This window comes from Roseovarius atlanticus (assembly GCF_001441615.1).
Lineage (GTDB): Bacteria > Pseudomonadota > Alphaproteobacteria > Rhodobacterales > Rhodobacteraceae > Roseovarius > Roseovarius atlanticus.
Map to the genome: position 1 here is coordinate 110,156 of NZ_LAXJ01000002.1, position 56,753 is coordinate 166,908.

Consider the following 56,753-nt stretch of genomic DNA (forward strand, 5'->3'; position numbering starts at 1 on the left):
CGATGGCCCGCCTGTCGGCCTCGATCTGGGTCTCGCCGGGCCCGCCGACAAAGCCGAGGCCGCCACGCTGACGTTCCAGGTGGGTCCAGGCGCGGACAAGCCGGGTGCGCTGGTAGGAAAGCGCGGCCATTTCCACCTGCAACACGCCTTCGCGGGTCGCAGCGCGGTCGGAAAAGATCTCGAGGATCAGCCCGGTGCGGTCCAGCAATTTGACGCCCAGCTGCTTTTCCAGGTTGCGCTGCTGCACGGGCGACACAGGGCCGTCGATCAACACCAGCTCGACCTCGTTGTCCTCGACCAGCGATTTCAGATCGGCCAGCTTGCCCTTCGAGAACAGCATCCCGGGATGCGGGTCGCGCAGCCGCACGACCGAGCCGCCCAGCACATCAAGCCCCGGCAGGGCATGGGCCAGCGACACGGCCTCTTCGAGCGCGCGCGCGGGGTCACGCTCGCGGTCTGAACTGGGAATATCCGGGTGCAGGACCCAGGCGCGGGTGTCCGAAACGTCGGTCTGGGTCAAGACCCGTCATCGCCCTCGTAAAGGCTGACCGGCTGAGAGGGCATGATGGTGGACACGGCATGTTTGTAGACAAGCTGTGATTGCCCGTCGCGGCGCAGCAGGATGCAGAAATTGTCGAACCAGGTGATGACACCTTGCAGCTTGACGCCGTTGATCAGGAACACGGTAACCGGGATCTTGGTCTTGCGAACCTGATTCAGAAATGCGTCTTGCAGGTTTTGTCGGTCTGTCGCCATTGTTTTTATAGCCTTTGTTCTTGCGAGGGGCCGTCGGTCGCCCCTTTCTCCCTCGGTCGGGAGTATGGAGTGCGCGTTTCCGAGTTTCCAGCCCAAAAATCAAATCGTTGCGGCGTCTTGCCCGGGCGATGTTTCAAGGGTGTGACACCGCGGCCACGCAGCGCAAAGATTGCGGGGGGTCAGCGGCGCCACAGGCTGGGGTTGAAGAGCGCGATCAGGGCCAGGGTTTCCATCCGACCCAGCACCATGGCGGCCGAGAAGACCAGCTTGGCCACCGGGTGCATCTCCAGCAGGGCGATGGGCGCGTCGGCGCCGACCTGTGTGAGCGGACCGGCGGTGGCCAGCGCCGCGGTCGACAGCACGATGGCGTTTTGCAGGTCTTCGCCGAAGGCCGCCATCAGGACGGTCACCAGCGCCAGCGACAATGCGAAGAGCATGAAGAAGATCCAGGCCACGAACGCGCCCTCGCGGCGCATCCGGCGGGTGTGGACCCCGGCGCGGCCCACCGACGAGGGGTGGATCAGCCGCTCCATCTCGCGTTGGCCATGCAGGTAGAGCGCGTAGATCCGCAACAGCTTCACGCCCCCCGCCGTGGTGGCCACGCCGCCGCCGAACATCGCCAGACCCATCAGCAGGAGCCCCGGCGTGCCCAGACCCGACCACGATTGCGCCGCCTCCCATGCCGCACTCTGAAAGCCAGTGGTGGACAGGAACGACATGACGGTGAACATCCCGCCCCAAAGCGCCTGAAGCGCCTGGCCCAGATCCTCGACCTGGTCGACATCGAAGGCGCCCAGCCAGTGACGCGAGAACAGGATCAGCGGCACGCCCAACACCAGTGCCACACCGATGCGGAACTCGGGGTCGTCGAGCACGCTGGTCGAGCGGCTGGTCAGCGTGTCGGATGAAAACGTCAGGCGCGACAGGGCGAAGAACATGAAGAGAAAGATCAATATCTCGCCGCCAAAGCCGCTGCCCGCATTCTCGACCCCGCCGACGGCGGAAATGCCGCTGGTGGCCAGGGTGGACATGGCATGAACCGCGGCCACCAGCGGGCGGTCGCCGCCCACCATCAGCATCAGCCACAGCACGCCGGTCAGACCCACATAGACCGGGGCCAGCACCTGTGTGCTTTGCGCGATGCGGCGGGCCGAGCTGGCGCGCCGAAAGCGGCTGAGCGCGTCCTCGCCCTGCCCCGGTTCGGCCGAGACGGTGATCTCGAACCCGCCCAGGTTCATCGGCGCCAGCACGGCAGAGGCCGCGATCCAGATCAGCAGACCGCCGAACCAGCCGACGATGCCGCGCCACAGGTGCAGGCTGTCGCCCAGGCGGGCGGGATTGTCGAACAGCGTCGCGCCGGTGGTCGTAAGGCACGAGACCATTTCGACATAGGCGTTCAGAAAGCGCGTCGTCTCCAGCCCCTCGTAGAAGGGGAGCGCCAGGAACACCGGCAGCGCGGTATAGGCCAGCGCCAGCGACGCCAGGTTCTGGATATCGGTGTTGTCCTGTTGCCGCCGGCCGGCGATGGTCAGACCCACCAGCAACAGAAAGCTGAGGCCCATCACGCTGGAATAGAGAAACGCGCGGGCGACGGAATGATCATCCTGCCAGAAGGCATGAAGCGCGGGGCCCAGCATGGCGACGCTGGCGATCCCGGTGAGCACGAGAATGAGCGGGAACCGCAACAGACGGGCGGTCAGGCCCGGCGACGATGTCTCAGAAGAAATCAATCGAGACCTGCAAGAGCTGTTCCACCCGGTTCACGTCCGAGGCGAGCGCGAAGATCACCACCACGTCACCCGCCTCGATGCGCATGGCACCCGACGGTTTCAGCACCTTGCCCTCGCGCAGGATGGCCCCGACCAGCACGCCCTCGGGAAAGTCGATCTCGCGGATCGCGGCGCCGGCGATGTTGGAGGTGGACATGACCTCGGCCTCGATCACCTCGGCCTCGGCATCGCCGATGGAATAGACCGAGCGCACGCGCCCGTGGCGGACGTGGCGCAGGATCGAGGACACCGTGGTGGAGCGCGGGTTGATGTAGGCGTCGATGCCCAAGGGCTCCATCATCGGCAGCAGCGTGGGGTCGTTGATCAGCGCGATGGCAAAGGGACAGCCCTCGGCCTTGGCGCGCACGGCGGCCAGCATGTTGGTCTTGTCGTCGTCGGTCACCGCCAGCACCGCGTCGGCGCGCGAGATGTTGGCCTCGGCCAAAAGTTGTGCATCCAGCCCGTCGCCATTCAGCACGATGGTGCGTTCCAGCGCGTCGGCGGCCCGTTCGGCCACCTTGCGGTCGCGCTCGATCACCTTGACGCGGGTGCGCTTGCCGCGCGTCTCGATCCGCTTGGCGACGCTGAGGCCGATATTGCCGCCGCCGATGATGACCAGCCGTTCCTGCGTCTGCGAGGTCTTGCCGAACACCTCCATGGTGCGCGGCACGTCCTCGGTGGGGGCGAAGACATAGGCGTCGTCGCCCACAAACAACTGGTCCTCGGCCTCGGGGGCGAAGAGCTTGCCATCGCGGCGGATGGCCAGCACGACCACTTCGAGCGTTGAGAAAAGGTCGGTCAATTGGCGCAAGGGCGTGTTGACGATGGGGCAGTCATCCTCGATCCGAAGGCCCAGAAGCTGTGCGCGGCCTTCCATAAAAGTCTCGGTGTCGAAGGCCGCCGGCGCGGCAAGCCGTTGCAGCGCGGCCTCGGCCACCTCGCGCTCTGGCGAGATCACAACGTCGATGGGCATGTGATCGCGGCGGTAGAGGTCGGAATAGATCGCGTCGAGGTAGGACTGGCTGCGCAGGCGGGCGATCTTGCGGTTGATGGAAAAGACCGAATGCGCCACCTGGCAGGTCACCATGTTGACCTCGTCGGAATGGGTGGCGGCGATGATCATGTCGGCGTCGCGCGCGCCGGCCTGGTCCAGCACGTTGGGATAGCTGGCAAAACCGTTGATGCCCTGCACGTCCAGCGTTTCCGTGGCGCGGCGCACCAGGTCGGGGTTGCTGTCGACCACGGTGACGTCGTTGCGTTCGCCCGAGAGGTGGCGTGCGATCTGCCAGCCGACCTGCCCTGCCCCGCAGATGATGACCTTCATGGGCTGTGCCCTTATTGACCCAATCGAAGGCTTTGCATGACAGATGGGGCTGTCACGGTCAATTGCTTTGTCCTGCACGAATTTGGCGGATAAGCTGGCGCGTATGAGATGGTTCCGAGTCCCGCTTTTCACCGTGATCGCGCTGCTGTTGGCAGGGTGCCTGCCGACCAATGTCTATTACAAGGAAGGCGCGCCGGTGAGCGGAGTCGAACGCGACCGGACGCAATGCGACGTGGCCGCCCTGCGCGAGGTGCCGGTGCGCACGCTGACGCGCTACATCCCGCCGACCTACAGCTATCGGCAGGTCTGCAACGGCGCGGGCGCGTGCAGGACGGTCCGGGTTCTGTTGTCGCCCGGCCGGTGGGAGCGTTACGACGCCAACGAGGGCCTGCGCGCGCGGGTGGCCAAGCAGTGCATGGCCGACCAGGGCTATCAGAAGGTCAGCCTGAAACCCTGCCCGCCCGACGTGGTGGAGGCGACGGTGATCACCGCGACGCGCGTGCAGCCGCCGCTGACGGAAAATTCCTGTGCGATCCGGATCAAGGGCGGGAAGTACCAGATCGTGAATCCCGAATAGGGCGGCGTGACCAAAAGGAGCGCCTGCGGCGCGCTCGATATCTCGGCGGCGGGGCCGCCTCGGGGATGCCTCCGGCGGGGATATTTATGGCCAGAGGAAGCAAGGGCTGCGGGGCCGAAACCGAAGGCTGAAGATAAGATCCGCCACCTCCGCCGAACTTGCGGGCGATCAGGGTGCAAATCTGCTGGGATATCGGTGACCTGCGACGGCGGGAAGATATCGAAACCACCGTAGACGTCTCTCTTGTCGATCCTTACGGAACGGGAACGCCAACGATAAGACACAATCGTGTTTCGGAAACTCCATTCACAAAGCCCGCAAAGGCGCCAGACCGATAAGACGCAGGCGCACGGCCTCTGCCATTCTCGCGCGGAGTCAACGCGCAGCTAGCTGCGCCGCCGCGCGATCGTCCGTTGACCGAAAGGCGATTGCGTGCAATCGCCGAAAGGGAGACCGACCGTCACGCCGAAGGCGTGTCGACTATAGGCGGCGCATTTCTGGCGCGGCGGGCTGGCCATCACGCGGCCCTCTCGCCCCCGCTTATCCCGTTGCGGCCTGTGGTCCCTCGTCCTCATCCTCCGACAGGCGTGCGCCCTTGGTGCCGGTGACCACGCCCAGGGATTTCAGCTTGCGGTGCAGCGCACTGCGTTCCATGCCGACGAATTCCGCCGTGCGGCTGATATTGCCGCCGAAGCGGTTGATCTGGGTCATGAGGTATTCGCGCTCGAACGCCTCGCGGGCCTCGCGCAGGGGCATGGTGGCGACCGTGCCCGACAGGACCACGCGGCCTTCGTCGCTGGGCGTCGCGCTGTCGCCGGGGATTTCGCGCGCGGTGATGTCGCCCGCGCTGTCGCCCAGGATCAGGATGCGTTCGATCACGTTGCGCAGCTGGCGCACGTTGCCGGGCCAGCGCATGGTCTGCAGAAGGGCCGCCGCCTCGTCGCCCAGGGCGCGGACGGGCAAGCCCTGCTCGCCATGGAGCTTCTCGATGAAATAGCCGGCCAGCACGGGGATATCCTCGCGCCGGTCCTCCAGGCTGGGCACGGCGATCGGCACCACGTTGAGGCGGTGATAAAGCTCGCGCCGGAAGCGTTCGCCCCGGATCTCGGATTCCAGGTCGCGCGAGGTCGAGGAGATGACGCGCAGATCGACCTGCACCTTGTCGCTGCCACCCACCCGCAGGAAGGTCTGATCGACCAGCACGCGCAGGATCTTGCCTTGTGTGCCCAGGGGCATGTCGGCGACCTCGTCGAAATAGATCACGCCGGTATTGGCCTCTTCCAGAAGGCCGGGGGTGACGGTGCCGTCCTCGGCCTCGCGCCCGAACAGCACCTCTTCCATGCGGTCGGGCTCGATCGAGGCGCAGCCGGCGCAGACGAAGGGACCGTTCGCGCGGTCGGAATTGGCGTGGATATAGCGCGCGGCCAGTTCCTTGCCCGAGCCGGCGGGGCCCGACAGCATGACGCGTCCGTTCGAGCGCGTGACCTTGTCGAGCTGGCCCACCAGCGTGCGGAAGGCCGGGCTTTCGCCCAGCATGTCCGCCGGGCCGCTGCCCTGGCGCTTGAGCGCGAGGTTCTCGCGGCGCAGGCGGCTGGTTTCCATGCCGCGGCGGATCACCACCATCAGCTGGTCGATGTTGAACGGTTTCTCGATGAAGTCGTAGGCGCCCTGCTTGATGGCCGCGACCGCGATTTCGATATTACCGTGGCCCGAGATGATGACCACGGGCACCTCGGGATAGTCGCGCTTGACCGCCTTGAGGATGTCGATCCCGTCCATGTTGCTGTCTTTCAGCCAGATATCGAGGATCAGAAGGCCCGGCGGCTGGTTGCGTATCTCGGTCATGGCGTCGTCGGAATTGCCGGCGAGCCGGGTCGTGAAGCCTTCGTCCTGCAAGATATCTGAAATCAGTTCGCGGATATCGCGCTCGTCGTCGACAATAAGAATGTCACTCATGGGGCACCTCATACGGCCTGTCGTTGGTCATATTCTTTCAAATCGGGGTCCGGGTCGGGTTCGGGCGCGGCCTCGGCCCGGGTCAGGGGAAGGCGGATCACGGCCATGGCGCCGGGGCGGGCACCGTCCGCGAACGGCTCGGCGTCTTCCAGGCCAAGGCTGCCGCCATGTTCCTCGATGATCTTCTTGACGATGGGCAGGCCCAGGCCGGTGCCCTTCTCGCGGGTGGTCACGTAAGGCTCGAACAGGCGCGAGCGGTCCTCGGGCAAGCCGATGCCGTTGTCGGAAATGCGGATCACCGCGCTGTCGTCCTCGCGCGTGCTGGTGACGCGGATCTGCGGCTGGTGCCCGTCAGAGCCTTCCTTTTCGTAAAGGCTTTCAATGGCTTCCCCGGCGTTCTTGATCAGGTTGGTCAGCGCCTGGTGCAGCATGGTGCCATCGACCTCGGCCATCAGGGCGTCGTCGGTCAGCGTCGCCTCGAAGGTGACATCGGGCTGGCCCGCCTCTTGCAGCAGCACCGCCTCGCGCAGGAGCTTGGTCAGGCTTTCGACCTTGGTCTGGGGCTCGGGCATCCGGGCGAACTTGGAAAACTCGTCGACGATGCGGCGCAGGTCGTTGGTCTGCCGCACGACCACGTCGGTCAGCTGTTCCAGGCTGGCGGCCTGGTCGTCGTCGAGCAGCCTGGTGAACTTGCGCTTGATGCGTTCGGCCGACAGCTGGATCGGGGTCAGAGGGTTCTTGATCTCGTGCGCGATGCGGCGGGCGACGTCGCCCCAGGCGGCCATGCGCTGGGCGGTCACCAGGTCGGTCACGTCGTCAAAGGCCACCACGTAGCCTTCGCGCCGGCCGCCATCGTTGGTGCGGGTCGACATGCGCACCAGAAGGTTTTCCATCCGGCCCGTGCGGCTGACCTTGATTTCCTCCTGCACGAAGCCGGTGTTGGACTCTTTCAGCCGGTCGAAAAGCGCGCCGAATTCCGGGATCGCCACCGACAGCGCCAGCGATTGCTGGTCCTCGTGCCAGTCGAGCAAGCGTTCGGCGGACCGGTTGACGAAGGTGACGCGGCCCTTCACATCAAGCCCCACCACCCCCGAGGACACAGACCCCAGCACGGAGTCGAACAGCCTGCGACGACGTTCGATCTGTTCGGTGTTGCTTAGAAGCCTGTCGCGCTGTTGCTTCAGCTGGCGCGTCATCTGGTTGAAGTAGGTCGACAGCATCCCGATCTCGTCGTCGGCATCTTCCTCGCGCACCTGGGTGTCCAGATCGCCCTCGCCCACGCGCTGTGCCGCGCTGGTCAGGCGGCCCACGGGACGGCTGAGGCGTTCGGCGAACCACATGCCCAGCCAGACGGCGGCCAGGATCAGGATCAGCGCAAAGCCCAGGTAGAGCACGCCGAACTCGAACAGGACGCGGTCGCGCTCGTCCTCGCGCTGCTGGTAGAAGCGCGCGGTTTCCTGAGTGTCGTCCAGCAGGCTGAGGATGTCGCCGTCGACATTGCGGCTGACGTAAAGATAGCGGTCGGGGATCTCTTCCAGCGGCATAAGCGCGCGGAACTCGTTGTTGTCCCAGTCGCGGATGATGACGACGCCCTCTTCGTTGGCCTCGTCGAACATCTCGCGCGAGGGTTCCTCGTAGTCGAAAAGATACGACCGTTCCCCGCGCGAGCGGATGTCGCCGGTGCCGTCGATCACGAAGGCCTCGCGCAGGCCGCGCTGGATCTCGCGCTGGCCGCGCGACAGGATCTGGCGAATGTCGCCATCGTCCAGGAAGACGGCAGCGCGCTTGGTGGCGTTGATGAGCGAGGCCAGGGCGCGCGCGTCCACAAGTAGATCGCGGCGGTGCTCGTCCTCATAGGCCTGTGCGGCGGCGACGGAATTATCGACCACGCGCCCCACCCTGTCGGAAAACCACGCCTCGAGCCCCATGTTCACCGACAGCGTGGCAAAGACGGCGACGGTGATCGTGGGCAAGAGCGCCATGAGGGCGAAGACCCCCGTCAGGCGCAGGTGCAGGCGCGAGCCCGCGGATTTGCGGCGCCGCGCGGCAACCATCTGGACCACGCGTTGCAGCACAAGTGCTGCGACCATGATGATGTAAACCATGTCCGCCAACAGGATGATGCGCAGGATGTTGGACGAACTGCCCTGGTCGAGCGGGCCCATGACGAGATAGGTCAAAAGCGCCAGAACGGGCCCCAGCACAACAAGGCTGAAGGCGGCGGCATTGCGCACGCGCTTCATCCGGCGCAGACGCCCTAGCTTTTCCCACGTCAGTCTGCGTGCTTTTGCAGCCACGCAATCCCCCCATCAGGTTGTGGCGCGGGATGCGCCGCACCTCCAGATGTGGCTTGGAACCTGGCAGAGCTTCCGAAGCGCCACAGTGATGTTGCAGTTTTACATCAACTTGCGGCGCCGTGTCACGCGAATATCAAGGTCGGTGATTTTCTTGCGCAATGTATTGCGGTTAATGCCAAGAAGATCGGCACATTTGGCCTGATTCCCGCCCGTCGCATCCAGCGCGATCTCGATCAGGGGCATCTCCATCTCCTTGAGGATTCGCGCATAAAGGCCCGGCGGCGGCAGCGTGTTGCCGTGCAGGTCGAAGTACCGGCGCAGGTGGCGCGAGATCGAGGTCGACAGGGTTTCGCCCCCGCCGCCGCCCACCACCGGCGCGGCCTCGGGCTGGTTGCCCAGCACGGCCTCGACCTCGGAGCGGGTGATCTCGGATGACCGCGCGGTCAGGCCAAGGCGCTGGACCGCGTTTTCAAGCTGGCGCACGTTGCCGGGCCAGCTGTAGGCGCGCATCAGTTCGATCGCGTCCTCGGAGAGCGTGCGGGTCGGCTGGCCCTCGCGCTCGGCCTTCAGAAGGAAGTGCTGCACCAAGAGCGGAATGTCGTCGACGCGCGCGCGCAGGGACGGCACCTCGACCACCGCGCCCGACAGGCGGTAATACAGATCCTCGCGCAGCTTGCCCTCTTCCAGGCGGTCGGCCAGGCGGCCCAGCGATGTGGCCATGAATCGCGGCACGTGATCGCCCGGCGCGTCCATCATTCGCACCACGCGGGCCTGCGCATCGGTGCTGAGGTCCCCCACCCCGTCCAGCACGATGGTGCCGCCCTTGGCCCGCGCCATGACCCGCGCCGGGCCTTCCAGATCGGCCAGGTCGGTGGGCGTGACGGTCACGAAGGGCAGCGTGCGCCGGTCGGAAAAATCGTGGATGGCGCGCGCGATGAGGGTCTTGCCGGTGCCGGATTCGCCGGTGATCAGCACCGGCAGGTCGGTGTTCATCAGCCGGGCCACAACACGGTAAAGCCCCTGCATCGCCGCAGTGCGCCCCACCAGCGGCAGCTCATCTGGGCGATCCTCGGATCTGGGCTCGGCCGGGGCGCGCTTGGTGCGGGCATCCAGCGCCCGCGCGGTGCGCTTCATCAGGTCGGGCAGGTCGAAGGGCTTGGGCAGGTAATCGAACGCCGCGGCCTCTTCGGCCTGGATGGCGGTCATGATCGTGTTCTGGGCCGAGATCACGATCACGGGCATACCGGGGCGGTCCTGGTTGATCTTGGGCAGCATTTCCAGGCCATTGCCGTCGGGCATCATGACGTCGGTGATCACCGCGTCGCCCTTGCCCTCGCCCACCCACCGCATCAGCGTGGTCAGTGACGATGTGGCGTGCACCCGGCATCCCGCCCGCGTCAGGGCCTGCGTCAGAACCGTGCGGATCGTGCGGTCGTCATCGGCGACCAGTACCGTGCCATCCATTAGCTTTCCTCCATGTCCTTGCCGGCGCGCGGCAGCGAAATACGAAATACGGTGCGTCCGGGCACCGAGTTGACCGAAAGCCAGCCATCGAGGTCCGAGACGATCTTAGCCGCCAGCGCGAGGCCGAGGCCGGTGCCGTTCTCGCGGCCCGACACGAACGGCTCGAACACGTTGCCGGCGATTTCCGGCGGCAGGCCGGGACCGTCGTCGATGACCTCGATTTGAAGCGGCAGCGATTTGCCCGGCCCCCCACCGTCGCGGCGCACGCGCAGCGATTGTTCGTAATAGCTGTGCAGGGTGATGGTGCCGCCCTTGTCGCCCGCGGCCTGAGCCGCGTTCTTGAGAAGGTTCTGGATCACCTGCAACAGCTGGTCAGGATCGGCCAACGCCAGCGGCAGCGAGGGATCGTAATCCTCGACAATCGTCATGTGGGCGGCAAAGCCCACCAGCGCCGACCGGCGGGCGCGGTCCAGCACGTCGTGCAGGTTGACCGCGCGCAGCTTGGGCAGGCTCACGTTACCGAATTGCTCAACCTGTTCCAGCAGCCCGACGATGCGGCGGCTTTCTGACACGATCAGATCGGTCAGTTCCAGGTCGTCCTGATCTAGGTTCATTGACAGAAGCTGCGCCGCGCCGGTGATGCCAGCCAGCGGGTTCTTGATCTCGTGCGCCAGCATCTCGGCCATGCCGATGGCGGACTTGGCGGCGGACTTGACCGACTGGCTTTGGGTCACGCGGCCCGCCAGTTCGCGGGGCGAGATCAGCAGGATCATGTGATCGTCCCAGCCCGACACCGGCGCGATCTGCAGGTTGCATTGCATCGGGGCGCGGTCCCCTGTGCCAACGTCCACGTCATTAACGAACAGTGGCGCGGATTTCTCGCGGGCGCGTTCCAGCGCCTCTTCGATGGGCGCGTCGACGGCAAGCTTGTCCCACACGGGCTGCCCGATGATCGAGCGGGCCGAGGTCATCAGAAAGCCCTCGGCGGCCGGGTTGATCTGGACGATGCGGTCCTGCCCGTCCAGGATCAGCCCCGGCACCGGCAGCGACGTCCAGACCATTTCGTCGAGGCCCGTCATGCGGCGGTCCTTTCCGGGGTGGTCATCGCGTCTTCGAGCAGGCGGTTGACGTTGGCGGGGTCGCGCTCGGTCAGGATGCGCTTGCGCAAGGCCTGGGGTGTGTCCCGCCCGTCCATGTACCAGCCCAGATGCTTGCGCGCGACGCGGGTGCCCAGATCGGTGCCATAGAAGGACAGCATGGCGTCATAGTGGTCCTGCACCAGCCGCGTAAGGTCTCCGCCCTCTGGAATCTCCGGCGCGGGCGTGCCGTGCAACTCGTGCGCCACCTGCGCCAACAGCCACGGACGCCCCTGCGCGCCGCGCCCGATCATCACACCGTCCGCGCCGGATTTCATCAGCGCGTCGCGGGCGGCGGCGGTGCCGGTGATGTCGCCATTGGCGATGACGGGGATGCCGACCGCGTCCTTGACGCGGCGGATCGCGGCCCAGTCGGCATAGCCCTTGTAGAACTGACAGCGGGTGCGGCCGTGGATGGTGATCATGCGCACCCCTGCCCCTTCGGCGCGCCGGGCGAGGTCCGGCGCGTTGAGGTTGGTGTCGTCCCAGCCAAGGCGGGTTTTCAATGTCACGGGGATGGACACCGCGCCCACCACCGCCTCGATCAGGGTGAGCGCGTGGTCGAGATCCTTCATCAGGGCCGATCCACTGGCGCCCGAGCCGCTGGCGCTGGTGACCTTCTTGGCCGGACACCCCATGTTGATGTCGATCACCTTGGCGCCATTGCCCTCGACCTGGCGCGCGGCCTCGGCCATCCAGTGCGCCTCGCGCCCCGCCAGCTGCACCGACGTGTCGGCGGCCTCGAACCCCAGCTCGGCCTTTTCGCGCACGCCGGGCTTGGACTGCACCATTTCCTGGCTGGCGACCATCTCGCTGACCACCAGGCCCGCGCCGAAACGGCTGACCAGGCTGCGGAACGGCAGGTCGGTGATCCCCGCAAGCGGGGCAAGAAGGACCGGAGGATGTAGGTTTCGGGGGCCGATGGTCAGCATGGGTGCCTAACGAATGAGCATGTGGAGGTTTTATGGCCGTGACCCTCCAAGTACAATTTATGAACGCCCAAATTAAGATCAAAAAGGCGTCAGTGATTAAAAATTGGGCAAAAAGGTCGGATGACGCGCCCATTGCAAGCCCCTGCCCGCTTGCGTAAGCAAAGCGTATGAGCATCGCAGCCATCATCGTCGCCGCAGGGCGTGGCATCCGCGCCGGGGGCGAACGGCCCAAGCAATGGCAGCGCGTCGCCGGCAAACGGGTGATCGACTGGACGCTGGCGGCGTTCCGCGGGGTGCCGGCGGTCGAGCGGATCGTGGTCGTGGTGCATCCCGACGACATGGGCGAGTTGAGCGGCGAGCCCGGGATCACGGTGACCGAGGGCGCGGACACACGCGCGGGCTCGGTCTGCAACGGTCTGGCGGCGCTGGAGGGCGTGGGCGCGACCCATGTACTGATCCACGACGCGGCCCGCTGCTGCGTGTCCCCGGACCAGATCGCCGAGGTCATCGCGGCGCTGGGGCCGGACTGCCCGGCAGCGGCCCCGGCCCTGCCGGTCAGCGATGCGCTGTGGCAGGGCGAGGACGGGCTGGTCACCGGTACGCAGGAGCGCACCGGGCTTTTCCGAGCGCAGACGCCGCAGGGCTTTGACCGCGACATGATCGCCGCCGCCCATGCCACCGCGCCCGAAGGTGCCGCCGACGATGTCGAGGTGGCGCGGGCCGCCGGCATCCCCGTGCGCATCCTACCGGGGCGCGAAAGCAACCTGAAGATCACCACGCCCGAGGATTTCGCCCGGGCCGAGACCATTCTGAGAGGCCCCATGGACATACGCACCGGCACCGGCTTTGACGTGCACCGTTTCGGCCCCGGCGACCACGTGATGCTGTGCGGTGTCGCGGTGCCGCATGACCGTGGCCTGCAAGGACATTCGGACGCCGATGTGGGGCTGCACACGCTGGCCGACGCGATCTATGGCGCGATGGCCGAGGGGGACATAGGCCGGCATTTTCCGCCCAGCGATCCCCAGTGGAAAGGCGCCGAAAGCCATGTATTCCTGTCCCACGCGGCGGGCCTCGCCGCTGAAAGGGGATTCCGTATCACCAACGTGGACCTGACCCTGATCTGCGAGACGCCCAAGATCGGGCCGCACGCGGCGGCGATGCAGGCGCGGGTGTCCGAGATCATCGGCCTTGAGGTGGACCGCGTGTCGGTCAAGGCCACCACCACCGAAAAATTGGGCTTTACCGGCCGCGGCGAGGGCATCGCGGCGCAGGCCGTGGCCACGCTGGTGCGGCCATGAGGGCGGCGCAGCTGATCGCGACCTTCGGCGGCGTGGGCTATCTGCGCCCGGCGCCGGGCACCTGGGGCTCGCTAGCGGCACTGCCCGTGGCGGCGCTGTTGCATGTGATCGGCGGGCCGGTGCTGCTGGGCCTCGGGATAGTGGCCTCTTTCGCCTTGGGATGGTGGGCCACGGCACTGGAAACAAAGGGGAAAGAGGATCACGACCCAAGCGAGATCGTGATCGACGAAGTGGCCGGGCAATGGCTGGCCTTCCTGCCCGTGTCGATCGGCGCGGCCCATGCGGGCGCCGCGCTTTGGGCGCTCTGGCCGGGCTTCGTGACGGCCTTCCTGCTGTTCCGCCTGTTCGACATCTGGAAACCCGGGCCCGTGGGCTGGGCCGACCGGCAGGGCGGCGCTTTCGGCGTGATGCTGGACGACCTGATCGCCGGGCTTTTCGCCGCGCTGGGCGTCATGCTCTTCGCCTGGCTGTCGCACGGGGTGCTGGGGCTATGAGCGCCGAGGACGTGCTGAAGGCGGCCAAGGCGGCGGGGCTGATGGTATCAGTGGCCGAATCCTGCACCGGGGGCATGGTGGCCGCCGCGCTCACGGATATCGCCGGCTCCTCGGCGGTCGTGGAACGCGGCTTCGTCACCTACTCCAACAGCGCCAAGCAGCAGATGCTGGGCGTGCGGGCCGAGACGCTGGAGGCGCATGGCGCGGTGTCGGAAGAGGTCGCGCGGGAGATGGCGGAAGGCGCGCTGGACCATTCCGAGGCCGACGTGGCGGTATCGATCACCGGCATCGCCGGCCCCGGCGGGTCCGAGCACAAACCCGAGGGGCGCGTCTGTTTCGGGCTGGCGCGCGTGGGCCGCGTGACGCAAGTGGAAACGGTGGAATTCGGTGCCTTGGGCCGGGCCGAGGTGCGCATCGCCGCGCGGGATCATGCGCTGGCGCTTTTGCTCAAGGGGCTCGGCTGAGCCGTCTTGCCCCGGTCCCTGCCCTGCGGCTAGGACTGCAGGTAGCGTTCAGCACAGGATGTTTCCGACATGACGACACGGGGCCAATGCCATTGCGGCGCCACGCGTTGGCAGTTCGAGGGTGCGCCCACCTGGGCCTGCTATTGCCACTGCGACGACTGCCGCCGCAATTGCGGCGCGCCGGTGGTGGCGTGGCTGGGCGTGCCGGTGACGGCGTTCCACTGGACCGGTGCAGCGCCCGCGACCCGCGAAAGCTCGCCCGGCGCCTACCGCCATTTCTGCGCCAGTTGCGGCACGCCCATGGCGTTCGAGGCGGATCACTATCCGGGGGACATGCACGTCTACGCCGCCGCGCTAAAAGACCCGGGCGCAGTGCAGCCGGCCTTTCACGTGCATTACGACAAGCGGCTGCCATGGCTGAAGATCGACGACGACCTGCCGAAATACGACGGCAGCGTTGTGGACCTGCCAGAGGACGCCGTCATCTTCCCAAAGGACTGACCGGCCTAGCGCACCAGCAGCGCCGAGAACTCTTCCGGCGGGGCATCGGCCTCGATCGCCTGCCAGATCGCCTCGGCGCGCCCGTCGCCCAGCAAGGCGGCGGCCTTGGTGCGCACGCGTTTCTGGCGCGCGGCAAGGCCGGGATCGGCGTCGAGGTCGTGAAAGAGATCCCGCACGGTGCCGTCCGTCAGCGTCACCCGCAGGCGGGCCTGCATTTCAGTCAGGCTGTCGTCGCTGTCCACGCGGACCCGGTCGCGCAGCGCGGCGAGGTCGGAGTCACGGCTGAGCGCGTCGTCGAAGCTTTCCAGCCGCGCGGTGTCGTGCCCGGTCAGCGCCATTGCGGCGACCATGCGGTAGCTGAACTTGGACTGAAGCCCGCTTTCGGGCGTCGCGATGTTGCACACACTCAGCCAGCGGGGATGGGTGGCGATCTCGACCGTCTCGACCCGGTCCGCCGGTGCATCGAGGTCGCGCATCGCCTCGAGCGTGGCGTGCAGGCCGTGGCAGCAGGCGTGGAATTTGTGCTGCACGCTTTCGAACAGCCACTCTTGGCCCAGCGTATCGAACGCCGTGCCCCGCCCTTCGCCATGATGCGTCGGCCCGAACCCGTTCTGCCCGTCCATCGCGCCGGGCGCGCTGAGAAAACCGCGCGCGGCCAGCTGCGCCGCCTCGACGCCGTTCGACGCGGCAAGGCCGGCGTTCATCGGTTTGCCCATGCTGCCGAACTGCGCCTTGATCCCCGAGGCACGGGTGGTCACGAGGCCGATGGCGTGCTGCATCTGCTCCGGCGTCAGCCCCATCAGGCGCCCGGCGGCCAGCGTCGCGCCAAAGGCCCCGGCGGTGGCGGTCTGGTGAAAGCCCACTTGGTAATGCGCCCGGCCCAGCCAGACGCCCACGCGGATCGACGCCTCGACGCCGATCAGCGCGGCCTCCTGCAGCGCGGGGCCGGTCGCGCCTACCGACTCGCCCACGGCGAGGGCGGCGGGGATCACGGCTACGGACGGGTGGCCGATATGGGCGAAATGCGTGTCGTCGTAATCGAGCGCGTGGGACACCGTGCCATTGACCAGCGCGGCCATGCGGGCGGGTACGCGCAGATCGCTGCCGATCAGGCCCGCCTGCGGACTGCCGCCTTCGTCCTCGGCCTGCGCACGCAGGACGCGGCCCACGGGTTCGTCCCGCCCGGCAATGCCGACCGCGGCCCAGTCGAGCAGCGACACGCGCAGGATTTCCATCGCATCCGGCGCTTTCACGGGGCCAAGGGCGAACCCGGCCAGGCGTCTGGAAATCTCAACCCCGTCCATAAAGCGCCTCCGCCCGTGTCTCGAAGGCGCGCACGATACGTTTCATCGCCTCGTAGAAGAAGAGCTCCGCCGCGCCCTGCAACAGCCTGTTCTTGAACTTGAAATCGACATCGAAGCCGACCTCGCACTGGCCGTCGCCAACGTCGCGAAATTCCCAGTTGGAGCGCATGTGGTGAAACGGACCATCAAGGTATTCCGTCTCGATCCGTTTTTTCTCGGGCCACAGCACGACCCGGCTACTGAACCGCTCGCGGAAGACGCGGAAACTGATCACCAGGTCGGCCTCCATCACCTTGCTGCCGTCGTCCTGCGGGGTGACGCTGTTCACCCGCGCGGCGGCGGTCCAGGGCAGGAATTCGGGGTAGGAGCCCACATCGGCGACAAGGTCGTACATTTGTTGCGCGGTATAGGGTAGCGTCCGGGTTTCGGCATGGGATGGCATGAAGACAGGTCGGTCCGTTGGCTTGTGGCGGTGCAGGTCTGTGTCGTAAACTGACCCGCGAAATGCAAGAGGAACCGGAAATGCCGCGCCAAAAAGTCATCGTCTGCCCGGCCAGGACCCCGGCCCGATGAATCCGCGCTGGCTGTTTCGCATGGCGCGCTGGGCGCAGAACCCGCCAAGCGCGGGACGCGTCAAGTTCGTCTTTGCCATCATCGGGATCTGCCTGCTGATCGCGGGAGCGGAGAAGTTCATCGGCCTGCCCGACTGGATGTCGGTCGACACCAAGACCTGGAAGTACCGCCCCTGAGTCACGGTCGGACCCGCAAGAGTCTTCGTAGGGAGACTCTTGGGTAGAGGAAATTCGTACGAATTTTCTGGGGCTTGCGCCAAGAAACGGGGGAATGGCGCACCTGAAAGGATTCGAACCTTTGGCCTCTGCCTTCGGAGGGCAGCGCCAACTTTCTAAGTTATTGTTTTTATTTCATTATGTGATCGCCCACGTCCGGTAATTCTCCTTTATTTCCCGACAATGCCAGGAGTTTCCGGACGAAACCGGACGAGATCACGCCCTGCGCTTCTTGAGGTTGTCCATGATGTCAACCTGTTGATCGTGATAACTCGGAGAGTGGTGCCAGTAGACGTCCGAAATCGTCTGAGGACTCGTCGAGAAGTAGTCCGCAGCTTGCTCGATGCTCATGCCATTCTGGATTGCCAATGTGATAGCAGTATGCTTGAGCGTATGTTGATTAATTTTCCGACCGTTTTCTTCGGTCATGATTTCAAGCTTCTCTGCTGCCCTCTGTAACGACTTCCTGATTGTCAGAATGGGCATACCTGGATGTCTGGCAGTTTCGGCAATGTAGATCTGCCCGGACGCTTCTGCATTCTTCTGCCAGCGCCGGAGGTGAGAGAGTAATCGTCGAGGAATGCGATGCGGTTTCCGTTGCTTTGCGGTTTCACGTTCATCGATGCCTGAACGATACCAGACACCTTCCACCAGGTCTAAATACGGTCCATCCCGGCGCGGCTTAAACGTTGTCTTACCGATGGTCTTTGACCTGGACCCCGTGTAGAACTGACAAAGAGCGATCCGCGCCGCATGCCTTGTCTTCCTCGTCCGGCCCTTGAAGGTCAGCTTTCCATCAGGACCCCGTTTGCGGTGTCCGAAGTATAATAACCAGAGGATCCTTCCGAATTCCTCGCGCGTCAGAAAATCCGGGCGCGGCTTGGCAGACTTCGGAGTGAACACGCGCGGAGCAGATGCGATTACCTGCTCTTCGTGTGCGAAGTTTAACGCTCGGCGGAGAACACCAAGAGATCTCTTATCCGTACTGTCAGCATTCGCGCTCTGCCGAACGAATTCGGTGCATGTATGACGATTAATGTCAGCAACAGTCTTATCGTTCCAGAACGGCAAAAGCGACTTAATCGCGTAGACTGCACGTTCTTCCGACGCGAGATCAGCTGAGGCATGATCGAGGTAATATTCCAGAACAGATACGACCGATACCGACTGAACGGCGCGGTCGCGATCTCTTGGTTCGAGCTTACCTCTCTTGCTGGCAATATACTCAGCTAGTTTTTGCTCAGCTTCGCCGCGATTTTCGAGTCCAGAGATGCCTGTCGGGATGTCGGAAACACCTGTGTCGCGGATGTAGAAATCGATCTTTCCGTTCGGTCGTTTCTTTTCGTAGAGCCGTGGTCCTTTTCCCGGTCTTGGCATGTCGCAAATTTCTCCAGGTTGTCTTCGTGAATTCGGTAACTTCTGCCGATCTTTCGGGCAATAAGGTTGCGTTTGTTAATCTCGTTGAGAACTGTCTTGTAAGGTACTTGCAAGGCATCGGCAGCTTGTTGAGCGGTGAGAATATTCATTTCCGGTTATTCCTCATTTTTTCCAATGAGTTCCCTTTCGCACAACAAGGTTAAAGACAGGTTTAAGACAGTTAACCATCATTAATAACACCCTAAATTCCTTGCGTTTGCTGTACGCCAACATGGTTGACGCCAGGTAACCCTCCACAAGATCAGGCATCGAACGAATTCTGTTCATGCTCATCCAGGATAACGCGCACCAGCTGCTTCAGAACACGGACAGATTTATGCTTCGGCATGGTTTGCTCAAGATACTGAATGTCACCGCTGCTCAGTTGAAAAAAACGGGGGTCAACGCCCACCTCCGAGGCGTACTCGGCAACGATAGACTTCACGAGATTACCGACGTGCTTCGCATCTGGCTGCTCGACGCGGTAGACATCGCATCTGGAGATAAGTGGGGTATCAACCATATCGATTTGGTTAGCTGTCATGAACCAATTCACATGGCTGGCATCGACGTTGCTCGCGAGGAACGGTTCGTACCATGTCTTCGCTTCGTTCGGTTCGAGAAGCGCCAGCAACGTGTCGATGACATCTCCATTCACTGAACGCTTCGGTGTCTTATCGACTTCATCGATGATGAGACCAGGATTGATAACTCTCGCATTCGCGACAGAAGTCGTGACAATTGATGGTAGTGATGTCGAGTATCCGGCATGGACGCCGAACAAGTTGGTGCCAGTCATACCGCCAACAGAGACACGCGTCGTCGCAATGTCCAGCGCTCTCATGAGATCTTCTGCAAGCGCAGACTTACCCGTGCCAGGAGCGCCGACCAAAAGCGTCGGCCTGATCGCAACCATGCGTCGGCCAAACCGGAAGCCCCTGCGGATACCACCGAGGATACCTTCGATGACGTTCGTCGCATGCGGATACTTGACAGACAGCTTTTTCTGAACGGCATCGAGCTTCTCCAGGTCGAGTAGTTCGACAGCTTCGATCTTGCGCGTAAGGATGTATTTTACGCGCTCTGGAACCGGATTCTTGGGGTTCACTGAGGAGTACTGATCCGGGTTGGTTAGGTAATCGTAGGTCTGCTTTCTGAGCCCTTCTTGATCAAGGAAATCACCAAGACTGATGGCGGGCTCGTCTTTCTCTTCCGACTTGCTGTCACCATTGCGATGCTTCTCCAGGTACTCATGCATATCTGATGCGTCGTAGTAGATATCAGCAAGTCTCTTGTAGTAGTCTTTCCGAGCCAGCAGCGGTTTTTGATCGTATGCAGGCGGGATCTCTTCACGATTCAGATGGAGAAGACGGCGGTTCGCGATCTTCCGTAGATCATCGACATCAATGTCACCGGCATTATTTTCCAGGTAACTCATGACCCTCTTCATGCGCTTCCGCTTATCACGCAGTACACGTTCTTTTTTCAACGGAAAGGTCTTCACGACATCTTCGATACTCATGTATCCACTGAGCAGTGAAACAATGATGTCGCGATCTTCCTCATCGAGCTCCTCAAAGATAATACCCGGTTGCTCTCCTGCATCCTTCACCTTCCGCAAAAGGAGCTCATGCAAGAAATGTACTTCGACACCTTCTGACCGCCACTTCAGAGCACTTTCCACTTTTCTCTGGTCGTCCTTCTTCTTCTTCTTCTCTTCCCTGCTCTCTTCAGACTTCTTCAGGAAATCAGACACAGCATCGTGCATCCAGCGAAGCTCCGGATCATCATCGTCATCAAGGGGGCGGAACTGTGCTTTGATCTCATCGAAGGTGAAGAGCTCAGCAATTTGGTCCAGGTACATTTCGCGGTCGATGTCGTCTTCTTCGCCATCACCGGTCTGCTCAATGAGGTCCGGTTCGATCCCCATGTCGATCATCTTGTGGATAAGCACTGTGCGCAGGTACATCAGAGCTTCGTTCTTTGCGTTCTTCTGAAGGTAGTTTAGATTCCGCTGCTTACTCGTCTTCGCGACGATAAGGGATCTCTCGTTGATCTTCGGGAAAGCGGACTGCACTTGATGCATCGTCATGTAGTTACCAAGCACACCAATGATGAGTTCACGGAACTTCTCGTCGGGGTAGAACTGACGATCAACAAAGTCACAGGGCTGACCATGGACGCGAGCGCGGATCTTCAGAAGCTTCAGTAGGTCTTTAATGGAGATTTGCGCAGTGCGCTTCTTGAGCATCCGGACAATGCTCTCATATTCGATGTCTGACATGTTTAGAGATCCTGGTCTTCAGGGGTACAGTAAAAGAGCTCACACCCAGCGCGGCGCTGGTGACCAGGTTCGTATGAGATAATCGTTAAACATAGCGGCATCGATAAATTATCGCTTGCATTATGTCAATATAATATTTAATCCTGCCTTAATGTTTGTATTCAGAACGATCCGAAAAGGAGTACCAGAAATGGCAGGTAATATCGATAACATTAAGGAAAGCATTGATAAGCTTTCATTGAAAGACATGAAAGAAGTCTACTCTCATCTTCAGTATTCTATCGAGAAAAGACGGAAACAAGAAAAAGTCAACGCGATCAAGACGATGAGGAAAATGGCGGAGGAGACTGGCTTGGATTTCGATGACCTTATGCGTGAGCATTTCGGCATCGATAATAACGATGGCCGTAAAGGCAAGCTTCCGGATAAATACATCCATCCGGACGACCCGGAAAAGACGTGGAGCGGTCGCGGTCGGATGCCTGCATGGATGACTGACTACATCGAAAGGCATGATAGCTATAACGATAAAGAAGACTTTCTCATTCACCAGGAAGAGAAAGAACCTTCAGCTCAATAAGCTTGCATGTTGCGATTTTACGCACACATATAATAGTCTGAAAGGGATTGTTTTATGTGTGCGTTTTACGATGATAAGGTCGATGTCGTTAAGAACTCGGTGAAGCAGTACAACGGCAAGCAACTGCGTAAGCTTCGCCTTGATCTCGAGCTCAGCCTGGAACAGATGTCACACCTTCTCGACGTGTCACGCACGACTGTCTACCGGTACGAAAAGACACCAGACAAAGAGCTGCCTTTTTCCCTTTGCTGCACGATTGCCCTGGTGCGTCAGCGCTTCCTTCACTGAGGGCGCTGGGCATCTATCTCGATAAGCTTTTCCGCTTTCCGCACATCGCGGTCGTAAGCACCTTGGCAATGATCGGGTTCCCAGAAAAATATTAGATTGATAACCCGTTCCGGCCTGGACCACCCTGCCCTGTAACTCCTGGCGGATATGCTTTCGTGTGCGTTCGTGTCTTCGGCATTCGGCAGGAACATGCAGTTCAATAGCTGCGAGAATGCATCGGCAGAATTGAAGAAGCGCTTTCTGATATGTCTTGGAACCATGATATTACTCGCTACGAAAAGGAAAACCCCCAACGCTTCTGCGCCAGGGGTTTCGAGTTATGAAAGGAATTATAAAACACAATGTCAGTACTGGTTAATGCAGGTGATACACGTCAAAAAGGTTATAATACAAGTAAAGCAATTTATAAAAATGTAATACACATTATCTTACATCAGCTTACCGGTATTATAAAGTTACAAATTGAAACCTCCTGGTGCGAAAATGGTGCCCCTAAATCAACATTTCCGTTACTCTTTTAAGGTGTAATGGGGACAGCAGACTTGTTTGAGATTTGCTTTCTGTATTTTTCCAGGTGTTTTGACCGCAAGTTCCAATATGAAACTGCTTTCTAATAGCCTTATTTTACTGGGGTCCGTACCATCCTGGTATGTTTGCCGGAGGCATGAGGTCCTTTTCAACATGAAGAATGGATACTTATGAGCAGACAAAAAAGAAACCTCCAAGGGGTTAAGCCTAGAGGTTTCTAACACACAGAATTGACGTTTCAGCGTCCTCTCTTATATAGCGCACGGCAATCAAATAAGCAACCTTTTATAGCGGTCATATAATATATTCATCCAGGAAATCAGGGGGCTGGATACTGATGCTGTCCGGATCGATAGTTCCATCAGGTCTCTGTGTCATCGCAGCGCGATCTTGGCCGGAGAACCGCTTTCCGGTCTCCTTGAAGCGATTGTTGTTTAGCGGGTTCCAAGTCTCCCTCACGGCAATCTCGAACTCTTTCGGATCCACTTTCTTGAGACCGCGATTATTCCAGACATGTTTCTCGAACCTAGAAAAGTCCGCAGCACTGCATGCCTCTTCGTCTTCGTGCAGGAACATGACCCAGTTCTGAAACACCGCACGCGCCGTGTCCTGGCCGAGCTCAAAACCCAGATCCTGGGCAAGGTTGATGAAGCGGTTAGCATCTACAAACATCTTTTCCGATGCCTTGAAGCGGAACATCAGTCTCGCGTTACCAGGTTTCGCTTTGTGAAAGTGACGACGCTGACCGGGCTTAACCCTCAATGAAATCCGGTCCTTCTTCTTAGGATCGATCTCATCAATAGATACATGAACAGACATCACCTCGTCATAGATGTGCTGTCGTGCCGTCTCAAAGCGTTCGAGCACCTTGGAGCGCGGCATATGCTGACCGTATTCCTTCTTGGCCTGCATGAGCTCCGCGAGCTGGTCGAGATCGTATTCAGACACATGCCTCGGCAGACGAGAACGAAACAGCATGAAAGGCAGGATGCCGAGCGCATAGAGCGACTTAAGCTGGCCGACACTGAATAGGTCAACATGAATATATACGCACGGATAGAAGAGCTCATTCTGGAGCTTATGTGTCATCGTGAAGTAGTAATGCAGATGGTCTTCCTCGATCCTCTCAAAGAAGCGCAACTTCTCAGGCTCACGCCCATTCACGATGCCCGTCGCACATATGACCGGTTCGAGATCTCGCAGGGCATATACCGATTTCCGCAGCGCCCTGGCATTTGTCCCCAAGAAAAGCTTGAGCGCTTTCTTAGAGATCCTGACGGTGCGCTTCGCTTCTGTCGTAATCGCCTTGGTTTTGCTGCTGTAACCGGTGCCGAGAATCATATGCAGGATCTGCAACTCCGATCTTTTTATGTTCGCTGACATATCGAACAGAGATGCATTCAACGGGTATTCCGGGCTCTCGTATTCATCCTTCCCGGATAAGCTCCAGTTCTCGATACTTTGAGGAACCGCTTTGTGCGTGTGTTTGTGAGCTCTATATGACGGAAAGAAATAGGGTTCTTTTGTATCATCGTAAACGCGATGGTTCTGCTCGACGTTATACTGCCTCCACCAGACGCGGTTGGCATGTATTCCTACCTCTTCATGGTCGTCTTTCTGTATCCGGTAGTCTTCTGGAGATCTGGCGCTGGGCGATATCTCTCCCTCCTCAGGATCGCTCTCCTGGTCATTTGGAGCGTCGTCAGTGACGACATCGCACTCACCCTCATCAGGAGATCCGAAGGCCATCTCATATTCGTAATCTATGTAGTTATTTGTATAGCTGTCATAATCTTCATCGTCTTCATCGTATTCATCAAGAAAACTGTTTAAGTCTTTATAGTCCGTCATAATGTATTCTTTCTGTGTGTGAGTGGTAGTTATGTTTTATCAACACAAAAAGCAACATCTAAATTAATATTATGAGCGGTAACTTTTAGGAAGATCTGAACCCGATACCGGTAACTTCCAGGAAGGTTATCTCTAAAAACGTAGGTCGAACCTGCAAAATAAAAGCTATATACTCAAATAACACCATAGGTAAGAAACCGAGTCCGAGAAGGATCTTTAAGAATACAGATTCCGTAAAGGCCCGACAGGGCCGGTAGATAGTAAGCTTGCTATTGGCTTATATGGAATCGATTCCAAGAAGGTTCCTGCATGGAAAGCTTACCACCAGGGCGACAGCCCCAAGCCCGTCAGGTTACACGGCACTCATTGCGGTAACTTTTCGGAAGATACTTAGGCGATACCGGTAACTTTTCGGAAGATTATCTCTATAACCGTAGGTCCAAAGCCGGAAAGAAAAGCTATATACTCAAATAACACCATAGATAAGATACCGTTTCCATAACGGCTTGGTAGAGCCGGTAATAGTAAGCTTACTTGTAGGTTAATATGGAATCGATTCCATGAAGGCTTTGATGGGGAAGCTTACACCAGGGCGACAGCCTCAGACCCGCGAGGGTATACATGGCGGATCTTCTACACGGTCGGGTTTTATGTTTAGAAGAAAGACCGGAGTGGGTTTCGTAAGCCCTGGTGCGTGTCGTGGCTGTAGACGGTCACAGATGATCAGATACGGCAGACGGTTTCTATAAGGCCGAAAGGCCGTTACAAGTAAGCTTACTATTACCAGTAGACGTGATGCAGAGACGACGGCAGATCGGTTGAGTAGCACTTTGAGAAAAGTCGTGCCGTAGAAGCACTGCAATACCCTTAGAGCTGCGATTATCGGTTTGGACGGTATATCACGCATCGAAGCGAGAAACGTCACTCTATGAGCGTTTAAAGCAACTGTCTTGCATATCCATCTATCAGGAACGGTCTTGTTGTGAATTGCAATATTACGACCATGTTTATCGGTAACAGTCGGAGTAAGTCAGATGGAAGATACATTCACAGCGACAGTTTATAAGAACAAGCGCAGATCGAGTGACGATCATCCTGTTCTTTCTGGTTTCGTAAACCTTCCAGGTGAAAGATGTGCAATTCATGCCTGGCCGGACGATCATGGAGACGGTGAAGGATATTTGAAAGTATCTATTCGCAGCACATCACTGAATAAAGACACTCGTCTTGAGGGACGGTTAATCGTCAGATCGAAGGAGAAGCAGACCGAGGCGGATCCGGATTTCACAGGGTTAATCGAAGATGATCTTCTGAGCATCGAGATGCATGGTCGGATGATGGAAGCACCAGACGGTGAAAGCTTCATTAAGTTAGGTATAAACATTACCGAATAACGCTTCTTGCGTGTTGTGTTTCTCCAACCATGCTATATATATAATACCGTATAACAAGGAGCATATATTATGAATTACATTACAGATACTGAAGACAAGATCCGGACAATGAAAATAGCTGTGTCGAATGTTATTCGTCGAGCAATGAACAACAATAATCTATCTCAGAAAGAAACGTCGGATAAGTATGGAGTTAACCGCTCTGATCTGTGCCAGGTCGTGAATGGTAACGTTGACAACTTCTCGTTAACAAAGATTATAAGTTATGCGATGGTTATTGGTGTAGACGTCGAACTCCAGTTCCGTGAGAAGCTTTGCGAAAATACAATTAGGGTTATTGATTTCGTCAATCAAGGAACGTAATTTATAATGGTAACCGGGTTTCTTCCTTTCCCGTTACACTGCTCCTTGAACCCCTTGGATTAGCCTCCAGGGGGGCTTTTGGCATTCGGGTGACATAAGGTTTATCTTACCAAGTCAAACACATATATAATCGTCATGGGTATGGATAAGCAGTTCAAGAAGTTTTCACGCAAGCTCCGCGACGAATTCGAGTTCGCAGCAAGCATCAAATCTCGCCGGATACAAATTCTGGATTCATGCGGATAGGGATTCTTGGTTAAACGGTTTCTATACCAGACGGCGTTCCGATGCCGTCCTGGTCTTCTGTGCTTTGGTCGTCATGTATACCCTGATCGAACGCCCTGACGCTGCGATCTCCGAAACCCTCATCACCGTTGCTTTCCTGATCGCCGCAGCTGTCCTCGGTTTCTACCGGGGGTTCGGGCATGCCGACCTGCGGGTCTTTAAGAGTGCAGAAAGGAGCAAGAATGCTGAGTACCATAACTAAGGTCCTGCCTGTGATCTTTTCTTGGAAGACACTGTACATCATTGTCGGTCTCGCCCTGGCCGGAGCGGTGACGCATTACGTCATGCTGTGAAATTCCAATGGCGACCTGAAGTCCGAAGTGTCCACCCTGGAGACGACTGTCGAAGAGAAGGATGCCGAGATGGTGCGTATGGAAAGGCACGCCAGGTCCTCATGACTGCGCTCAATGACCGCGAACGCGTCATCCGAGAGCTGGAAGAACAAGAATACATTACCCGGAAAGTGATAAACGATGCGAAGAATACAGATGAAGACAAGCCTGTCAGCGATCTCACTCATCGCTACATTGACAGCTTGCAGTGAGATGCCTGAGATCCAGGAACGTCCGAAGGTTCCTGAGTACCTTTTAATCTGTCCTGGCGAGCCCGTGCCTGTCGGGAACGAGACGGAGACGGAATTCCTGGAGTGGGTAGAAGATACCCGGCAGGCTGGTCAGCGCTGCCGGGTGAATTTGGATGCGGTCAGGAAGATCCTGGAGGAGTGTTAGTAATCGACTTCGATCTCGTAACCTTCTTCTTCCAGTGCTTCGATATCGAAGGGGCACACTTCCATCAGATCCTCCTCGGTGATCGACTTTTCGATGCGATCCAGAATGCTTCCATATAGACCTCTGAAATCGTCCTCGTCTTCTTCACCATCTTCATCAAAGAGCTTCATCGCCCCAGCCAGCTCGGGCACATAGACGCTGGCTTTCTCAAGCATCTCTTCGATAGCGTTCTCATATGAGACTTCGTTCTCTGTGGGTTCGATCTCGATCTCGGCAACATCCCCCCTCTTTCTAAGTGTATAATAGAAGTCGAGCTCGACATCGCCCAGGCACTCGATACTCCAGACGATCTTATTATCATACTGATTATCTTCCTCATGGAAGTAGATGTCACCCAGGCCTTTATTGACCTTTCTCTTCGCGATAATGCTATCAAGCTCCGCGAGTGTAATTTCTTTTCTCATTGTGAAACCCTTTCTTTTTAACCGCTCACATTAAATACATGTGCAAAGTATCCAAAAACGCAACACCTATAAGCATTATTTCTCAAGTTGCTTTAATGTTTATTTAACCCTTCACTTCACTGCCTGATTGCAACAAGCATAACCATGAAAAAACCGACACTCTCACGAATGCCGGTTCTGTCTGATGTTATTCTGGTGACGCTAAGCGAACTCTGCATCCTGCTCAAGCCCGTGGATCCTCATCCATCTCGGCCTGATCTCGAACCCGAAGCCCTCTTCAATCAGGTTATTTATCAATCCCGTGAACTCTGATCGCGCATCTCGCGAACGTCCAGACGTGATAACAATATCTCCATCCCGGATTTTTGGTTCGCTGTGAACAAGTCCTTCGATAGCCTCGATGGCATCGCTCATTGCCTTTCTTTCGACAGGTCCGGTCTTCAGTTCACCTGGATCCAATTCTTGTGTCGTGATTGAGTAAATGTCTTCAGATGAGATCTCGCACCCATCATCTCTAACAATATCGAACATGTCATCTGCATTGATCGAAAGATTAAAAAGCTCTTCTGCATCCCTGAATATCCTCTTTCCTTCACGCTCGAAGAACTCGATCTCAATCTCTATGAACCGAAGACCTTCAACACCCTCGATATAGACAGCATTGACGAATGTATCGGGTTCTCCTGTCGTCAGGGATTTACGCGAGTACAGATACTCTACCCGCGCGATTCGCAGTACCGATCTGAATTCAGTTTCGGTGATAATCTTGACGTAACCTTGTGTCTTGGCTTCCTCGAAATCGTCGCGGACAGCGGTATCTTCGGAGACATCGACGGTTTCCACTCTCCCGTGTTCGTCGAGAAGCTTTTCCACCTCATTCGCAGCAATCTCTGATTCACGATTCTTCCTGTACTCCGCGACTTCAGCACGCAGTCTTTCGGCATACTCATCACTCGCTGAACGTAGCGTACGGTATTTTTCCAGCTGTTCTTTTATTCTCTCGATACACATCTGCGCTGTGTTGCCATTCATGTTGTCAGCTTCATCAACCAGAAAAGTGAAGTCCTGGTCGATATGCTCCAAGAGTGAAGAGTAGACACCGCAAATATATGCCTTGTCTTCCAGGTTGATCTCAAGACTGCCGATTTTTACCGTGGTATTTTCCGTGGTCATTGTGAAACCCTTTCTTTTTAACTGCTCACATTAAATACATGTGCAAAGTATTTAAAAACGCAACACCTGTAAATGTTATTTCTTAATAGGCCCTAATGTTTATTTAACTTTTATTTTGTTGTTATATTGACACTATATATAACGCGTTATATAACATTACCTACAAGCAATAAAGGAGACTTCTTATGCAACTCATCGCCGCGATCTTTCTCTTCTGCCTGATGATGTCTTTCGCCAGCTGTATGGTTGGGGGCTAACATGTGCCGACGAGACAACCAGGACCGAATATGAAAAGCCCCCGGAGTTCGGGGGCTTTCTCTTTTATGGCAACGCTCAGTATGCAGACGGTCGGAAGATAAGGTTCAACCCCAACACAATCTTCTCGCTTACCGTCATCCGGGAGAGGATATCCTTGGTATCGACCAGATCGATAAGAGGGATCTTAGGCGCTGGGCGTTTTCGCTTCTTCTTGCCGAAGCTCTTAATGAAACCCGCAGTTGTCTTGTACGGCACGTCTTCGTCATGATCCTGCCGGTACTTATCGAGAATGTTCGGAAGCGATTTCGTCACGCTTTGCATGATCGCTTCATCTGACTTACGTTCGATATGACGCAGGACATCGATGTGCGAGTCGAACATGCTGCCTGATATCCGACGGCCTTCATATCCAATTGCTAGGATCACATCACGCCCATGCGCCCTGCCCTTATCCCGGCACCTGAGTGCTTTCTGGAGCGCCGCCAGGCAATACGGTTCATCGACAATGGCACGGTCTCTTACTTCTGCTCTGATAGTAAACATTACCCTGTTTCTTTTTACTGGTTACCTGCCCCGAGGGGCAGCGATTACGCTGCGCCCTGGATGCGTGGAATGGTGCAACCTTCGGTGATGTAGACACGTGCCAGATCTTTGGAGACATCGAACCTGAAGTCGCGATGCATGTGGAACCCCTCAAGCAGTCTCGCGAACTCCAGACGACCGCGATGTGATGGTTCCGGTCGGATATCGATGAACGGTCCGGTGCACTTGAACGAACAGTACTGGATGCCTTGGATATCTTCGACGAGATCACGCATTCCGTCGAACGACTTATGCTCCAGGACTTCATTCATCAAGCTTCTCAAAGCACGCTCAATTTTCTCTGTGATCTGGACTCTTCTCTGTCTGTCGCATCTCAAGCGATAGCGAGCTAACGTCTTCCGGGGATCAATGTCGTATCCGTAAACAACCCTGACATCTCCATCGATCACTTGCCTCACATTGTCGATTGAGACCGTGAAAATGAGCTCATTGTCCTTGCGATAAGGAAACTCATTCGCGTCTTCGTGCTCTGTCATGAGTGCGTCTGCAATCGTGTCGTAGTAGATATTTTCCATTTTATGTACTCCTTGAAATGGTCCCCCGCCCGGAGTGGACAGGGGTAAATTGGTTGGGGATTAGTAGTCTTCTTCGACCAGCTCTTCAGCGATATCCGCCCGCATGCGGTTCTCCATTTCGAGCTGTTCTGCGAACCTGGTTGCCTCACGCACGTCGCTCTCACGGGTGGTGATCAGCTCTTTTGTGCGGACGATCTCCAAGATCCTGCTCATCAGATCGTATTCATCAAAGCCTTCAACTTCGATATCGAGATCTTCCGCGTCGTCGGAGTTGAACTCATCGAATGATGTCTCGCTCTCATCCCAACCTGTGTGCTTGATTTCTCCATCATCATCGATCTCGTATTCGAAGACGAAGACACGATTCAGAACCAGATCTGCTCCGGCGAACTCGACGTACCCTTGAACAGTGACCTGGACGTTACCTGCCCACTCCTGAACGAAGGTCTCGTTATGACGGATCTTCGCATCGTTGATGATCTCGTTCTCAAGCTGTTGTTCGGTGATTGTGCGCATTATGAATTCCTTTCCTTTATCAATGCTTACAGTTATTAATTAGGGTCAAGTATTCAGAAATACAACACCTTATAAAAGGTTTTGTATAATATTATTAATATTGCTTTAATCTTTGGTGAGTGAACATAAGAAAACCCCGATCACCTGGACCAGGATTAACTAACACTCAATAATTATGGAGCGCTTACATGGCTGGTTGAGCATCAAACATCAACGCATACTCCTTCTCGTTTCCCTTGGCCTTCTCTTTCTTGCGCTGGGCAGTCGAGAAGTCGATGGATCCATCGAAAGCTGGCAGGCCAGGAGCTGGGAGCACGTTCGAGAAGTGCTTTCTCAGGGATGATTTTGCGGTCATCAGAAACTTGTCCTTCTCGTCGTCATCCAGCTGCTCGACGTAGTGAATAACGTTCTTGTTTGATGCCGCCTCCAATAGGTTCTGACGCGCTTTCTCATCGCGCGTATTTATGAATGCCTTCGCAAGATTGATGTCACCTGACAGATCACTGGAGCGCGAGGCACGCTTCTCGTACTCTTGCTTGTCAGCCATCTCGTACTCCTGCTCCAAGGCAAGCTGCTGCTTCTGTGCCAGGCTTTCACCATCGTCGGGTTCGTACCCTTTGAACTCGTCGATGAAGTTCTTCATGAACCCTGAGCCCAGATCCACCGAGACTCCAAAGATAAATGAAATAGCTTTCTCGATTGCCTGAAAGAGTACTTTCACCACCGCCATGATTGCGACCATCAGCTGCTCTGACATCTTGAGCTCTTCGGCACTGCGAGGTTTGCGCTTCTGCCCCTGCTCCGCAATCTCATTCATCTTTGTGTTGACGTCCGCAGTTTTCTTCTTCGCCCTGGCGGTATCGTTCATCTGCTTGTTGACGTCGATGACTTCACCCTGGCCGGTCGCTTTCTTTGCGGTGGTTTCACTGGAGACCGAATGAGAAGATCTCTTCTTTAAAGGTGCCTTCTTCATCTTCACCGGGGTATCTTGCTCAATAAGATCAGTACTTTTAATAACATTATTCCTTTCTCTATTGATAAGTTATATTTTTCATATTTGTATATTCGAGAAAGCGGCAAGCCCTGGGCATGAAAAAAGCGCAACTTAAACCGCCGCGCTTTAAGGTTTCTTTAACTATCTGATAACTCAGTGAATGCGCTGCGCACTCTTCAGCTCTGCATTCTCTGCACGGAGACGCTGAACCATTGCTTCCAGGTTCTCGACATCATCTTCGAGGTCATCGATCTGTTCGATCTTGTCATCGAGATCACGTTCCGCTTCGAGTGCGCGTGCTTTCCAAGCATTCTTGAAGTGATCTGCATTTGCTGCAAGGCGGTAACCTGCACGATCCACCACGGTGCGCGTTTGCACCTGAGGCTGACGTCGGGTAGCTGCTTGAAAGCCGAGATTGAATACTGAACCGAGTGTCATCATCACTGTGTTTCCTTTTTAGTGTATATAACTATACTGATAATGTTATTTAATTGTCAAGTAATAATGTTAACTTATGGAGACTTGCAGCATCTAGGCACCCGAATTAATTAGCGATACGGCAGGAAGGGGTGGATCGTGGTAGTCTTCACCCTTCCCGAGAGATAGTTTCCCTTAACTAGCTCTTACATCGACAAGTAAGAAAGGCTTCAGCCGAGCCGCTATCACCAGTAGACTTGACGAAAGAAACCAAGCCGAAAGTCGGCTTCCAACAGCGCATTTTAATTGGGCTGCGATGACAGCGAAGGCCGCTTTCGCGCCGTTACTTACGGACCGTCGCGAATGGCCCATCTACCTGATGCTGCGGTCTGCATAAAGGTCGGCTTGAGGCGTCGGGCAAACCCGGGGCGCTTCAAAAGCTGACATTACTCTGCCTTCAGAAATGACGATGCGGCAAACCTAAGCAGGATAAAGTCGTAAAGTGTTCACTCCTAGAAAGAAATGTCTCACTCTTCAATTGCCTGTATGCTTTTTGGTACGTACAGCGTCGTTTCAGCATCGGTCTTCGGCGTGTAAAGCAGAACCATTGCAGGGATATTAAGGTGGTCGTAGACAGCCGCTGCGAGGTGAGCCTGAGGCTTATCTGACGAATGGAAAACACTGCAGAAGGATGCATTTGCGATATGGCAAATGTCTGCTTGTCCTCCGGCAAAATCAATTCGCGCTCTCTCCGTATCCTTCCTATGCTTCGGTTCCCTCCAATAACCAAGTAAGAACAAAAGCTGCGCGAGCCGATTGACCTGCTCCCAAGTCGGGGTGGCAAGATGCGCATCAGCACGCTTTGGCGGTATTTGTGGCGGCTGCCCAAGAAATTGCTCAACCATAACCGAGGTTTCTTCCTCGGATCGTGCTGCTTCAATGATGCGCTCGAAAGCTCCTGCTCCAGTAAGATTGTTGATATGGGTCGGATTCAATTGTGGAAGACAAATATCACCTTGTCGGTTTAACTGATCCAGAAGCTCGTCCTGTGCTTCGCGCGCCTGCTTTTTCATCGCTTCCGCAACGCTAGTGACGATTGCTGCCATTTCGGTAGGAAGTTCTGACACATCAAAACCGAGCAGCCGCTCAATGTCTGTTAGCGCCGCTTTGGATATATCCTCAAAAGATTTTGAGCCAATTCCGCCAATGGATTTTTGAAGCAAGTCCCCAAGTCCAAAGCCGCCCACGGGCGAGAGATTCTGCATATCCTCGTAGATTTTGCCGCGTTCCTCACGACCTTTGACGGATAGTCTATAGCCTGTTGGCATGCCACCTTCAGTGTCGGAAAGTGTCTCAAGGTATCTGGCACCGACTGCATCAAGTTGCAGATCCAGTTTGGCTTTTTTCCCTTCGTTGAGCGCCCCTAGAAGTTCTTCAATGGTCTGAATGGAATAGCAGGGAATGAAAGAAGTCGATTTACCAATGACCTGTCCCAGCGACGACATCTGCCCACCAAGAAGGTGGTTCCAAGACGAGGTATCAAGATAGACAGTAAGTCTCACCATAACAGTTTCTTACCGGTGTTAGTTTTTCGCCTTGCATTGCAGTATGCACGAGTATCGCGAAAGCGCTGGCTTCTGCCATTGGCTCATTATCAACGAACGGCAGGAATGTCCCGCTCAGCAAAGCCTGATCCGATTTGTCGCGCTTGTCTGCTCTCGGCCCGAAGCCGACCTTGAACACAGTGTTTGAATGCTGCAACCGCAATCCGCATTGCTGCCATTCGGTGCTAAGGACTACCTTGAGACTCCTCACGCTCGAACTGCAAAAGAATTCGACAGGTCTCACGCAAGATGTCACTCAAACCGCTGTTCGCGTTCCTCGTCTCTTTGTCTGTCACGAACCCGTTCACGTTCGATTTCCATCGCAAGCCGATCTGACACCGACTTTGCAGCTTGCGCGATTTCTTCTCGCTCATGCTGTATCAGTTCAGCAATAGCATCGGCCCTCGGCTGCATGACATCTGCACGGCTACCAGACCATGACGATGGGGTGACACGATCTGCATAAGCGTGCAGAACTGGCTCTGGCTCTGGTGCGGCTTCAAGGAACTCAACAGCGGATGACGTAATAGAAGAGCCGTCCCTTTGGCTATCGCCTTTCTCCCAAAGCTTGATGCCTGACGCAACCAACCCCCAGACATCAGGCTCGTTCCATTGCTGACACCACTCTATCAAGTCGGCCACAACGATCTTGGAGAGAGGGCAGCGACGTATACCGCCATGCCGAATGAAAAATGTGCGTCGGTTTTGTTCGTCCTCTGTCCCCTGAAAAACACGGTTCAGAAATGTCATGGGCATCAGCCCCGCTGTCGTCTCAATCGCTTTCTCGAACGAATGGATGTAGCCGTAGCGTTCGTCCACCACAGAGAAGATCGTATCCAACCACTCATTCTTTTCGGCGTCATTGCCATCGAAGCTAAGTGCGGCGTTGATGACGTTTTCCATACGATAGTCTTTGCTGCCACCAGGGTCGCTGTGATCTGCCAGCAGTGATTTGGTTGCCGCCTTCAATCCAAGTTTCCTCAGCTCAGGACCCAAGGTATCGTCAGCAGGGGCTTCCCCGTGCAGCTTCATGGTCAGTGCTTCGAGCAGCGTGTCGTCTCCGTCCGCCTTCGCTAGTAATCTTTGTGCAAGCCCGACCAGACGTTCCGATGGGAGGTGAGCGTAGTTATCACGCCAAAGGATGGGGCCGAACATCCAAGTGCGTGTTTCCTCGTGATCGAGCAGGGCCACGCACCGATCAAGATCGGCTTCTGTGAACTCGTTCCACGGATGCAAGCCCACGAGGACTTTCTGAAGTTGTGGGTGTTCAGCGCATTCATCTAAGAGTTCTTTTGAAAGCCCGTTGTTTTTGGCAGCCACCTCTTCGATGAAACCACCGATCACCGCAAAGTCGTGGTTCGAACCAGATGAAGTGGCGAGGTGTTCCAGCAACCCTTGCCAACCTTCACGATAATTGTGGGCCCCCTTAGCTAGGCCGATACCGAAAGCTTTGCGATAGGGCATCCAGTCGTTTGAGAACAAGTCAGCCCCCAACTCATCGAGGCGATGGTCTGAAGCTGCAAAATTCTCACCCAAGTCTGTTGCCTTTGCAGCCAAACGATCCTCAGCCGCGCGATATTTGTCTTCGCTGCTGTCGTCGAACTCGTCATCAAGCGCCCAATGGTCATGGCCTTTGCCAAGCACGTATGTATTGATCTTTGCGATCAGGTCGCGAGGCTCCAGGTCTCGATCCAAGTCGGCCAGGTGTTGGGGAAGTGGCTCCGGGTCAGCTTTACCCTTCTCCCTAGTGTGGTCGAAGTAGATGATCGAACGAACCGCCTTCCAGCCTGCTCCCCAGGGCTCGTAATCATTGATCGCCCGTGCTGCTTCGACCAGCCTATCCCGCATCGCTTCCTGATGCCAAAGACCGCGAAACTCATTCGCCAGAACCCGACGTGCACCGCTTTTGATGTCCTCGTCGTCAGCGTTTGCAAGACGCACAGCTAGATTGATAAAGGCAGTGCGCCATTCTACGAGTTGGTCATGGTTGGGGCGATAACCATAATCCCTCGGCCTTGCCCCAAACTCGTTGAGACCGAAGCCCGTCCACGGCGGTCCATCCAGCGCCGTTGAAAGAAGCTTCAGACCCAAGGAACGCCGTCCCGCATCTTCGAAACTCAGACACCTCTCTACGACGGCGTGGCGTTGTTCCAGAGAAGCATGAGTGCCTGAAAGATAGGGCTGAAAGAAACCTGAAATCTTGTCCCTTACCGCATCATAGTTATTGTTTTCATCTTCATGGTCTGCAACGCGGATCAGCAGTGCCATGCAGCGGTCAAAGGCATAGGCCTCGTAGGCCAAAGACTTAAGCAGGTTGAGGATCGTGGTCCTACGGGGATTGTGCTTAGGATCCATTCCCTGAAAGTCTGGTGAGGTGAGTTCGGCTTCGATCCGATCAAGCAGTGCATCTGGTGCAACGGGCCCAATGTAGTCCAGTATCCTCGATCCATTCTCATCGAGATCGGAAATACGGCCCAGCAGGCCATCAGGTTGCAGCCATGCCTCAACTATCTCGATGGCAACTGGGTGATCATGTATCAAGCCAAGCCTGTGAGCGAACGACATCAGAAGGCGACTGTTTCCTGGTGTCTCAAACGTTGATCTCAGGGTCTCAACGGGGATGCCCTCTAATGCTGAGCTTGCCAGCCTGTTCGCGACCGCATGGGGCAGTATCGCCCTCCAATGGGCTCTTTTCTGCACAACGTGACGGTCTGCCAGCTTCTTGGAGGCTTTGAACAATTGAGCCTTTGAGTGCCCTGAAATCGAGCCTAGGACTTCCAATTCGTTTTGACCAACCTCTGGGTTGGAAACCGAGAATGAGTATACCAACGACAGGGTCTCAGCCTGTTCGCGTAGGTCACCATCGTCTCCCTTCCGCTGTTGGAAAAGACGGTCGAACAATTCTGCGTCTGACAACTGGGCTAGGCCCTCACCCTGTTCAACCCTTTCTGCGATTGCCAAGGCCACCCTGGAATTGCCATCGGCAAACTCGGCGACTCGTCGTGCGTTACCCTGTCCAATTTCGGGAAAACGGCGTATCAGAAGTTCTTCGGCGACTTCCGGTCCGTTCGCCTCGATGTGGATCACTTCAGTGGTTTGCGGTTTGTCGTCTCTGATGTCGTATTCGACTGTGATCAGGCTGACATCTCCACTTGCAGCCGAAACCTTGCCCGCCAATACCGAATGCAGATCGGAGGGGCAATTGTCTAGGATCATCACCGCGCGACGACGCTCGGCAATCAGACGGTCTAACATTGCAGATGCGGAAGGATCAGGGTCTTGCCCCGTATCCACATAGACAGCGATAGTCCGGTCAAGTGGATCGTCGCCAACAGCTTCGTCAAAAAGTGCTTGGACAATCCGTGTCTTACCAACACCTGAAAGCCCCGTGATGCGGATCGCTTTGTTTGATGTGCGTATCAGCCGACGCATGGGTTCAATGGCGTCTTCGATTGATAATTCCTGACCTCGCTCAGTCGGCACGTGAACTGTCACGCCTGGAGCAGAGATAAGGGTGTCAGTTACCCCTTGGGGCGGGTTGCTCCAGGCTCCATAAGGCTGCCAGCCCGAATAGCCCTGACCAAGCTTGCCCTTCAGCCACAGCAACACCGACGGATGCTGCCGCACCCATTGGACCAGCTTTGAACGGTCGAAGAAATCGAGGTGGATGTTGTCCTTGATTGGGTCATTGGCCAACGCTGCCCGCATGGCTTCGAGGCGATCCTTCTTCATCGGTGGTGAACAATCGTCGGCGAGGCTCACGATGATGTAGCTGCCGCCAATCTGGGCTTGGTTTGCGATGGTGGGATTTAGTTCTCCATCCTTCAGCATCTCCGCCGCGATTGCAGACTTTGGCATAGAGTCCTTCTTGGACTGGAGAACAGTATTCGGACGGCTCAGGAAGCCCGTTTCCAGTTCGGAGGCATCCACTTCCACATGAATGTCGATACCTTCATCTGGTGCCTTGATCGAGCCTGACCAACTTACACTCGCAGGGCTATGGCCGTGTGCGGCGACCTCCGACTCGGCGAGACGCGCTATCAACTCTTCGAGCCGTTCATCGGACAACCGAAGCAAGTCATCTTTTTCAATATCGAAGATCGCCATCTCAACACCACAAAACAACAAATTGTAGGGGTAGCACATTCAGTCCGCAGCATCTAGTAATGCGGGCATCGCGTCGCAAAACGGGCAACGGCCTCAAGTTGAGCCCAGGATCGTCAATCCTCGCCAGCGTCACGTCGTTCCCATGCAGCCAAGAAACGACCGATGGTAGACTTTTGCTTTTCGTCGAGGCCGTCGCCTCGCTGTGCTTCGCTCAACCGCCGTCTGAACTCGTCCAAATCTAGCAGTCGATCAATTCCATCCACTTGTGCGCGGTCGTTCTCTCGTTGGACGAGATCGCCAGGTGCGCCACCGAAACCTCCCATGCCATGGCTGTAAGATTTTCCTAGGAATGCCACAGCGAGTTGGTAGAGCTTTGTGTCGTCCTCCAAAGCCTGAGTTGTGTAGGCCACGACCTCACCAGCCCCATTGGGCTGTAGCCTGTCCCATTCAAAAAGCAGCCGAGCAGGACTATTTGAAGACAGCATCGTGCCATCGGCAGCCGCTGCCCGAAGCATTTCGAGTGTTTGGCCTCGAAGCTGCTCAGCCACGGTTTCAGTTGTCAGCGTTTCCGCTTCTGAAGAAGGATCGCGGTCAGGATTGCTGGGGTAGTGGTCCTCCCAAGCCGAATTGCTGAAATCGACGTGCCATTGCAAGGTGGCTGCGGCAACAGCTCTTGCCAATATCTCGGATCGTTCTTCAAGGGTAGTTCGGTCTCTGAGTATGGATCGCAACAGCCAGTGCAGTCTGAACCTGTTGTCGCCGAATGATGCGAAACCGCGCCCCTCATCTTGGTCCAAGAACAATTCGTCGGCCATGCCAAACAATGCGGTCAACAGCTTCTCGCCCTGTTCAAAGGAGATGTTGGGCCCGTGGGCCGTCAACTCATCAAGGATGTATGAGGCTTTGGTCCGCCCTTCAGCCTGAGTGATCCCTATCGCGTCCCGAACACGGTCCTGAATCTCTTCAACCGTCCTTGATGCGTCGAGGAGATAGTCGAGTTCTGCTTTAGGTATGGTCTTCGACGAGACTGAAAATCGGAAATAGGTGTCAAAGTGTTCGTTTGAACAAACTCGCCTTTCACGAGCCCATTCCCTTGTCCCTGAATGGATGGTGTTTGCGAAGACATTCTGCAACTGAGGGAACAGTCTCATAAGGGCTTCCCGAAGTTGCCCATGATCATCTTCAGGTTCACTCCCCAGGAGCATCGATGTGTATTGGGCAGAACGGGCATCACGCTGGTCGTACCTATCGTTCTGACCCGCGTTCAGGATGGCTGATTTGTTCTGCCGTATGGCCCTATAGACCGCTGGCCGGAACACCCTCAGAGTCTCAAGACTCACAAAGTCTGGAAAAAAGACATCTGACTTGATGGGGGTGATTGTGATCGAGAGCGTATTGGCCAACCGCAATACATCCCGTGGCGTCTTTAACTCCGGCACAACGATGGAATGGAACAAATTGCCAAACTCGACTGGATCAATTTCAGGCAGATCAGCGGCCAACCCATTCAGCACCTCACCCATCATGACGTTCAGATGTGATCGATCGGGTTGAGGAAGCTCGAATCCTGCTTGGATGATCTTCTCAAGGTAATGCGCTCCTTCTGACGGAAACCGACGTGCAACGGCTTGCTCCGTCGCCTCGCGGTCGTAGGCCAAAAGATACATGACGTTCGGAAGCCGTCCTACCGACTTGACCAATCGGAAAATGACTAGCGCCTCCTCCGGTGAAAGGCGATCCAGATCATCAATGACGACGAGGAACTTCTTCCCTGCTTCGCGAAGGGCATCGGCTAGGGTTGCCTGTAGGTCCTCCGCAGTTTCTCCCTGCTCTATGAAGCCACCCAGTGCGTCGAGTGTTGCAGTCGTTGCTTTCTCTCCCACCGACCCTGCGAACAAGCCTACGGCCATTCCTGCAAGGCTGCTTGCGCCTGCAAGGTTGGCCCCCAACTTGCGAAGTGCTCCAGCGGCCTTCGTCTGGTCCGACAGGACAGGTGATAGCCCCGCATAGAGTTCCTTGAAGAATCCCACGGCCAAGGCGTCTTCGGTTCGATACATCCAAGCCGGAAAGTTGATCACATCAAGATCGGGTGCGTCCTTCGCAAGATGGTGCCGGACAAGATTGATAACGCTGCTCTTACCAGAGCCCCAAGGGCCATAGATCGCCACGACGCTGCCAATTGGGTTCTCGACACTTCGAATGCAATCGCTGATGGCACTGGCGAACGGATCAAAGCCAAATCGGTCATTGTCTGGGCTGGTGATTGGAACGTCGTCAAAATTACTCATCAACTACCTCGTGTAGATTTGCCCCTGGGAAGGGCCATTTGCAGCAAAACGAAGTTCATGCACTTGCTTATGTTCATCGAGACAATGTGAGAAACACCTCAAAGCCTCTGTTGCTTGGGTATCGTTCACCCCAAGCCCTTACTGTCGTGTCATCAATGATCATTTCGTTTTCAAATACTTCGGAATTTGGAATGAGTGAATCAATTGCGATATCGGCATTCCCTACAGCTTTTTCGCAAAGCAATGCACCGATGACCCTGAGCTTCTGGATTGCTTCGCCACTGTCGAAGTCATCCATGAATTTCCCCGTCAGTTTGAGCGTGGTAACGATCCCTTCCTGCCCTTCGATGCAGAAAACCGCCCTGTTCGGCAGGATATGGCTGTCAAGGTCGACATATTCTGAACTGGCCCAGTATTCATCGTAGCCCTTGTGGTAATCGTTTGTCCGCAATCCCTTCTCCCTGAGGAAATCTCTGGCTTCAAATGGACTCCAGCCCTCCGTTGTGTCCACGGTTGGCGGTGCTTCTTCGCTTCGTTCGTAATTGATTATGTCGGAGATGATCTGGTCCACATCTGCATTAGTTCTTGCAGGAAGTACGTGGAATTGACGTGTTGCCCGTCGTAAAAGCCAGGGCCGCAACGGGAAGATCAGAAAGAAGCGTTTACGCGCATACTTTTTCAGGTCGTCAGACTGAAAGGTCTTTTGATCAATCTGAATACGGGCTTGTTCAATGTGCGAGTAGCAAAACAGCAGGTAGAAAACTGGGATGCTTCCGACGGTTAGCAGGATCGGTAGAACGAAGTTGCGCCCGGTATCTGTTGTGAAGAACTGGTCTGGCTGTGACCAAATTGATGATACAGAGTTCCAGACCAACACAATGGCAAAGGTAGCCAAAATGAACTCCAGCAAGACCTTTGCCTTCGCATATTCTGGCTTTGTGTCTGCAAAAGCCAAAGTAGCTGCCAAGAAGAAGAGGACAGGCACCAAGACCAACTCGGTAACGAAGCTGAAAGTGTAAGCAACCACGATAAACTCAAAGATGCCGCCGAGCCTCACGCTGCCGCGAAACAGCTTGCGGAAATACTGGTCATCTTCCTTCGATTGCAATGCTCGACCAGCAAAAACGCAGCCGCCCATCACAAACCACAGAATAGTGGGTGGCATCTGGGACATCGACCACAATCCTAATTCGGCCAGCAGCCAGCACAGAGCGACCACGTTGATGGCAACTATGCCGAAGAACAATAGTAGCTTTGGCGCAATCAGTGCACTGGCAAGGTTCCAGAGACTGCTTCGCAGGTCTGCCCTGGATAGACAAAACAAGAGGCCAAGGATGATCCACAGGCCGATGGCAATTTCACGGTTGTTGAAGGCTTGCTGCAACCAGGTGAGAAACTGTTCGATATTGATATCCCTTGAACTCGCAAAGTGAGGCATTCGACGGCACCCTCACTAAAGTCTGCATGTTGGCCGGACGAACTATTTTACCGTGGCAAGTTTCGGACACGGAAGGAGTCGAATGTCCGGATCCATGACCACCAACATAAGCTCTTCGCAAGCGCGGCTAAAGTCCGCTTCCCGCCCTGTCTGTCGGACTGTTGCGAACGGCCCAGAGCGGCTACTCACAGTGCCCGTGCAACGCTGCGATGCAGCATGTGATACCGGACCTTGCTCAGCTGCGCAGGAAGACTCATAATGAAAAATTGCTGTAAACATTAAACCTAAAGCATAATCGACTATGGAGTTGTTTTATATGCCGCGGAAACTCACCGGCTCGAACGGGCGATCAATCAACATTCCCGATGGTTGGCGAGGCCTCCAAGGGGCGGACGGCCACATGGTTGCCGTTCGCCGAGGAGCAAGAGGCCTCCAAGGATCTGATGGTAGGATGATAGAGGTGCCGTCGGGGTGGCGTGGGCTGCAAGGCACGGATGGCCGGATGGTGGCTATCCCCCCTAATGGCAGAGGCCTTCAGGGTGCAGACGGCAGAATGGTTGCGATACCAGCAGGCTCGCGCGGGCTTCAGGGGTCGGATGGGCGGATGGTCGCAATCCAAAGCGGACATCGAGGCCTCGAGGGACCAGATGGTCGGATGGTGAGCATTGCTCCGGGGAAACATGGAGTTCCAGACAATAAAGGACGGATGAGGAATAAGCCATGAAACTCCCAGGCCAACATTATCGCCCCAATTCTTGTGGCCTCGGATTCTGACGGCCCTCTCATCCACTGCCTGCTCCTATGCTGCGGCTCAGCTTCGACGGACCTGCCGTTCGTTGGTTGCGCAGCATGTCCGCGGTTGCGAAGGTCAGCAACCCGGGTGCGGCAGTGCTTGGGAACTGGGCCAAAAAGGACCCTTCTCCAGATGGCAGGTGGAACGCAGCATAGTAGCTTCCCGCTTCGGTGAAGGCTTACCCTTCCGCTAACCGCGTTCAATCGCCAATACGATTTATAGGACAGGAGCAGTAGTATAATATGAACGTCTTCATCAGTCATTCATGGACGTATTCAGATCACTACAACAAGCTGGCAGAGTGGATATTTGAAGACGATTGGTTTATAAATGGAACGCGTTTGAACTTTTTCGATACCTCTGTCCCCAGAGATAATCCTATCCACTACGCGCCCTCCGACCAAGCTCTTCAAGCGGCGATTTACGAGCGGATCGCCGCGAGCCACGTCGTGGTGATTCCAACTGGCATGTATGCGAACCACAGCAAGTGGATTAAAAAGGAGATCGGCGGTTCTGCTCTCCACCGCAAGCCTATTTTAGCTGTCGATCCGTGGGGGCAGAAACGCGCTGCCTCTGTTGTCATGGCTGCTTCCACGCAGGCTGTCGGATGGAATAAGCAGTCGGTAATCAATGGCGTTTGGCACCTTGGGAATGGGAACTACTAATCTTGGAGAGCGCGACCACAGAACACGAGAGAACCGAAGAAGTCCTCGAGATCTACAAGTTGCTTGTGGAAATGGCGGATCGAGTCAGTCAACGTCGACAGTCCGCGAATTCGTTCTATTTAACTGTAAACACAGCGATCATCGGCGCGACCGCCTACGTCGCGCGGGACACCGACGGGGCGAACACTTGGGCGATTTCATTGGCTGGAGTCGCCATCTGTATTCTCTGGATACGCGCGGTCCTTAGCTACAAGTCGCTCAATTCCGCTAAGTTCAAAGTCATCACCGAATTGGAAGGGCGGCTGCCAGTGGCGGCCTTCAAAGACGAGTGGGAGTTCCTTCAGGGCGCGAATGGTAAGCGCCACACCCCGTTCCATAAGACCGAGGTTCTGGTCCCGTTTGTATTCATTTCTGTTCACTCAGCGCAATTTGCGTCAACGCTTCCTTGGCAAGCGATATGGGAAGCGGGAAAGTTGGCTTTGTGCTAAACGGCGAGTGATTTTTGGCAACTTTCATCCCGCCGAGCACGCAACGTTGCAGAGAACGGCCTGCGTGACGCACCATTTGAAAGTCGGCATCTATCGCCGCCGCCCTTTGGGCTTGAGATCGCAGCTGTCGTATCGATCCTCAGGTTCCTGACCGGTTCTCCGGGTGAATGTCCGTTTCCGCGGCCTACCGAGGATGCCTTCGCGACAGCGGCGAAGTTCTGCAATCCGCCCAGATTTTCGTACCGTCGCGAACGGCCCTTAGCCGACTTAATCAAATTCGTTATTGCTTCGCCGCAGATTCTCGAGAGTTGCCGTTCAAAACTAACCTATTACAGGCCCTTCGACCCATTGGCGTTGGACGCCTGCTAAGTCAGAATTTGGCCCCGTGGACAACCGCAAAAACAACCCATATTGGTATCGAAGCTGACGACACAGCGCCTGTAGCTTTGCGAGATCATGCTCGTCACCGACGGCATTGGTGGACTTCTTCACTTCGACGACCAAAAAGTTGCGAAGATTGTGCCCACGCTCATGTATAATGATATCCGGAAATACTCGATGGGTCGTCAATTCACCGTTCTCATCCGGCATCTCAATGTCTTTCGGATCCAGGCCTGGACCCTTGCGATTGTACTCAATATCCACGCTGTACAAAGGAAACTTAGGGCCCATTAGCATAGCCAATCGCCCGCAAATTGCACACTCGCCGATGTCTTGAGCTAAGATTTGACCATCCTGATCATAGAGTTCCTGTAGGCATGAGCTGATTATTTCATCCAGTTGATTGCGATCCAAATCTAGCTCTCCAAAACTTGGCTTTACGATATGCCGCCTAATCAGCGTTTTCTGACTTTCATCACGATCTGATTGAATTGCCTGTGATCAACTTGATGGAAAAAGGCGTAGCGATGGGCTCGGACAGCATCGCGCACTTCATTATGCGGATGCCCATAGTTGTTCGGTCCGGCTGCAGCATAGCCCACCCGCAACTCTGGCATCGCATTCATTACTTCGTCGCTATGGTTGTGGACCGACCCGTGATGTGGGAGCATAAATGCGTTGGTGAGTCCTGAAAAGCGTCGGTAAAATTTCAGAAAACTTTGTCGACGACGCAAACCATCGAGATGCGCGTCGCCCGTGAGCATCCACCCCCCAAAATCGGGCGATTCGTAATGGGTGTGCCAATAGGGGTAGCGTCGACAAAAACATATGTCTATTTCCATGCTTTCCGGTGTTATTGGACCAGAGTACAGCGTCATGGAGATCAGGTTGTGATCGGCCCAAAGCGCTTCATAGCAATTACGCAGCCTCTCCCGTACTGCTGGGTCCTTCGCTGATTGAGCGATAGCTTTCTTGTCCGTGCCTTTACCGAACTCGGCATCTAGAGCATCATTGAAGGCCTTCATCAAAGCAGCGGAAGGTTTATGGACATAGGGCACCAATGCCCAATTGAGCTGCCCGCCCGGTGTCATCACAAGGAGAGCCGCGCCTGGAAAAGCTCGCCGCATCTTTGCGGTACCTGCGCCTGTTTGAGAAACGGAGCTAGTCTCCGGGAAAGGTACCAGTTCACCCGTCCATTTCGCGGTGCAGTCGCCATCACCGCTGCCAACCGGAGCGTCAGGCACATCGGGACCGTCGCCCCCTTCATCGTCACTGCCGTCGACGAAAGTGACGGTTTCAACGCCGCGGCTTCCAAACCAACCTGACAGATCGCTTACAGCCTCGACGAGCACTCCCGTCAATGCGCCGCGGGAAACATCACGTGCGATGATTGCGACTAGGGTTTCCTCATTAAGATAGGGCAAGATCACTTCGCGGACTTTTACCTGCGACAGTAGAAGATCGACACCGTTGACGTGGTCGCTGTCGAGGTGAGAGAGAAAAAGCAGGTCAATTTCGCCGCCTTTGGCGATGGAACCGACCTCCCGCTTCAACGCATCGGCCTGATTGGAGCCGCAGTCATAGACCCAGCGTAGCGGCTTTTGACCAAGCGTCAGCTCGCCGCAATGCAAGCCGCCCTGACCAACTGCATGCTGCACCATCCTCACTTGCATCTATCGTCTCTCCTTCAAGATTTCGTTCTTGGTACGGTCACAATGCTTGGCCACTCTTCAGTAGCTTAATGCCTGTCAAAGGCTTGCCCCCGCCAAATTGGTCAGCCCATACCGGACTCTCTGCACCTCGCTCGAATGCTGCGGGTACGACCTGATTTTCTGCCATTCGCGACAGTCGCGAATTCAGACCAAGCACGCCGTGCAGAGTTCAAGTTTTCCAAGGCAATCGAGACTTCCCACATTTGCAAGCTATGGCTTTCTCACCGGGCACATCGACATCTGCGCGAATATGGCGGCCACAATGCTCACAGACAAAGAGGGCGACCAGCTTCTCGATATCTTCCAGCAACACATCGATGTCCTCGCCGACAATTTTGTCGGCGTTATCGTGAGAGACCAGATTGGCGATGAGGGCTGAGCCTGCCAGATCGGAGAAGATTTGCGTATCCAGCAGATCGGGCGACTTGTCCTTCAAAGTTGATCTCAGCGCACTGATCAGCTCATCGGACATACGCTTTTCGTTGATGTCGTTGAAGCGGAAGGCCACCTTGACCTCAAGAGCCTGGCAGATGTTCTTGAGGACAAGCTCCAGTAGCTTGCGTAGGTCATTGGTAACGTCTTCCTTGCCCTTCTTCTGTTCGATGATTTCTTTCAGCGTCGCGGGGCTGTTTTCGAGAAGGATACCATTTGCACCGTCTGACCGGACCTCATGAAAAATCCAGCCATGCTGCCCCATCTCCCTCTTGATAATGTCGAACCAGATATTCTCGTGCGTGAGGATGATAATTTGCCAATCGGAAAACTCGTTGCGCAAAAGACGTAAGAGCCTGCGCCGATGCGATGTATCGAAGCTTGTGACGATATCGTCCAGCACTAAGAACTTGGCGTGCTTGTTGAAAATGCGAGCGTTGGCGAGGAACAGCACCACGCCAAGACTATTTAGGTGACTTTCGCTCAAATATTTACGTGGCGGCTGGGTCGTCTTGCCATGGAAAGTGTACTGGAACTCGACACCTTCATCGCCGACCATAGTCAGGCGCACTTTGTCCACGCTCTCTTTGGAATGAAGCGCCGTGTAGAACTTCCCGACATCATCGCTGATGGTATCCAGGACGGCTTGCAGTGCCCCATTCTGAACCTTGATGAAGGCATCCAGTATTGAGGACAGGGTGATGATTTGGGCTTCGTAAGCACCCTTTATGTTTTGATAGCTTTCAAAGTCGTTCACCTGATCGCTGACGGTTTTGAGCCTGGTCAGCGCAGCGGCGACCTTCTTCTCCAGCTCCGTGAGCTGCAGCTTCTTCGCAGCTTCTTTGGCATGCTCCGCAGCCGTTTCCGATTCTGCACGCAACGCCTTCAGTTCGGTATCGAAACCAGCCGGTGACTCGAAAACCTTTTTGTCGTCAAAGGCGGATTTCAGCTCTTTCAGATAGTCGCGCAACTTGGGTCGCGCAGACTTAACAGCCTCAATCAGCGAAGAAAAATCCTTCAGATCGGAATACGTCTCCATGATGGTTTTCGTATTAAGGCCCGCGTTGATGACGGTCTCGGCAAGCGTATCCTTGAGCGTGCCTGCTTCATCGAGCTGCTTCTGCAACGCCTCTAACGCTTCAAGGCGCTTGCCGACCTCTTCTTGAAGTTGGGCAAGCTCATAGGGCAGCAAACAAAACGGGCACTGCGGATCGGTAAAGACTTCATCCTCTAGGACGGCCTTGCCGCGTGTTAGAAAGTCACTGAGCCGAAGCTTGTTGACGTTTTCGCTCTCTTTAGCGAGGGCGTTGTATTTGTCCGTAAATGCCCTGGCATCATCGGAGAATTGATCAATGTCGGCGACCAGATCACTGCAAGCCTTTTCAAGCTGCGCAAATCGTTCTGCCAGTCGTATCTTTTCTTCACTGCTGCCCTGTCCCCGAAGCTCTTCTAAAGCCTCAATGTAGGACTCTTCGTCAGAAACTTCTGTCTTAAGATCAAATGGCTTAATGACCTTGGCGGCCACGCCGTAAAATTCTTTTCTGTCAGGAACAACCTGCTCTATTTCCGCGATCATCCCGGACTGAAGGCGCTGAATCTGCTGTTTTGCGGTCGTGTATTCAGTTTCTTTTTCGAGCTGGTTCTTGGTTTGCAAAAGGACGTTTCTAAATTTCGTGATTTCGCTATAGCCGATAATATCGGCAATGGCCTCACGCTTTCCGCCTTTTGTTTTGTCGAGAAAGTTAACAATATCGGCATGCCTGAGAATGATATTGTCACCTTTCAGATCAGCAACAAGCCGCTCTGCATTGTCATTGGCAAAGGTGGCTGAGGTCTTCAGCGTGTCCGACAGCGCTTTGGTTCCGTTGCGGTCAGTGCCGTCAAATACCAGCTCCACAGAGCTGGGCTTGTCGCCGGCTAGCACATTGCGCAGTGAGTCCTGCTTGCAGTCCTCCCGCCACAGGTGGTCCACGCGGTCATGAATGAACCACTCAAGGGCATCTGTAATAGTGCTTTTGCCCGACGCGTTCTCACCGAAGATCCCAACGCTCTTCGTTTTCTTCGAAAAATCGAGGGGCAGCTCGAAACGTGCGCCGCGAAAGCGCGAAACGGTGATCTTGCGAACTTTAGTCATCACCTGCCTCCTCTGCCCCCGCCACATCAGCCTTGAGTGCGGCCTTGCGCGCCTCTTCCAGCTTTCGTAGCAGCTTGACCTTGCTTAGATCATCCTCCTTCCGAAGCTTGCTGACAGCGGCCACAGTGTCCGCGTCGAGGGATTCGTCCTTAACCTGGGTGTCGAGGAACTCGGCAATGACCTCGGACGCTGTCTTGATGTTTTCGGTGGTCAAGGACTATCCCCTTGTTTAGTATTGAAAAATGCGAATTTTGTTCACACAAACGTACAATCTTAGCGAGCAAGAAATCAAGTTTGTTCGCGGCGTTGCGGGCATCTACTTCATCTATTTGACCGAAAGTGAAATCGCGTATCCCTTCGCGAATTCAAAGCTGATTTACATTGGGATGAGCGAGTCAAAACAAAACAGCCTTTTCAAGAGGCTTGGCGGCCATTTGTCCGGCCAATCCGGCAACATGGGAATTAGCAACTACGCAAAGACGCAGGGGGTGAAGTTTACGTACTACTCTGCAGACGTTCTCAGGAACTACGGAAATGAGAACCTTTTTGACATTGAAAGCTTCTTCTTGAGCGATTTTTTCAATCACTATGGTTGCTTTCCAATTTGCAATGGCCAGTCTGGTCACAAGCCCTCTGAAACGTCGAGGCCCATAACAGCTTCGGTTGATTGGTCGTTTTTCGATTGAGATGGGTCATTGCATTACCTCCAATCAAAGCTTCACTCCTGTTTTGACGAATTCGAGCAGCGGTTTAAATTTGGGCGTATCTAGCTAGAGTACGATAAGATCTCCTCCGAAACTTGCATGGTTTCAATGACTGCTCTCTATGCTTCTCCCATTTCACAATGCCGCTGCAGCGAATGCTCGCTTCCCGCCGTTGCGTCCGATTCTGGGCCACGCACCAAGGTCTGGTATGGGCTCAGAGCCGCCCTTCGATCAAGCCGCGGCCACCGACAGAAATTTGAAGTGGTACCGGAAATTTGGAGGAGAAAACACCTGCTGCAATGCCGCTGCCACGTTCGGACGCCTTTGCTTTATTCGTTCCAAAGGTCAGGGTGATGAGTAACCTCAAGGAAACGATTGCCGAAGATATCTTTTTTATATTTGATGAAGTGTTTCGCTTCAAGAAAATGGGGCGAGATGCCTTTGCAGGTCTCGATCAGCTTGAGGCGTTCTGCGATCTACCGCACCCGTCTGGCCACGGCCGGATGCTTTGCGGTCTCGCAGCATATGAAAAGGTTACTTTTATCGCACGTCTGGCTGGCGAGCGGAATGCACTGTCTGGAAACGTAACAATCGAGACACTTAGAAAGCTGACCGAAGAGCTTTTGGTACAGCGTTTCTTAGTCGAAAGAAGACCCATAGATGAAAAACAGGTAGACAGGCTCCTATCGTCGGTTGGGCGTGCGTCGAAGAAAAAGTGCCAAGACAAAACGCATTTTATCCCCTGCCACTTAATGGCCACAAAGAGCCCAGACGCATTCTCTGTTGGTCCAGTAACGTTCCGCAATCGTTCGAACTTTAAAAGCACTGTGGCCAGCCACATCCGAGGATACGCGAAAAATGAGGAACCCAAGCGACGCGAGCACATGCGGCAGCTTATGTTGGATGCTTTAAGACACTACCGAAATTTTGACTGGGTTGGTGAGATTATCATTGAAGGTTGTGACAGCGCGACGTCCGCCGATCTCGCCGAGCGAACTGTAAGATCCGCGGTTAACTTATTGCACTTGGTGTTTAGAGCAAAAAACACAGACCGTATGCGGGTGGGGGGGGCCGCCCTGCGGGTAGACAGACGTGGAGGTCTAACGATTAATTCGAGCGGTGAGTTGGCCCCTCATGGCTCCTTGGCCTGGGCAGGGCAAGGCTGCTTCCCAGAAGATTGGTCAGAATGGCTCAGGGACAAACACCTCCAGAACATATTAAGATTATTCGGCATTGCCTTGGAGACAGAAGCCAACCCGAAGCTTAAACGTCCCATCAGCCGCAGAATTTTAGATGCAGCACAGTGGTTCGGTGATGCTTCAAGGGACGAGCAACCATCGAACCGGATCATCAAATTCGTCACGGCGCTGGAACGTATGGTCATGACTGATGAAAAGCAGGACGCAACGCGACTGGTTTCGGATCGTGTTTCAGCTCTGTGCTGCTCGCTGGAAGCCAATGATCGTGCAAAATGGAAGCAAGAAGTAAAAGATGTCTACGATCTGCGCTCGCGCCTTTTACACGGCTCAATGTCCCCTTTCGACAGAAGCGTAAACTCAATGATGGGAAAGGCAGCCAACCTAGGCGAAGAATCTATTATTCAAGCTCTCTTACTGCTTGGTGAGGAAGCGCTCGTAGCAGAGAAGGTGCCAACACGAATGCTAGCAAAGTGGTACGATAATTTTGTCGACCACGTTGATACGCATTCAGCAGCAAATTCCCCGCATTCCCAAGGGCTGGACGAGACATAAGTATATGAAATCGCGAGTGGAATAAACCATTTATCGCTCAAAGGTTGACACCTATGAGCCGCCTGAACTCAGGGAAAGACAAGTCCTTGGCAGCATTTAGACGACCGAGCTACAATCTGCGCAATATTTTTTTGCGATGTACGCAACGGTGCGCTCGAACTCATCCACGAGCTTGCGGCGGGCTGAACAGCTGGTCCTTATTCAATAATTGCTTTTGGACTCCCTTAGTATGGTCAAAACTAGCCACAGAACTGCATTTACGTAAGTAAATTGCGGAGGCTTTATACTCTGCGTTCAACGTAGAGGTTCACACTCTCAAATTTAGCATAGCGACTTGTCACACGCTCATCATATCTACGTGGCAAGCCACCAACCATATGGAAACGAAAGATTTTTTATCTGGGGCTGGCGATCTCACCAGGATTCGAACCTGGGACCTCTACCTTCGGAGGGTAGCGCTCTATCCAGCTGAGCTATGAGACCGCGTGCGCCGCTTCTAACTTGTCCGGAAACCGTACGCAACAAGAGAGTTTCCAGACCATTTCCGGACAAATTTGACACAAGACATATTTTATGTATAAAAAACAGCAACTTAATTATTGGCCTTTGCCTTCGGAGGGCAGCGCTCTATCCAGCTGAGCTACAGGTGCCTGCGCCGTGCTATACCCGGTTCGTTTCCCCGTCGCAACGATGAAAAACGGCCGCTTGGCAGAAGCATCCGGCGCAGGATCTGAGGGAAATCAGGGGCGCCCGCCCTGCGGCCCACCGCCCTGGTTGCCGCCGCCGGACTGGGGCTGGCCCGGGATGCGCGGCGGGTCCGAGGGGTCCTGCGGATAATCGGGCAGGCACTCTCCCGCGCCTCCGGCTGTGCCTTGCCGGCCGCCACCGGGACAGCCGCCGCCGCCATCAGACTGCGCGTCGTATTTCGTCATCACCGGATCGTCGGTGATAGGCACCCGCGACTGGCTGGTGTCCGGTGCCGTGCAGCCCGCCAGGACAGCGCCCGCGAGCATGAGGGTAAGGGTAGTGCGAAACGTGATCATCGTGACCTCCTTGACGTGTCGACAATGGGTCGGCGCCAAGGGAGGGTCGGTTCAAAAGGAAGTCACGGCTCAGGCGAAAAGCTCGTGCGCCAGTTCCAGCGCGTCGATCAGCGCGTCCACCTCGGCCTCGGTGTTGTAAAGGCCGAACGAGGCACGGCAGGTCGCCGTCAGCCCGATATGATCCATCAGCGGCCCGGCACAGTGATGCCCTGCACGCACCGCCACGCCCTTCTTGTCGAGGATGGTCGAGATGTCATGCGCATGGGCCGCGCCGTCCAGCGTGAACGAGAAAATCGCCGCCTTGTCCGGCGTCTGTCCCTGCACCTGCAACCAGTTCAGCCCGCCAAGCCTGCTTACGGCATAGTCGCGCAGCCGGTCCTCGTAGGCCGCGATATTCTCCATCCCCAGCCCCATCATGTATTCCAGCGCCACGCCCAAGCCGATCGTCTGCACGATGCCGGGCGTGCCGGCCTCGAACTTCATCGGCGGGTCGGCATAGGTCACTTCGTCCTTGGAAACCTCGCGGATCATGTCGCCGCCGCCCATGAACGGGCGCATCTCGGCCAGCCGCTCTTTCTTCACGAAAATCGCGCCGGAGCCCGAGGGTCCATAAAGCTTGTGGCCGGTGATGGCATAGAAATCAACGCCCAGCTCATCCAGGTTCACCGGCATGTGCACCGCCGCCTGGCTTCCGTCGACCAGCACGGGCACGCCCTGCGCGTGGGCGGCCTCTGTGATCGCCTTGACATCGACCTTGGTGCCCAGAACGTTGGACAAATGCGTGAGCGCCACCAGCTTGGTCTTCGGCCCGATCGCGTCGATCACCTTTTGCGGGTCCAGCGCACCGGTGCTGTCGATATCCACCCATTTCAGCGCCACGCCCTGCCGCTCCCGCAAGAAATGCCAAGGCACGATGTTGGCGTGATGCTCCATCACCGACAGGACGATCTCGTCACCCGCCTCCATCCGCGGCATCGCCCAGCCATAGGCGACCATGTTGATCCCCTCGGTGGTGCCGGAATTCAGCACGATCTGGTCCTCGTCCGCCACGCCCAGGAACCGCGCGATGATACCGCGCACGCCTTCATATTTCTCGGTCGCAAGGTTGGAAAGGTAATGCAGACCACGATGAACATTGGCGTATTCATGGCTATAGGCCGTGGTGATCGCGTCGATCACCACCTGCGGTTTCTGCGCGCTGGCGCCGTTGTCGAGATAGACCAGCGGCTTGCCGTTCACCTCGCGCGACAGGATAGGAAAGTCGCGGCGGATCGCCTCGATATCGTACATCTCAAACTGCTCCTGTCGTTGCGGCGAAAAGGCCGCCGATGACGCCCATGATGATGGACAGCCCCACCACGACGCCGAAGATCGCAATCACCATCACGCCAAAGGCCTTGAGCGGGCTGTCGAACCCATGCGCCACGTCCAGCATGTTGGACACGGCCCACATCCACCAGACGATGAAGACCAGAAGGCCCAGCGACGACACAAACGGGATGACAAGCCCGAGAAGGACGCAACCGGCCACCAGGATGAAGCTGACGGCTTGCAAGAGGGTCACGACCGCCAGAACCTCGGGGATGCCGCCACGCCCGCCAAGGCCACGTCCGACCCAGTACAGCATGAAGACCGACAGAACCGCCCTGCCCCATTGCATAAGCGCGAAGATCAGCGGCGAGCTGTAGACGGGCGAGGCCGTGATCAGGACGCCGATCTCACCCTCGGGAATCGGCGCGGCCTGAACCAGCGCGGCAACCACGCCCGAGGTGACGACGGAAATCAGCGACAGCGCGATCCACAGCGCCTGCGGAGGCAGGTTCATCCCAAGAACCCGCCCCGCACCCGCGCGCGGATTGCGCACGGTCGTCAGAAAAAGGGGTTTCAATGCGGTTTCGGTCATCCCTGCCCCCATCCGGCTTCGCGCAGGTTTGACACCCACACCCAAAGAAAGGCCAGCAGCCATATCGCGCCCACCGCCGTCAGGCCCGGACCGGGGCCGATGAAGCCGGCCACCAGCCCGTGCAACAGCTTGATCGGGCTGGCCACCAGCCATGCCCAGAACAGCGCCAACCGCGTGGCATAGGCGGTGGCGCGCCCGCCCATCAGGCGCAGCACAAGCTGGGTGATCGTGCCGATGGCGTAAAAGATCAGCGGCGCGATGAAGATCCAGCCCAGCAGAGCCCCGCCCAGCATCGGGTTCAGCTCCTGCCCGGTCAGATGCGCCTCGCGCGCCAGACGCGGCCATTCGGAAATGAAGAAGATCGCGCAGCCGGCCATCAGGATGGCCAGCGCACGCCCTTCGTTCGCGCCCATCGCCAGCAGGCGACGGAACACCGTTCGCGGGCCGCGATAGGCGGCCACGATATCGGTGGTGACCGGCATCAGCCGCGCCGCCGCACCAGCCAGCCTTCAAGGCGTTCGACGATCCCGTCGCGCAGGCCCTCGTCCTCGATCTCTTCCACAGCCTCGGCCAGAAAGGCCAGCGTCAGAAGGTCGGTCGCGATGGGCTTGGGCACGCCGCGCGCGCGCAGGTAGAACAGCGCCTCCTCGTCGATCGCGCCCGAGGTCGAGCCGTGCGAGCAAGCCACGTCGTCGGCATAGATCTCCAGCTCCGGCTTGGCCAGAAACTCGCTATCGCCATCCAGCAGCAGCGATTGGCTGATCTGGTAGCCGTCGGTTTTCTGCGCGCCTGCCTTCACGAGGATCTTGCCCTGAAAGACGCCGACAGCGCCGTTGCGCAGCACCTTCTTGAACACCTGCCGGCTTTCGCAATTCTCGGCGTCATGGGTGATAAAGACCGTGTCGTCATGGTGGAAATCACCGTCGCCCACGCAGGCGCCCGCGACATGCGCGATGGCATCGTCGCCGGTCAGCTCGATCACGCATTCGTTGCGCGTCAGCACGCCATTGGCGGTCATGGTGAAGGATTTGAAGGCGCTTTCCTGCCCCAGCCGCGCGAAGATATGCGTGACGGCCCGGCGCTCGTGGTCGCGGCCCTGGGTGCGGACATGGTTGAACGCGGCGGTGTCGGCCACGTCGACCTCCATCACCTTGTTGAACCGCGCGGCGGCGGGGCCGTTTTCCAGCACGGTCAGTTCGGCACCTGCATCCAGCTTGATGACATGGTGCAGGATCGCGTCGGAAGTCTCGGATTCGTGGTGATAAATCAGGTTGATCGGCTTCGATGCCTTGCCCGTGACATGGACCAGCACGCCATCGGTGGCGGCCGCCGTGTTCAGCGTCGCCAGGGGGCGTGCCACGGGCGTCTGGCCATTTGTTTCCAGCGCGCCGTAAAGGTCCTTGGCCCAGTGGATATCTGCCTGCCCGGCCTCGGCCAGACGGTCGATCTTCACGCCTTCCAGGCTCAGGTCGTCGCTGGCGTCAGCGTCGAACACACCGTCGCGGAACACGATCTTCAGACGCTCGACATCCTCGAACACCTCGGTCTCGTCACTCTCGAATACGGCGGCCTTCGGCGCCTCGGCGTCGACCAGAGTGTCGGGGCGTGTGAACTTCCAGTATTCATCCCGCGCGTGCGGCAGTCCCGCGGCCCGCAGCCGCGCCAGCGCGTCCTCGCGCGGCGCTTTCGTCCAGCCCGACGCGTCGGGCAGGCTCAGCGCGGCAAGGCGCGCCTCGGTGGCGTCCTGTTTCGCTTGGGGTAACGCCATTACGCCACCTCCGCCTTGATGTCGGCATACCCGTTCTTCTCGACCTCGAGCGCCAGTTCCGGCCCGCCGGTCTTCACGATCCGGCCATCGGACATGATGTGCACAACGTCGGGTTTGATGTGGTCCAGCAGGCGCTGATAGTGGGTGATTACCAGGAATCCACGACCTTCTTCGCGCAGCGCGTTCACGCCTTTCGACACCAGCTTCATCGCGTCCACGTCGAGGCCCGAGTCGGTCTCGTCGAGAATGCACATCTTGGGCTCGAGAATGGCCATTTGCAGGATCTCGTTGCGCTTTTTCTCACCGCCCGAAAAGCCCACGTTGACCGGACGTTTCAGCATGTCGTTGTCGATCTCCAGCGTGGCGGCCTTTTCGCGCACCAGCTTGAGGAAATCCGCCGCGCTGATCTCGTCCTGCCCGCGCGCCTTGCGCTGCGCGTTGAGCGCGGTGCGCATGAAGGTCATGTTGCCCACGCCGGGAATCTCGACCGGGTATTGAAACGCCAGGAACAGCCCCGCCGCGGCGCGCTCTTCTGGCTCCATGTCCAGGATGTCCTCGCCTTCCAGCGTGGCGCTGCCGCCGGTGACCTCATAGCCGTCACGACCCGACAGAACATAGCTGAGCGTCGACTTGCCCGAGCCGTTCGGCCCCATGATCGCGTGCACCTTGCCCGCCTCGACGGTCAGGTCCACACCTTTCAGGATGGTCTTGTCCTCGTCTTCAAGATCGACCTTCAGGCCCTTGATCTCCAACATCTTTCTCTCCTTTTCCTGTCGCTGCCCCCTCAGGGGCGCAGCATCATCTCGATCACGTTCAACAGCTCGCTTTGCGGCAGGGTCAGCGGTTCCACCTCGAACCCCGCCATGCGCCCCGTCATCCTTGGGGCGCCAATGAATTTCTCGATCCCGTGGTACTGCTTGCGCCGCTTGTAGTCGTCGACGAACAGCTGCACGGGCCGCTCGGTGCGCAGCGCCGTGGCCAGCGCGCAGCCCGTGCGGAACCGACCATCTACCAGCACCACGTCGGGCTGGCGGAACTCGGGCAGGTCCCAGACCTCCAGCGGATAGCGCGGATAGCGCATGTACTGCTCCGCGGCGGTCGGATATCCCCACTCTTTCGTCGGGCCGATGTCGGACCAGATCACATCCACCTCGGTGCCTTTGGCGGGCGCGTTCTCGTCGAACCAGCCGCGCATCATCAGCGCCCAGTCCTTGTCGCTCTCCACCGAAAAGACCCGCTTGCCCGGCATCTCGCCCGCCATCACGGTCGATCCGCCAGATCCGTATTCCAGGATCACGTCGGCACCCGCGTAGGCCGCGCGCAGCACCTCCGCCTCGGCCTCCGGCAGGGTCAGCTCGGGCCGCGATATGGTGGCGGTGGGGGTCATGTCAGTCCAGCACCACCGCCGTCCCGCTGGCCGAAACCATCAGCATGGACTCCGCCACAACTTCGTAATCCAGATCGACGCCGACCACGGCCGTCGCTCCCATTGCCTTGGCGCGCTCTTCCAGCTCGCGCATGGCGGTGTCGCGGGCATCCTGCAACTTCGACTCATATGCGCCGGAGCGACCGCCGACGATATCGGTAACCTGCGCAAAGAAATCACGGATGACGTTCGCCCCCATGATCGCCTCGCCCACCACGATGCCGCGATAGTCGATGATCTTGCGCCCTTCGATGCTTTGCGTGGTCGTGATGATCATGGTTTCTCGTCCCACCTTTCGAATTCTCCGTTTTCTCTTGCGGCCCGGATCTTAGCCTGAAGCGCGCGCTCGCGTTCCTGCGCCATGTCGGAGGCATGCTCGGACCTGCGCATCTGGTC

54 protein-coding genes, 1 tRNA gene and 1 pseudogene (2 of these 56 running past the window's edge) are annotated in these 56,753 nt (G+C 56.7%); 14 read left to right on the forward strand and 42 right to left on the reverse strand.

The features are described 5' to 3' along the window. The 4 genes from hflX to trkA all read right to left on the reverse strand — a co-directional run. Positions 1-520, reverse strand: the 5' portion of a protein-coding gene (gene hflX, locus XM53_RS00800; RefSeq protein ID WP_057789334.1) for a GTPase HflX. It extends 758 nt beyond the left edge of the window; the window shows 520 of its 1,278 coding nt (coding positions 1-520); the start codon lies at positions 518-520; its stop codon lies beyond the left edge, outside the window. Continuing rightward, positions 517-756, reverse strand: coding sequence for an RNA chaperone Hfq (hfq, locus tag XM53_RS00805; protein WP_057789335.1), 240 nt, complete (start codon positions 754-756; stop codon positions 517-519). Before hfq ends, hflX begins: the two co-directional genes overlap by 4 nt. A gap of 179 nt (positions 757-935) precedes the next feature. Beyond that, positions 936-2,456: a TrkH family potassium uptake protein gene (locus tag XM53_RS00810; RefSeq protein ID WP_057790272.1), complete on the reverse strand. Its 1,521-nt coding sequence runs from the start codon at positions 2,454-2,456 to the stop codon at positions 936-938. 16 nt (positions 2,457-2,472) lie between these two features. Beyond that, a complete protein-coding gene (gene trkA, locus XM53_RS00815; protein WP_328586658.1) occupies positions 2,473-3,864 on the reverse strand; it encodes a Trk system potassium transporter TrkA in 1,392 nt (463 codons plus the stop codon). An 88-nt stretch (positions 3,865-3,952) separates the two neighbouring features. On the opposite strand from trkA, the gene XM53_RS00820 reads away from it, so the two are divergent. Further along, entirely contained in the window at positions 3,953-4,426 is a 474-nt protein-coding gene (locus XM53_RS00820; protein WP_057789337.1) for a hypothetical protein, read from the forward strand. 540 nt (positions 4,427-4,966) lie between these two features. Here XM53_RS00820 and ntrX read toward each other — a convergent pair. The 5 genes from ntrX to dusB form a co-directional block, all read right to left on the reverse strand. After that, complete coding sequence (gene ntrX, locus XM53_RS00825; protein ID WP_057789338.1) at positions 4,967-6,382, reverse strand: nitrogen assimilation response regulator NtrX; 1,416 nt, start codon at positions 6,380-6,382, stop codon at positions 4,967-4,969. A gap of 8 nt (positions 6,383-6,390) precedes the next feature. Beyond that, a complete protein-coding gene (locus XM53_RS00830) occupies positions 6,391-8,625 on the reverse strand; it encodes a sensor histidine kinase NtrY-like (protein WP_057789340.1) in 2,235 nt (744 codons plus the stop codon). A 153-nt stretch (positions 8,626-8,778) separates the two neighbouring features. Next, entirely contained in the window at positions 8,779-10,143 is a 1,365-nt protein-coding gene (locus tag XM53_RS00835; protein ID WP_057789343.1) for a response regulator, read from the reverse strand. Then, positions 10,143-11,222 (reverse strand): two-component system sensor histidine kinase NtrB, encoded by a 1,080-nt coding sequence (locus XM53_RS00840; RefSeq protein WP_057789345.1) that lies wholly within the window; start codon positions 11,220-11,222, stop codon positions 10,143-10,145. The genes XM53_RS00835 and XM53_RS00840 overlap by 1 nt, the downstream gene beginning before the upstream one ends. Continuing rightward, the gene (gene dusB / locus XM53_RS00845; RefSeq protein WP_057789347.1) at positions 11,219-12,211 is read right to left on the reverse strand and encodes a tRNA dihydrouridine synthase DusB; all 993 of its coding nucleotides are present in this window, start codon (positions 12,209-12,211) and stop codon (positions 11,219-11,221) included. The genes XM53_RS00840 and dusB overlap by 4 nt, the downstream gene beginning before the upstream one ends. Positions 12,212-12,378: 167 nt before the next feature. Between dusB and XM53_RS00850 the strand changes: the two genes are divergently transcribed. The 4 genes from XM53_RS00850 to XM53_RS00865 all read left to right on the forward strand — a co-directional run bounded on the left by XM53_RS00850 (position 12,379) and on the right by XM53_RS00865 (position 14,971). Beyond that, complete coding sequence (locus XM53_RS00850) at positions 12,379-13,512, forward strand: bifunctional 2-C-methyl-D-erythritol 4-phosphate cytidylyltransferase/2-C-methyl-D-erythritol 2,4-cyclodiphosphate synthase (RefSeq protein WP_057789348.1); 1,134 nt, start codon at positions 12,379-12,381, stop codon at positions 13,510-13,512. Then, a complete protein-coding gene (locus XM53_RS00855; protein ID WP_057789350.1) occupies positions 13,509-14,006 on the forward strand; it encodes a phosphatidylglycerophosphatase A family protein in 498 nt (165 codons plus the stop codon). Before XM53_RS00850 ends, XM53_RS00855 begins: the two co-directional genes overlap by 4 nt. Next, complete coding sequence (locus tag XM53_RS00860; RefSeq protein WP_057789352.1) at positions 14,003-14,470, forward strand: CinA family protein; 468 nt, start codon at positions 14,003-14,005, stop codon at positions 14,468-14,470. The genes XM53_RS00855 and XM53_RS00860 overlap by 4 nt, the downstream gene beginning before the upstream one ends. 69 nt (positions 14,471-14,539) lie before the next feature. Continuing rightward, the gene (locus XM53_RS00865; RefSeq protein ID WP_057789354.1) at positions 14,540-14,971 is read left to right on the forward strand and encodes a GFA family protein; all 432 of its coding nucleotides are present in this window, start codon (positions 14,540-14,542) and stop codon (positions 14,969-14,971) included. 5 nt (positions 14,972-14,976) lie between these two features. Here XM53_RS00865 and XM53_RS00870 read toward each other — a convergent pair whose 3' ends face one another. After that, positions 14,977-16,275: an MmgE/PrpD family protein gene (locus XM53_RS00870; protein WP_057789356.1), complete on the reverse strand. Its 1,299-nt coding sequence runs from the start codon at positions 16,273-16,275 to the stop codon at positions 14,977-14,979. Then, complete coding sequence (locus XM53_RS00875; RefSeq protein ID WP_057789358.1) at positions 16,262-16,717, reverse strand: type II toxin-antitoxin system RatA family toxin; 456 nt, start codon at positions 16,715-16,717, stop codon at positions 16,262-16,264. Before XM53_RS00875 ends, XM53_RS00870 begins: the two co-directional genes overlap by 14 nt. A gap of 127 nt (positions 16,718-16,844) precedes the next feature. Here XM53_RS00875 and XM53_RS00880 point away from each other — a divergent pair, with 127 nt between their 5' ends. Beyond that, positions 16,845-17,024 carry a hypothetical protein gene (locus XM53_RS00880; RefSeq protein WP_057789360.1) on the forward strand — a complete coding sequence of 60 codons (180 nt, stop codon included), beginning with the start codon at positions 16,845-16,847 and terminating at the stop codon, positions 17,022-17,024. Between the two features lie 255 nt (positions 17,025-17,279). On the opposite strand, the gene XM53_RS23665 is transcribed toward XM53_RS00880, so the two are convergent. The 3 genes and pseudogenes from XM53_RS23665 to XM53_RS00895 all read right to left on the reverse strand — a co-directional run bounded on the left by XM53_RS23665 (position 17,280) and on the right by XM53_RS00895 (position 20,763). Continuing rightward, complete coding sequence (locus XM53_RS23665; protein ID WP_236544393.1) at positions 17,280-18,440, reverse strand: site-specific integrase; 1,161 nt, start codon at positions 18,438-18,440, stop codon at positions 17,280-17,282. A 14-nt stretch (positions 18,441-18,454) separates the two neighbouring features. Next, positions 18,455-18,589: pseudogene (locus XM53_RS24020) on the reverse strand (helix-turn-helix domain-containing protein); the annotation flags it as partial. Between the two features lie 152 nt (positions 18,590-18,741). Further along, entirely contained in the window at positions 18,742-20,763 is a 2,022-nt protein-coding gene (locus tag XM53_RS00895; RefSeq protein WP_057789363.1) for an AAA family ATPase, read from the reverse strand. A gap of 190 nt (positions 20,764-20,953) precedes the next feature. On the opposite strand from XM53_RS00895, the gene XM53_RS00900 reads away from it, so the two are divergent. Continuing rightward, positions 20,954-21,343, forward strand: a complete 390-nt coding sequence (locus XM53_RS00900; RefSeq protein ID WP_057789364.1) for an H-NS histone family protein — start codon at positions 20,954-20,956, stop codon at positions 21,341-21,343. A 54-nt stretch (positions 21,344-21,397) separates the two neighbouring features. Beyond that, on the forward strand, positions 21,398-21,631 hold the full coding sequence (locus tag XM53_RS00905; protein ID WP_057789366.1) for a helix-turn-helix domain-containing protein: 234 nt from the start codon (positions 21,398-21,400) through the stop codon (positions 21,629-21,631). 822 nt (positions 21,632-22,453) lie between these two features. On the opposite strand, the gene XM53_RS00910 is transcribed toward XM53_RS00905, so the two are convergent. Beyond that, positions 22,454-24,010, reverse strand: coding sequence for a hypothetical protein (locus XM53_RS00910; RefSeq protein WP_144435404.1), 1,557 nt, complete (start codon positions 24,008-24,010; stop codon positions 22,454-22,456). 1,034 nt (positions 24,011-25,044) lie between these two features. On the opposite strand from XM53_RS00910, the gene XM53_RS22915 reads away from it, so the two are divergent. Then, positions 25,045-25,404, forward strand: a complete 360-nt coding sequence (locus XM53_RS22915; protein WP_144435405.1) for a hypothetical protein — start codon at positions 25,045-25,047, stop codon at positions 25,402-25,404. Positions 25,405-25,473: 69 nt separating this feature from the next. Beyond that, a complete protein-coding gene (locus XM53_RS00925) occupies positions 25,474-25,767 on the forward strand; it encodes an XRE family transcriptional regulator (protein WP_057789374.1) in 294 nt (97 codons plus the stop codon). Positions 25,768-26,023: 256 nt separating this feature from the next. On the opposite strand, the gene XM53_RS00930 is transcribed toward XM53_RS00925, so the two are convergent. Further along, positions 26,024-26,248: a hypothetical protein gene (locus tag XM53_RS00930; protein ID WP_144435406.1), complete on the reverse strand. Its 225-nt coding sequence runs from the start codon at positions 26,246-26,248 to the stop codon at positions 26,024-26,026. Positions 26,249-26,446: 198 nt separating this feature from the next. Between XM53_RS00930 and XM53_RS23360 the strand changes: the two genes are divergently transcribed. Further along, positions 26,447-26,596, forward strand: coding sequence for a hypothetical protein (locus XM53_RS23360; protein WP_160321348.1), 150 nt, complete (start codon positions 26,447-26,449; stop codon positions 26,594-26,596). A 180-nt stretch (positions 26,597-26,776) separates the two neighbouring features. On the opposite strand, the gene XM53_RS00945 is transcribed toward XM53_RS23360, so the two are convergent. From XM53_RS00945 to XM53_RS00995, 11 genes are all read right to left on the reverse strand, one after another. Continuing rightward, a complete protein-coding gene (locus XM53_RS00945; RefSeq protein WP_057789380.1) occupies positions 26,777-27,244 on the reverse strand; it encodes a hypothetical protein in 468 nt (155 codons plus the stop codon). Between the two features lie 201 nt (positions 27,245-27,445). Then, positions 27,446-28,417 (reverse strand): hypothetical protein, encoded by a 972-nt coding sequence (locus XM53_RS00950; protein WP_057789381.1) that lies wholly within the window; start codon positions 28,415-28,417, stop codon positions 27,446-27,448. Between the two features lie 333 nt (positions 28,418-28,750). Further along, positions 28,751-29,218 (reverse strand): hypothetical protein, encoded by a 468-nt coding sequence (locus XM53_RS00955; protein WP_057789383.1) that lies wholly within the window; start codon positions 29,216-29,218, stop codon positions 28,751-28,753. Positions 29,219-29,262: 44 nt separating this feature from the next. Continuing rightward, positions 29,263-29,793: a hypothetical protein gene (locus tag XM53_RS00960; protein WP_057789384.1), complete on the reverse strand. Its 531-nt coding sequence runs from the start codon at positions 29,791-29,793 to the stop codon at positions 29,263-29,265. 60 nt (positions 29,794-29,853) lie between these two features. Continuing rightward, the gene (locus XM53_RS00965) at positions 29,854-30,309 is read right to left on the reverse strand and encodes a hypothetical protein (RefSeq protein ID WP_057789385.1); all 456 of its coding nucleotides are present in this window, start codon (positions 30,307-30,309) and stop codon (positions 29,854-29,856) included. Positions 30,310-30,493: 184 nt separating this feature from the next. Continuing rightward, positions 30,494-31,288, reverse strand: coding sequence for a hypothetical protein (locus XM53_RS00970; RefSeq protein ID WP_144435407.1), 795 nt, complete (start codon positions 31,286-31,288; stop codon positions 30,494-30,496). A 168-nt stretch (positions 31,289-31,456) separates the two neighbouring features. Beyond that, positions 31,457-31,744 carry a hypothetical protein gene (locus XM53_RS22920; protein WP_144435408.1) on the reverse strand — a complete coding sequence of 96 codons (288 nt, stop codon included), beginning with the start codon at positions 31,742-31,744 and terminating at the stop codon, positions 31,457-31,459. 503 nt (positions 31,745-32,247) lie between these two features. Next, positions 32,248-33,285 carry a hypothetical protein gene (locus XM53_RS00980; RefSeq protein WP_057789389.1) on the reverse strand — a complete coding sequence of 346 codons (1,038 nt, stop codon included), beginning with the start codon at positions 33,283-33,285 and terminating at the stop codon, positions 32,248-32,250. A 291-nt stretch (positions 33,286-33,576) separates the two neighbouring features. After that, on the reverse strand, positions 33,577-37,431 hold the full coding sequence (locus tag XM53_RS00985; protein ID WP_057790274.1) for a hypothetical protein: 3,855 nt from the start codon (positions 37,429-37,431) through the stop codon (positions 33,577-33,579). Between the two features lie 113 nt (positions 37,432-37,544). Next, the gene (locus XM53_RS00990) at positions 37,545-39,719 is read right to left on the reverse strand and encodes a KAP family P-loop NTPase fold protein (protein WP_057789390.1); all 2,175 of its coding nucleotides are present in this window, start codon (positions 39,717-39,719) and stop codon (positions 37,545-37,547) included. A 73-nt stretch (positions 39,720-39,792) separates the two neighbouring features. Then, on the reverse strand, positions 39,793-41,157 hold the full coding sequence (locus XM53_RS00995) for a hypothetical protein (protein WP_057789391.1): 1,365 nt from the start codon (positions 41,155-41,157) through the stop codon (positions 39,793-39,795). Between the two features lie 1,035 nt (positions 41,158-42,192). Here XM53_RS00995 and XM53_RS01000 point away from each other — a divergent pair. Further along, positions 42,193-42,615 (forward strand): TIR domain-containing protein, encoded by a 423-nt coding sequence (locus XM53_RS01000; protein ID WP_057789392.1) that lies wholly within the window; start codon positions 42,193-42,195, stop codon positions 42,613-42,615. A gap of 2 nt (positions 42,616-42,617) precedes the next feature. Beyond that, positions 42,618-43,103 (forward strand): RipA family octameric membrane protein, encoded by a 486-nt coding sequence (locus XM53_RS01005; protein ID WP_057789393.1) that lies wholly within the window; start codon positions 42,618-42,620, stop codon positions 43,101-43,103. A gap of 321 nt (positions 43,104-43,424) precedes the next feature. Here the strand turns inward: XM53_RS01005 and XM53_RS22925 are convergent, their stop codons facing one another. The 5 genes from XM53_RS22925 to XM53_RS23365 form a co-directional block, all read right to left on the reverse strand. Next, a complete protein-coding gene (locus XM53_RS22925; RefSeq protein WP_144435410.1) occupies positions 43,425-43,898 on the reverse strand; it encodes a hypothetical protein in 474 nt (157 codons plus the stop codon). Between the two features lie 41 nt (positions 43,899-43,939). Beyond that, positions 43,940-45,157, reverse strand: a complete 1,218-nt coding sequence (locus XM53_RS01015) for a ComEC/Rec2 family competence protein (protein WP_057789395.1) — start codon at positions 45,155-45,157, stop codon at positions 43,940-43,942. A gap of 208 nt (positions 45,158-45,365) precedes the next feature. Then, positions 45,366-47,762, reverse strand: a complete 2,397-nt coding sequence (locus tag XM53_RS01020) for an AAA family ATPase (RefSeq protein WP_057789396.1) — start codon at positions 47,760-47,762, stop codon at positions 45,366-45,368. Continuing rightward, complete coding sequence (locus XM53_RS01025; RefSeq protein WP_057789402.1) at positions 47,755-47,976, reverse strand: hypothetical protein; 222 nt, start codon at positions 47,974-47,976, stop codon at positions 47,755-47,757. Before XM53_RS01025 ends, XM53_RS01020 begins: the two co-directional genes overlap by 8 nt. A 181-nt stretch (positions 47,977-48,157) precedes the next feature. Beyond that, a complete protein-coding gene (locus XM53_RS23365; protein ID WP_160321350.1) occupies positions 48,158-48,388 on the reverse strand; it encodes a hypothetical protein in 231 nt (76 codons plus the stop codon). 431 nt (positions 48,389-48,819) lie between these two features. Between XM53_RS23365 and XM53_RS01035 the strand changes: the two genes are divergently transcribed. Further along, a complete protein-coding gene (locus tag XM53_RS01035) occupies positions 48,820-50,217 on the forward strand; it encodes a HEPN domain-containing protein (protein ID WP_144435411.1) in 1,398 nt (465 codons plus the stop codon). 406 nt (positions 50,218-50,623) lie between these two features. On the opposite strand, the gene XM53_RS01040 is transcribed toward XM53_RS01035, so the two are convergent. The 10 genes from XM53_RS01040 to XM53_RS01085 all read right to left on the reverse strand — a co-directional run. After that, positions 50,624-50,700, reverse strand: a tRNA-Arg gene (locus XM53_RS01040). A 257-nt stretch (positions 50,701-50,957) separates the two neighbouring features. Beyond that, on the reverse strand, positions 50,958-51,260 hold the full coding sequence (locus XM53_RS01045; RefSeq protein ID WP_057789409.1) for a hypothetical protein: 303 nt from the start codon (positions 51,258-51,260) through the stop codon (positions 50,958-50,960). A gap of 69 nt (positions 51,261-51,329) precedes the next feature. Next, on the reverse strand, positions 51,330-52,550 hold the full coding sequence (locus XM53_RS01050; protein WP_057789411.1) for a cysteine desulfurase: 1,221 nt from the start codon (positions 52,548-52,550) through the stop codon (positions 51,330-51,332). A 1-nt stretch (position 52,551) separates the two neighbouring features. Then, the gene (locus tag XM53_RS01055) at positions 52,552-53,163 is read right to left on the reverse strand and encodes a YIP1 family protein (RefSeq protein WP_057789413.1); all 612 of its coding nucleotides are present in this window, start codon (positions 53,161-53,163) and stop codon (positions 52,552-52,554) included. Continuing rightward, the gene (locus tag XM53_RS01060; RefSeq protein ID WP_057789414.1) at positions 53,160-53,645 is read right to left on the reverse strand and encodes a hypothetical protein; all 486 of its coding nucleotides are present in this window, start codon (positions 53,643-53,645) and stop codon (positions 53,160-53,162) included. The genes XM53_RS01055 and XM53_RS01060 overlap by 4 nt, the downstream gene beginning before the upstream one ends. Next, positions 53,645-54,931: a Fe-S cluster assembly protein SufD gene (gene sufD, locus XM53_RS01065; protein ID WP_057789416.1), complete on the reverse strand. Its 1,287-nt coding sequence runs from the start codon at positions 54,929-54,931 to the stop codon at positions 53,645-53,647. The genes XM53_RS01060 and sufD overlap by 1 nt, the downstream gene beginning before the upstream one ends. After that, positions 54,931-55,686, reverse strand: coding sequence for a Fe-S cluster assembly ATPase SufC (gene sufC, locus XM53_RS01070; RefSeq protein ID WP_057789418.1), 756 nt, complete (start codon positions 55,684-55,686; stop codon positions 54,931-54,933). Before sufC ends, sufD begins: the two co-directional genes overlap by 1 nt. 29 nt (positions 55,687-55,715) lie before the next feature. Further along, positions 55,716-56,318, reverse strand: a complete 603-nt coding sequence (locus tag XM53_RS01075; protein WP_057789420.1) for a hypothetical protein — start codon at positions 56,316-56,318, stop codon at positions 55,716-55,718. Between the two features lies 1 nt (position 56,319). Continuing rightward, positions 56,320-56,634 (reverse strand): heavy metal-binding domain-containing protein, encoded by a 315-nt coding sequence (locus XM53_RS01080; protein ID WP_057789423.1) that lies wholly within the window; start codon positions 56,632-56,634, stop codon positions 56,320-56,322. Continuing rightward, positions 56,631-56,753, reverse strand: partial view of a hypothetical protein gene (locus XM53_RS01085; protein ID WP_057789425.1) — the 3' portion only. Its footprint extends 231 nt past the window's final position; only the last 123 of its 354 coding nucleotides appear in the window; the start codon falls outside the window, past its right edge; the stop codon is at positions 56,631-56,633. Before XM53_RS01085 ends, XM53_RS01080 begins: the two co-directional genes overlap by 4 nt.

Excerpts from the sequence above, each read along its gene's own strand:
- XM53_RS23360 (WP_160321348.1), top strand. The coding sequence starts at position 26,447 with ATGACTGCGCTCAATGACCGCGAACGCGTCATCCGAGAGCTGGAAGAA.
- XM53_RS01050 (WP_057789411.1), bottom strand. The coding sequence starts at position 52,550 with ATGTACGATATCGAGGCGATCCGCCGCGACTTTCCTATCCTGTCGCGC.
- XM53_RS00950 (WP_057789381.1), bottom strand. The coding sequence starts at position 28,417 with ATGACCACGGAAAATACCACGGTAAAAATCGGCAGTCTTGAGATCAAC.
- XM53_RS01035 (WP_144435411.1), top strand. The coding sequence starts at position 48,820 with ATGAGTAACCTCAAGGAAACGATTGCCGAAGATATCTTTTTTATATTT.
- XM53_RS00990 (WP_057789390.1), bottom strand. The coding sequence starts at position 39,719 with ATGAGTAATTTTGACGACGTTCCAATCACCAGCCCAGACAATGACCGA.
- XM53_RS00945 (WP_057789380.1), bottom strand. The coding sequence starts at position 27,244 with ATGAGAAAAGAAATTACACTCGCGGAGCTTGATAGCATTATCGCGAAG.
- XM53_RS00930 (WP_144435406.1), bottom strand. The coding sequence starts at position 26,248 with ATGGTACTCAGCATTCTTGCTCCTTTCTGCACTCTTAAAGACCCGCAG.
- XM53_RS00995 (WP_057789391.1), bottom strand. The coding sequence starts at position 41,157 with ATGCCTCACTTTGCGAGTTCAAGGGATATCAATATCGAACAGTTTCTC.
- XM53_RS00870 (WP_057789356.1), bottom strand. The coding sequence starts at position 16,275 with ATGGACGGGGTTGAGATTTCCAGACGCCTGGCCGGGTTCGCCCTTGGC.
- XM53_RS01075 (WP_057789420.1), bottom strand. The coding sequence starts at position 56,318 with ATGACCCCCACCGCCACCATATCGCGGCCCGAGCTGACCCTGCCGGAG.
- dusB (WP_057789347.1), bottom strand. The coding sequence starts at position 12,211 with ATGCTGACCATCGGCCCCCGAAACCTACATCCTCCGGTCCTTCTTGCC.
- sufD (WP_057789416.1), bottom strand. The coding sequence starts at position 54,931 with ATGGCGTTACCCCAAGCGAAACAGGACGCCACCGAGGCGCGCCTTGCC.
- XM53_RS00850 (WP_057789348.1), top strand. The coding sequence starts at position 12,379 with ATGAGCATCGCAGCCATCATCGTCGCCGCAGGGCGTGGCATCCGCGCC.
- XM53_RS00820 (WP_057789337.1), top strand. The coding sequence starts at position 3,953 with ATGAGATGGTTCCGAGTCCCGCTTTTCACCGTGATCGCGCTGCTGTTG.
- XM53_RS00985 (WP_057790274.1), bottom strand. The coding sequence starts at position 37,431 with ATGGCGATCTTCGATATTGAAAAAGATGACTTGCTTCGGTTGTCCGAT.
- XM53_RS00895 (WP_057789363.1), bottom strand. The coding sequence starts at position 20,763 with ATGTCAGACATCGAATATGAGAGCATTGTCCGGATGCTCAAGAAGCGC.
- XM53_RS00835 (WP_057789343.1), bottom strand. The coding sequence starts at position 10,143 with ATGGATGGCACGGTACTGGTCGCCGATGACGACCGCACGATCCGCACG.
- XM53_RS00840 (WP_057789345.1), bottom strand. The coding sequence starts at position 11,222 with ATGACGGGCCTCGACGAAATGGTCTGGACGTCGCTGCCGGTGCCGGGG.
- ntrX (WP_057789338.1), bottom strand. The coding sequence starts at position 6,382 with ATGAGTGACATTCTTATTGTCGACGACGAGCGCGATATCCGCGAACTG.
- XM53_RS00905 (WP_057789366.1), top strand. The coding sequence starts at position 21,398 with ATGTGTGCGTTTTACGATGATAAGGTCGATGTCGTTAAGAACTCGGTG.
- sufC (WP_057789418.1), bottom strand. The coding sequence starts at position 55,686 with ATGTTGGAGATCAAGGGCCTGAAGGTCGATCTTGAAGACGAGGACAAG.
- XM53_RS01015 (WP_057789395.1), bottom strand. The coding sequence starts at position 45,157 with ATGCAAGTGAGGATGGTGCAGCATGCAGTTGGTCAGGGCGGCTTGCAT.
- hfq (WP_057789335.1), bottom strand. The coding sequence starts at position 756 with ATGGCGACAGACCGACAAAACCTGCAAGACGCATTTCTGAATCAGGTT.
- XM53_RS01080 (WP_057789423.1), bottom strand. The coding sequence starts at position 56,634 with ATGATCATCACGACCACGCAAAGCATCGAAGGGCGCAAGATCATCGAC.
- XM53_RS22915 (WP_144435405.1), top strand. The coding sequence starts at position 25,045 with ATGGAAGATACATTCACAGCGACAGTTTATAAGAACAAGCGCAGATCG.
- XM53_RS00880 (WP_057789360.1), top strand. The coding sequence starts at position 16,845 with ATGAATCCGCGCTGGCTGTTTCGCATGGCGCGCTGGGCGCAGAACCCG.
- XM53_RS00875 (WP_057789358.1), bottom strand. The coding sequence starts at position 16,717 with ATGCCATCCCATGCCGAAACCCGGACGCTACCCTATACCGCGCAACAA.
- XM53_RS00865 (WP_057789354.1), top strand. The coding sequence starts at position 14,540 with ATGACGACACGGGGCCAATGCCATTGCGGCGCCACGCGTTGGCAGTTC.
- XM53_RS23665 (WP_236544393.1), bottom strand. The coding sequence starts at position 18,440 with ATGCCAAGACCGGGAAAAGGACCACGGCTCTACGAAAAGAAACGACCG.
- XM53_RS00965 (WP_057789385.1), bottom strand. The coding sequence starts at position 30,309 with ATGCGCACAATCACCGAACAACAGCTTGAGAACGAGATCATCAACGAT.
- XM53_RS00955 (WP_057789383.1), bottom strand. The coding sequence starts at position 29,218 with ATGTTTACTATCAGAGCAGAAGTAAGAGACCGTGCCATTGTCGATGAA.
- XM53_RS00910 (WP_144435404.1), bottom strand. The coding sequence starts at position 24,010 with ATGACGGACTATAAAGACTTAAACAGTTTTCTTGATGAATACGATGAA.
- XM53_RS00925 (WP_057789374.1), top strand. The coding sequence starts at position 25,474 with ATGAATTACATTACAGATACTGAAGACAAGATCCGGACAATGAAAATA.
- XM53_RS22920 (WP_144435408.1), bottom strand. The coding sequence starts at position 31,744 with ATGATGACACTCGGTTCAGTATTCAATCTCGGCTTTCAAGCAGCTACC.
- XM53_RS00855 (WP_057789350.1), top strand. The coding sequence starts at position 13,509 with ATGAGGGCGGCGCAGCTGATCGCGACCTTCGGCGGCGTGGGCTATCTG.
- XM53_RS01055 (WP_057789413.1), bottom strand. The coding sequence starts at position 53,163 with ATGACCGAAACCGCATTGAAACCCCTTTTTCTGACGACCGTGCGCAAT.
- XM53_RS00960 (WP_057789384.1), bottom strand. The coding sequence starts at position 29,793 with ATGGAAAATATCTACTACGACACGATTGCAGACGCACTCATGACAGAG.
- XM53_RS00980 (WP_057789389.1), bottom strand. The coding sequence starts at position 33,285 with ATGGTGAGACTTACTGTCTATCTTGATACCTCGTCTTGGAACCACCTT.
- XM53_RS01045 (WP_057789409.1), bottom strand. The coding sequence starts at position 51,260 with ATGATCACGTTTCGCACTACCCTTACCCTCATGCTCGCGGGCGCTGTC.
- XM53_RS01020 (WP_057789396.1), bottom strand. The coding sequence starts at position 47,762 with ATGACTAAAGTTCGCAAGATCACCGTTTCGCGCTTTCGCGGCGCACGT.
- XM53_RS00830 (WP_057789340.1), bottom strand. The coding sequence starts at position 8,625 with ATGAAGCGCGTGCGCAATGCCGCCGCCTTCAGCCTTGTTGTGCTGGGG.
- XM53_RS01060 (WP_057789414.1), bottom strand. The coding sequence starts at position 53,645 with ATGCCGGTCACCACCGATATCGTGGCCGCCTATCGCGGCCCGCGAACG.
- XM53_RS00860 (WP_057789352.1), top strand. The coding sequence starts at position 14,003 with ATGAGCGCCGAGGACGTGCTGAAGGCGGCCAAGGCGGCGGGGCTGATG.
- XM53_RS00900 (WP_057789364.1), top strand. The coding sequence starts at position 20,954 with ATGGCAGGTAATATCGATAACATTAAGGAAAGCATTGATAAGCTTTCA.
- XM53_RS01000 (WP_057789392.1), top strand. The coding sequence starts at position 42,193 with ATGAACGTCTTCATCAGTCATTCATGGACGTATTCAGATCACTACAAC.